This is a genomic window from Steroidobacter sp., assembly GCF_036406195.1.
Taxonomy (GTDB): Bacteria; Pseudomonadota; Gammaproteobacteria; order Steroidobacterales; family Steroidobacteraceae; genus Steroidobacter.
Window position 1 is genome coordinate 229,282 of the sequence record NZ_DASWVW010000016.1, and the last position, 57,671, is coordinate 286,952.

General features: G+C 63.2%; 45 protein-coding genes and 3 pseudogenes (2 of these 48 only partly in view). 29 read left to right on the top strand and 19 right to left on the bottom strand.

What is annotated here, in order from left to right; translation table 11 throughout:
- From nirK to hemN, 6 genes are all read right to left on the bottom strand, one after another.
- Positions 1-139: the beginning of a copper-containing nitrite reductase gene (nirK, locus tag VGE08_RS06450; protein ID WP_331067030.1), read on the bottom strand. 1,364 nt of this gene lie to the left of the window's left edge; only the first 139 of its 1,503 coding nucleotides appear in the window; the start codon lies at positions 137-139; its stop codon lies off the left edge, out of view.
- Between the two features lie 96 nt (positions 140-235).
- Entirely contained in the window at positions 236-655 is a 420-nt protein-coding gene (locus VGE08_RS06455; RefSeq protein WP_331067031.1) for a SirB2 family protein, read from the bottom strand.
- Positions 656-711: 56 nt separating this feature from the next.
- Entirely contained in the window at positions 712-1,947 is a 1,236-nt protein-coding gene (locus tag VGE08_RS06460; protein ID WP_331067032.1) for an NnrS family protein, read from the bottom strand.
- A gap of 10 nt (positions 1,948-1,957) precedes the next feature.
- The gene (locus VGE08_RS06465) at positions 1,958-4,234 is read right to left on the bottom strand and encodes a nitric-oxide reductase large subunit (protein ID WP_331067033.1); all 2,277 of its coding nucleotides are present in this window, start codon (positions 4,232-4,234) and stop codon (positions 1,958-1,960) included.
- Positions 4,235-4,325: 91 nt separating this feature from the next.
- On the bottom strand, positions 4,326-5,078 hold the full coding sequence (locus tag VGE08_RS06470) for a helix-turn-helix domain-containing protein (protein ID WP_331067034.1): 753 nt from the start codon (positions 5,076-5,078) through the stop codon (positions 4,326-4,328).
- Between the two features lie 43 nt (positions 5,079-5,121).
- Complete coding sequence (gene hemN / locus VGE08_RS06475; RefSeq protein WP_331067035.1) at positions 5,122-6,513, bottom strand: oxygen-independent coproporphyrinogen III oxidase; 1,392 nt, start codon at positions 6,511-6,513, stop codon at positions 5,122-5,124.
- A 204-nt stretch (positions 6,514-6,717) separates the two neighbouring features.
- Here hemN and VGE08_RS06480 point away from each other — a divergent pair, with 204 nt between their 5' ends.
- Genes VGE08_RS06480 through VGE08_RS06505 form a run of 6 tightly spaced genes read left to right on the top strand, consistent with a single transcriptional unit; the run spans position 6,718 to position 11,904 of the window.
- A complete protein-coding gene (locus VGE08_RS06480; protein WP_331067036.1) occupies positions 6,718-7,452 on the top strand; it encodes a hypothetical protein in 735 nt (244 codons plus the stop codon).
- A gap of 6 nt (positions 7,453-7,458) precedes the next feature.
- On the top strand, positions 7,459-8,742 hold the full coding sequence (locus VGE08_RS06485) for a c-type cytochrome (protein ID WP_331067037.1): 1,284 nt from the start codon (positions 7,459-7,461) through the stop codon (positions 8,740-8,742).
- Positions 8,743-8,752: 10 nt separating this feature from the next.
- Positions 8,753-8,929 carry a hypothetical protein gene (locus tag VGE08_RS06490; RefSeq protein WP_331067038.1) on the top strand — a complete coding sequence of 59 codons (177 nt, stop codon included), beginning with the start codon at positions 8,753-8,755 and terminating at the stop codon, positions 8,927-8,929.
- A gap of 50 nt (positions 8,930-8,979) precedes the next feature.
- Positions 8,980-9,480, top strand: coding sequence for a cytochrome C oxidase subunit II (locus VGE08_RS06495; protein WP_414717465.1), 501 nt, complete (start codon positions 8,980-8,982; stop codon positions 9,478-9,480).
- A complete protein-coding gene (locus tag VGE08_RS06500; protein WP_331067040.1) occupies positions 9,467-11,086 on the top strand; it encodes a cbb3-type cytochrome c oxidase subunit I in 1,620 nt (539 codons plus the stop codon). The genes VGE08_RS06495 and VGE08_RS06500 overlap by 14 nt, the downstream gene beginning before the upstream one ends.
- A complete protein-coding gene (locus VGE08_RS06505; RefSeq protein ID WP_331067041.1) occupies positions 11,086-11,904 on the top strand; it encodes a c-type cytochrome in 819 nt (272 codons plus the stop codon). Before VGE08_RS06500 ends, VGE08_RS06505 begins: the two co-directional genes overlap by 1 nt.
- A gap of 24 nt (positions 11,905-11,928) precedes the next feature.
- On the opposite strand, the gene VGE08_RS06510 is transcribed toward VGE08_RS06505, so the two are convergent.
- Positions 11,929-12,684, bottom strand: coding sequence for a DUF4197 domain-containing protein (locus tag VGE08_RS06510; protein WP_331067042.1), 756 nt, complete (start codon positions 12,682-12,684; stop codon positions 11,929-11,931).
- Between the two features lie 225 nt (positions 12,685-12,909).
- Between VGE08_RS06510 and VGE08_RS06515 the strand changes: the two genes are divergently transcribed.
- Together VGE08_RS06515 and VGE08_RS06520 are read left to right on the top strand one after the other, a co-directional pair.
- Entirely contained in the window at positions 12,910-13,758 is an 849-nt protein-coding gene (locus tag VGE08_RS06515; RefSeq protein WP_331067043.1) for a class III extradiol ring-cleavage dioxygenase, read from the top strand.
- Positions 13,759-14,216: 458 nt separating this feature from the next.
- A pseudogene (locus VGE08_RS06520) lies at positions 14,217-14,780 on the top strand (helix-turn-helix domain-containing protein); the annotation flags it as partial.
- A 34-nt stretch (positions 14,781-14,814) separates the two neighbouring features.
- On the opposite strand, the gene VGE08_RS06525 reads toward VGE08_RS06520, so the two are convergent.
- The 3 genes and pseudogenes from VGE08_RS06525 to VGE08_RS06535 all read right to left on the bottom strand — a co-directional run.
- Positions 14,815-15,543, bottom strand: coding sequence for a response regulator transcription factor (locus VGE08_RS06525; RefSeq protein WP_349258637.1), 729 nt, complete (start codon positions 15,541-15,543; stop codon positions 14,815-14,817).
- Between the two features lie 64 nt (positions 15,544-15,607).
- Entirely contained in the window at positions 15,608-17,026 is a 1,419-nt protein-coding gene (locus VGE08_RS06530) for an MEDS domain-containing protein (RefSeq protein WP_331067045.1), read from the bottom strand.
- A 196-nt stretch (positions 17,027-17,222) separates the two neighbouring features.
- Positions 17,223-18,031: pseudogene (locus tag VGE08_RS06535) on the bottom strand (di-heme oxidoredictase family protein); the annotation flags it as partial.
- A 164-nt stretch (positions 18,032-18,195) separates the two neighbouring features.
- Between VGE08_RS06535 and VGE08_RS06540 the strand changes: the two are divergent.
- From VGE08_RS06540 to VGE08_RS06570, 8 genes and pseudogenes are all read left to right on the top strand, one after another.
- Complete coding sequence (locus VGE08_RS06540) at positions 18,196-19,551, top strand: mechanosensitive ion channel family protein (RefSeq protein ID WP_331067047.1); 1,356 nt, start codon at positions 18,196-18,198, stop codon at positions 19,549-19,551.
- 16 nt (positions 19,552-19,567) lie between these two features.
- Positions 19,568-19,821: pseudogene (locus VGE08_RS26305) on the top strand (tryptophan 7-halogenase); the annotation flags it as partial.
- A gap of 4 nt (positions 19,822-19,825) precedes the next feature.
- Positions 19,826-20,527 carry a DUF6445 family protein gene (locus tag VGE08_RS06545; RefSeq protein WP_331067048.1) on the top strand — a complete coding sequence of 234 codons (702 nt, stop codon included), beginning with the start codon at positions 19,826-19,828 and terminating at the stop codon, positions 20,525-20,527.
- A gap of 348 nt (positions 20,528-20,875) precedes the next feature.
- On the top strand, positions 20,876-21,490 hold the full coding sequence (locus tag VGE08_RS06550; RefSeq protein ID WP_414717466.1) for a TetR/AcrR family transcriptional regulator: 615 nt from the start codon (positions 20,876-20,878) through the stop codon (positions 21,488-21,490).
- 113 nt (positions 21,491-21,603) lie between these two features.
- Positions 21,604-24,666 carry a TonB-dependent receptor domain-containing protein gene (locus VGE08_RS06555; RefSeq protein WP_331067050.1) on the top strand — a complete coding sequence of 1,021 codons (3,063 nt, stop codon included), beginning with the start codon at positions 21,604-21,606 and terminating at the stop codon, positions 24,664-24,666.
- A 1-nt stretch (position 24,667) separates the two neighbouring features.
- Complete coding sequence (locus VGE08_RS06560; protein WP_331067051.1) at positions 24,668-26,593, top strand: DUF3604 domain-containing protein; 1,926 nt, start codon at positions 24,668-24,670, stop codon at positions 26,591-26,593.
- On the top strand, positions 26,583-27,539 hold the full coding sequence (locus tag VGE08_RS06565) for a peptidylprolyl isomerase (RefSeq protein WP_331067052.1): 957 nt from the start codon (positions 26,583-26,585) through the stop codon (positions 27,537-27,539). The genes VGE08_RS06560 and VGE08_RS06565 overlap by 11 nt, the downstream gene beginning before the upstream one ends.
- Before the next feature lies 1 nt (position 27,540).
- The gene (locus VGE08_RS06570; RefSeq protein ID WP_331067053.1) at positions 27,541-28,530 is read left to right on the top strand and encodes a HupE/UreJ family protein; all 990 of its coding nucleotides are present in this window, start codon (positions 27,541-27,543) and stop codon (positions 28,528-28,530) included.
- Between the two features lie 79 nt (positions 28,531-28,609).
- On the opposite strand, the gene VGE08_RS06575 is transcribed toward VGE08_RS06570, so the two are convergent.
- Entirely contained in the window at positions 28,610-29,071 is a 462-nt protein-coding gene (locus tag VGE08_RS06575; protein ID WP_331067054.1) for a hypothetical protein, read from the bottom strand.
- A 244-nt stretch (positions 29,072-29,315) separates the two neighbouring features.
- On the opposite strand from VGE08_RS06575, the gene VGE08_RS06580 reads away from it, so the two are divergent.
- Positions 29,316-31,955 carry a M36 family metallopeptidase gene (locus tag VGE08_RS06580; RefSeq protein ID WP_331067055.1) on the top strand — a complete coding sequence of 880 codons (2,640 nt, stop codon included), beginning with the start codon at positions 29,316-29,318 and terminating at the stop codon, positions 31,953-31,955.
- An 81-nt stretch (positions 31,956-32,036) separates the two neighbouring features.
- Complete coding sequence (locus VGE08_RS06585; protein WP_331067056.1) at positions 32,037-32,444, top strand: hypothetical protein; 408 nt, start codon at positions 32,037-32,039, stop codon at positions 32,442-32,444.
- Between the two features lie 174 nt (positions 32,445-32,618).
- Here the strand turns inward: VGE08_RS06585 and VGE08_RS06590 are convergent, their stop codons facing one another.
- Positions 32,619-33,221, bottom strand: a complete 603-nt coding sequence (locus tag VGE08_RS06590; protein WP_331067057.1) for an OmpW/AlkL family protein — start codon at positions 33,219-33,221, stop codon at positions 32,619-32,621.
- A 254-nt stretch (positions 33,222-33,475) separates the two neighbouring features.
- On the opposite strand from VGE08_RS06590, the gene VGE08_RS06595 reads away from it, so the two are divergent.
- From VGE08_RS06595 to VGE08_RS06610, 4 genes are all read left to right on the top strand, one after another.
- Positions 33,476-34,012: a DUF4142 domain-containing protein gene (locus VGE08_RS06595; RefSeq protein ID WP_349258649.1), complete on the top strand. Its 537-nt coding sequence runs from the start codon at positions 33,476-33,478 to the stop codon at positions 34,010-34,012.
- Positions 34,013-34,019: 7 nt separating this feature from the next.
- Positions 34,020-34,376, top strand: a complete 357-nt coding sequence (locus tag VGE08_RS06600; protein WP_331067059.1) for a cupredoxin family copper-binding protein — start codon at positions 34,020-34,022, stop codon at positions 34,374-34,376.
- Positions 34,373-35,068, top strand: a complete 696-nt coding sequence (locus tag VGE08_RS06605; RefSeq protein WP_331067060.1) for an RNA polymerase sigma factor — start codon at positions 34,373-34,375, stop codon at positions 35,066-35,068. The genes VGE08_RS06600 and VGE08_RS06605 overlap by 4 nt, the downstream gene beginning before the upstream one ends.
- Before the next feature lie 199 nt (positions 35,069-35,267).
- Complete coding sequence (locus VGE08_RS06610; protein WP_331067061.1) at positions 35,268-39,902, top strand: AAA domain-containing protein; 4,635 nt, start codon at positions 35,268-35,270, stop codon at positions 39,900-39,902.
- Between the two features lie 45 nt (positions 39,903-39,947).
- On the opposite strand, the gene VGE08_RS06615 is transcribed toward VGE08_RS06610, so the two are convergent.
- The 5 genes from VGE08_RS06615 to VGE08_RS06635 form a co-directional block, all read right to left on the bottom strand.
- Entirely contained in the window at positions 39,948-41,351 is a 1,404-nt protein-coding gene (locus tag VGE08_RS06615; RefSeq protein ID WP_331067062.1) for an aldehyde dehydrogenase family protein, read from the bottom strand.
- A gap of 110 nt (positions 41,352-41,461) precedes the next feature.
- Positions 41,462-43,873 carry a TonB-dependent receptor gene (locus tag VGE08_RS06620; RefSeq protein WP_331067063.1) on the bottom strand — a complete coding sequence of 804 codons (2,412 nt, stop codon included), beginning with the start codon at positions 43,871-43,873 and terminating at the stop codon, positions 41,462-41,464.
- 86 nt (positions 43,874-43,959) lie between these two features.
- Positions 43,960-45,483: a parallel beta-helix domain-containing protein gene (locus tag VGE08_RS06625; RefSeq protein WP_331067064.1), complete on the bottom strand. Its 1,524-nt coding sequence runs from the start codon at positions 45,481-45,483 to the stop codon at positions 43,960-43,962.
- Positions 45,480-46,721: a cytochrome-c peroxidase gene (locus tag VGE08_RS06630; protein WP_331067065.1), complete on the bottom strand. Its 1,242-nt coding sequence runs from the start codon at positions 46,719-46,721 to the stop codon at positions 45,480-45,482. The genes VGE08_RS06625 and VGE08_RS06630 overlap by 4 nt, the downstream gene beginning before the upstream one ends.
- Entirely contained in the window at positions 46,718-47,386 is a 669-nt protein-coding gene (locus tag VGE08_RS06635) for a c-type cytochrome (RefSeq protein ID WP_331067066.1), read from the bottom strand. The genes VGE08_RS06630 and VGE08_RS06635 overlap by 4 nt, the downstream gene beginning before the upstream one ends.
- 298 nt (positions 47,387-47,684) lie before the next feature.
- On the opposite strand from VGE08_RS06635, the gene VGE08_RS06640 reads away from it, so the two are divergent.
- From VGE08_RS06640 to VGE08_RS06670, 7 genes are all read left to right on the top strand, one after another.
- Positions 47,685-47,789, top strand: coding sequence for a LysR family transcriptional regulator (locus VGE08_RS06640; RefSeq protein ID WP_331067067.1), 105 nt, complete (start codon positions 47,685-47,687; stop codon positions 47,787-47,789).
- A 21-nt stretch (positions 47,790-47,810) separates the two neighbouring features.
- Positions 47,811-50,489: a helix-turn-helix transcriptional regulator gene (locus tag VGE08_RS06645; RefSeq protein WP_331067068.1), complete on the top strand. Its 2,679-nt coding sequence runs from the start codon at positions 47,811-47,813 to the stop codon at positions 50,487-50,489.
- A 100-nt stretch (positions 50,490-50,589) separates the two neighbouring features.
- Complete coding sequence (locus VGE08_RS06650) at positions 50,590-51,777, top strand: lipid-transfer protein (RefSeq protein WP_331067069.1); 1,188 nt, start codon at positions 50,590-50,592, stop codon at positions 51,775-51,777.
- Positions 51,778-51,779: 2 nt separating this feature from the next.
- Positions 51,780-51,917 carry a hypothetical protein gene (locus VGE08_RS06655; protein ID WP_331067070.1) on the top strand — a complete coding sequence of 46 codons (138 nt, stop codon included), beginning with the start codon at positions 51,780-51,782 and terminating at the stop codon, positions 51,915-51,917.
- 43 nt (positions 51,918-51,960) lie between these two features.
- Positions 51,961-52,788 carry an SDR family NAD(P)-dependent oxidoreductase gene (locus VGE08_RS06660; protein ID WP_331067071.1) on the top strand — a complete coding sequence of 276 codons (828 nt, stop codon included), beginning with the start codon at positions 51,961-51,963 and terminating at the stop codon, positions 52,786-52,788.
- Positions 52,789-52,799: 11 nt separating this feature from the next.
- Positions 52,800-53,945: an acyl-CoA dehydrogenase family protein gene (locus tag VGE08_RS06665; RefSeq protein WP_331067072.1), complete on the top strand. Its 1,146-nt coding sequence runs from the start codon at positions 52,800-52,802 to the stop codon at positions 53,943-53,945.
- Positions 53,946-54,046: 101 nt separating this feature from the next.
- Positions 54,047-55,603 (top strand): long-chain-fatty-acid--CoA ligase, encoded by a 1,557-nt coding sequence (locus VGE08_RS06670; protein WP_349258638.1) that lies wholly within the window; start codon positions 54,047-54,049, stop codon positions 55,601-55,603.
- 30 nt (positions 55,604-55,633) lie between these two features.
- Here the strand turns inward: VGE08_RS06670 and VGE08_RS06675 are convergent, their stop codons facing one another.
- Both VGE08_RS06675 and VGE08_RS06680 read right to left on the bottom strand, forming a co-directional pair.
- A complete protein-coding gene (locus VGE08_RS06675) occupies positions 55,634-56,221 on the bottom strand; it encodes a hypothetical protein (RefSeq protein WP_331067074.1) in 588 nt (195 codons plus the stop codon).
- Between the two features lie 131 nt (positions 56,222-56,352).
- Positions 56,353-57,671 carry the 3' portion of a CocE/NonD family hydrolase gene (locus tag VGE08_RS06680; RefSeq protein WP_331067075.1) on the bottom strand. It continues 592 nt past the right edge of the window, so 1,319 of the gene's 1,911 nt are visible here — the last part of the coding sequence; its start codon lies beyond the right edge, outside the window — the gene reads right to left on this strand; its stop codon occupies positions 56,353-56,355.

A 57,671-nucleotide genomic window follows, 5' to 3' on the forward strand; every position in this document is an offset into this window, starting at 1 on the left:
GCGGCGGACCGAAGTCGCCTTTGCGGGAGCCACCGGTATCGGACGCTTCGACGGAAGCGGCTGGATTGGGAACACCGCTGGAGCAGGCGCCGAGTAGCAGCGCAGCTGAGCAGACCAGCGGTAGCATCGGGCGTTTCATGACAGTCCTCACTTCTTGATCCTGTTGACTCTTCAATATGAGCTTAGGATCGAGGACTGCCGTTCTTACCTGATCTAGGTCACCTCGCGTGCATGCCTACGTTGATGTACTCAACAGCTGCGGGATGGCCGCAAACACACCGGCGGGGTGATGGTAGCGGGCCACGCTGATTATGAAAACATACACGAGCAGCGCGGCCAGCCAGCACAGCACGCGAGTCTTTCTTGTCGAGCCGCGCTTCAATGCAAAGGAGCCGAGCCCGATATAAACGACCAGCAGCAGCACCTTGACGGTCAGCCAGGAGTGCACGAAGGGATACTGATGCAGCACGGTGGCGAGCATCAGCGCCGCGGTCAGCAGCGTCGTGTCGATCGCATAACTCAAATAACGAAGCGGCGCGGCCATGACCCATGTCATGCCGGCATGCAGCGCGGCGCCACGCAGCAGAAACAATGAGCCGCTGGCGATGACAGCGGCGACGTGCACCATTTTGATCTGCGGATAAAACTCGATCATGCCTGCAGTCGTTCCCCGATGATCCTGCGATCATCCCTCGTTCAGCCCGGCCTCGTTCAGCCCGGGTTGCCGTCGATGCGCGGCGTCAGATAGATCCAGCTGGATCGTAACACCCAGGGCAGGAACGCGACGATCCAGCCGGCGGCGGCAATCGCTTGCGCACCGAGCGAATCGGGCACGAGCTCGGCGACGATGCGTGTGACCGCGACCAGCTGGATGACGATGAAGGCGAACGCGGCGACCTTGCCAAGCACCAGCGGCCGCCCCGAATGACCTTGAGTGACACGCGTGACCATCGCGACCAGCAGGCTGCCGAAGAAACCTATGAACAGCGCATGCGCCGGCGCGCGGCCCAAGATGAATGCGCTGCTCACCGCGAATTCCAGGCTCTGGATGGTGTAGAGCACGAACGCGATGGGCAGCCACGCGAAGCCCACGAACAGCACGCGAAGCAGCGGCGGCATCTGCCTGCGCCGCGGCCACCAGCGCCACAGCAGCCAGCCCATCATCGCCGCCATCGGCACGTCGGCCAGCCACAGCCAGGCATAGCCGTGGCGCAGCTCCAGCCACAAATGGATCAGTGTCAGTGCCCAGAACGCCCCGAGCATCCACATCGGCCGCACCGGCTGATAGCCGCGCAGAGCCGCACCGGCGAAGAACGGAATCATGCGATGACAGACCGTGAAATAGATGGGCAGCAGCACCGCGAATGTGCCCAGCTTGATCGCCGCGAACACCGCACGCGGCTCGTCCAGGAATAGAAACGTCGAATACAACAGCAGGCCCAGCACCCCGAAGCTGAGCGCGAAGGCGCAACTCACTGCGTGCCAGGTGCGACCGCCTTCCTGATAAACCAGTCGCACCAGCCATACGGTGCCGGTGAGCCAGCCGGCGGTGGTGAGCACCGCACCGATCTTGAGCAGGATCTCTGCATCGCCAAAACCCGCCAGTGCCGCAAGGGTGACGAGTTGTCCGCCGAACATGCCGATGCCGACCGGCACGTAGTGTTCACGCCGCAGCTCCGGCAAAGCCATCCAGCGCGGAAATACCGTCAACAGAAAACCGAACATGAACGCCGGCAGGACCTGGTACTGCATGACGATGGCATGCAACCAGCCTGCCGGCACCGGGGGTTGCGCGCTGGTTCCTCCGAGCCAGCGCGCGGCAATCAGCCACCAAGCCCACCAGACCATTGCCAGCAACACGTTGGTTGCGCCGATCAGGAACATCATGCGGTGTGGGGCGGCCGCGATGATGCGCAGGGTGCTGGCGGGCAAGGTGACTGAGTTCATGAGCTAGACCTCAACGCTTGGCGACTTGCGCCCCTTCCGGCACCTCCAGCTTGGCCTGCTTGGGAGCAATCCACAGCCGGATCACGAACCAGGCCAGGGACAACGCGCCGACGCTCAAGATCGTGTCGCCGGGGACGCGCATCCACACGAGCAACTGGATCAGCGGGCTCTGCATCAACTGCTCCGAGCGCGCGTACCAGTAACCATGGTCGATGGCCGCGGTGAGCTGGATGATGCCGATGGGCAACAGGGTCAGCAGCGCCATGCCGGCCAGTCCGATGTTGAAGGCCCAGAAGCTGGTCTTCAGCAAACGCTCGTTCCACACCACGTTGGGCTTGATGCCACGCAGGCAGAACAGCATCAGGCCGACACCCAGCAAGCCATACACGCCGAACAGCGCGGTGTGGCCGTGCAACGGAGTGAGGTTCAAGCCCTGCATGTAGTAGAGCGGCAGCGGCGGATTGATCAGGAAGCCGAACAGTCCGGCGCCCACCAGGTTCCAGAACGCCACCGCGGTGAAGAACAGGATCGGCCAGCGATAACGCTGCATCCACGGTGTCGCGGAGCCGAGCTTGTAAGTCTGGTACGCCTCGAAGCCGACGAAGGCCAGCGGCACCACTTCCAGCGCGGAGAAGCTTGCACCGAGCGCGATCACCGCGGTCGGCGTTCCCGTGAAGTACAGGTGATGCAACGTGCCGAGCACGCCGCCGCTCATGAACACGATGGTCGCGAACAGAACCGCCACCGTCGCGGTGCTCGTGCGCAGCAGTCCCAAGCGGGTGAAGAGGAACGCGATCACGGCGGTCGCGAACACTTCGAAGAAGCCTTCCACCCACAAGTGTACCACCCACCAGCGCCAGTACTCGACCATCGACAGGTGTGTGTGTTCGCCCCACATCAGGCCGGCGCCGTAGAACAGGCCGATGCAGACGGTGGAGAGGAACAGCAGCATGGTGATGGACTTTGATTCACCGCCTTTGCGGATCGCAGGCCACAGCGCACGACCGACCAGCAGCAGCCACACGCCCAGGCCGACGAACAGGAAGATCTGCCAGAAGCGGCCCAGGTCCACGTACTCCCAACCCTGGTGACCGAACCAGAAGTTCTTGTCGAGCCCGAGTTTCTGCATGACCGCCAGCCACTGTCCGGCGAACGCGCCGACCACGATGACAAGCAAGCAGGTGAACAGGAAGTTCACGCCGAACCGTTGATATTTCGGTTCGTGTCCGGAGATCGCCGGCCCGATATACAAGCCCATGCCCAGCCAGGCGGTCGCGATCCACAGCACCGCCAGCTGCGTGTGCCAGGTGCGGCTCAGCGAGTAGGGCAGGTAGTTGGCGAGAGCAAAGCCGTAAGCTTCCTGACCTTCGACCTGGTAGTGCGCGGTGATCGCGCCGAGCAGAATCTGTGTCAGGAACAGCGCTACCACCAGCCAGAAATATTTCGCGGTGGCCTTCATCGACGGCGTGACGCGAATCAGCGCCAGCGGATCGGTCGCCGGCAATTCCGCCGGCGGTTCGTCCTTGTGACGGGCGTGATACCAGCCGAGCAGCCCGATGCCGGCGATCAGGAACAGAACGCTGAAGACTGTCCACATGAAGAGGTGCCCCGGCGGCTCGTTGCCGACCAGCTCATCGTGCGGCCAGTTGTTGGTATAGGTGATCTCCTTGTCGGGCCGCTGCGTGACCGCGGACCACGCGGACCACCAGAAGAACGCGTTCAAAGCGGCGCGATTCTCGGCGGTCAACACGGTGTTGTCCTTCATCGCATAGGCTTTGCGCAGCTCCAGTGTCTGCGGATCGTTGCTGAACAGCGAGTCGTAATGAGCGGCGACCTGCGCCATCGCGAGCGCGCGGTCTTCCGGGATCTTCACGGTCTCGCTGGCGGGATCGTAAGTATTCTTGCGAATGCGGGGACGCAGGCGTGCGTCGAACGCCGCTTGCGCATCCTCGGACAGTTCCGAATAGGGCCGGGAGGTTTCGCGCCGCACGTCGATTTCACGCCAGGCGACAGCCTCGCGATGCAGCCAATCGGCCGTCCAGTCCGGTGCCACATAACTGCCATGGCCCCAGATCGAGCCCAACTGGTGGCCGCCCATGGATTGCCAGACCTGCCGGCCTTTCTGGATATCGGCGCGCGTGTACACGGTCGTGCCGTTTTCGGTGACTACCGCCGAGGGGATCGGTGGCATCACACGGTGGATTTCGCCGCCTACCCACAGCAGTACGGCAAAAGAAAGCAACAGCAGGACGCCCAGTCCTGCCCATAACCTGCGACTCGCGTTCATGAACCTCTCTCCGCTGATTGGTGAGAGGATCATCCGAGCCGGCCGGCGGGGCTGCCCTGATCTAGATCAGGCCCCCATCGGCGGCTGCGGACTACGGGCTGCGCAGCACGTTTTCTGCCAGGGCTTCCAGGTGCTTGCGGTCTTTCAGGTGGATCTCGCGGCGGTCGACTTCGATCACGCCGTCGTCCTGGAAGCGGCGGAACACGCGGCTGACGGTTTCGGAAGCCAGCCGCAGGTAGTTGGCGATATCGGTCCGCGTCATGGTCAGCAAGAACCGGTTCGGCGAAAAGCCACGCGCGGCATAGCGCCGGGAGAGCGTGATCAGGAACGCCGCCATGCGCTCGTCGGCGGAGAAATTGCCCGACAGCAGCGCCGCCTTGCCGATATCCAGGCTCAACAGCTTGAACAGCTGCAGCTGCAATCCCGGCATGCGCGTGGCGAGCGCGGCGATATTCGGGAACGAAAACTTGCACAGCATCACCGAATCCAGTGCCACGGCATTGGTCGGGTAGCGCGCCTGCGAGATGGCGCTCAGACCGATGACCTCGCCAGGCAGGAAGAAGCCCTGGACGTGCTCGCGCCCCTCGTGGTCCGTCACGTAGGTTTTCACGGTGCCGGAACGGACCGCCGCGATGGCGGTGAAGGGATCGCCTTCACGAAAAATGTGTTCGCCTTCGCGATAGGGTCCGACGTGCTCGACCAGCACGTGCAAGTCGCGCAGGTGGCTCTTGTCGTAGCCGCTTTCCAGGCAGGCCGCCGAGAAGGCGCAGGTGCTGCAGAAGTGGAACTCGTCGCCGTCGTCGGCAATTCCCGGCGGGGGGCTGCGGCCGGTGATGTCGTTCACTCGCCGCACCTCATCGGGCCGCACCTCGCTGGCGCGCGAACGGCTAGATGGCGCGGGAATACTGCGCCTGGGGCGATGGCTGATTGAGGTAGCGGTCGAAGCACATGGCGATGATACGCAACAGCAATCGGCCGCGCGAGGTCGCCGAGATGCGTTGGCGCTCGAGCGCCACCAGCCCGTCGGCGACCAGCGGCTGCACCTGCGCCAGCGCGTCGGCGAAATAGCGGTGGAAGTCGATGTCGTAGCGCCGTTCCACGCCCGGGATGTCAATCCAGCCCTGGCACATCAGCTGCTGGATGACTTCAGCGCGCACCTGGTCGTCCAGATTCAGATGCAGGCCCCGCCACACCGGCGGATGACCCGAATCCAGCGCGCGCTCCCAGGAGGGCAGATCGCGCGGGTTCTGGCTGAAGCTGTCGCCAATGTGGCTGATGGCGCTCACGCCCAGGCCCAGCAGATCGCAGTTGGCGTGCGTGGTGTAGCCCATGAAGTTTCGATGCAACGTGCCGGCGGTGTACGCCTGGGTCAGATCGTCCTCGGGCAGCGCGAAATGGTCCATGCCGATATAGACGTAACCGGCCGCGGTCAGCTTTTCGATCGCGAGCGACAGCAGCGCGATGCGTTGCTCGGCATTCGGCAGCTTGGCCGCGTCGATGCGACGTTGGGCCTTGAACAGGTGCGGCATATGAGCGTAGCCATAGACCGCCAGCCGATCGGGCCGGATCTCCAGCACCGTATCCAGCGTGCGGCCGAAACTTTCCTGGGTCTGGTAGGGCAGGCCGTAGATCAGATCGACATTGACTGAACGAAAGCCATACTGGCGGCACGCATCGATGGCGGCGCGCGTCAGCTCCACGCTCTGCACCCGATTTACCGCCGCTTGCACCGTCGGATCGAAATCCTGTACGCCGAGGCTGGCGCGGTTCAGGCCCATGTCGGCGTAGGCTGCGATATCGGCCGGCACCAAGAAGCGCGGATCGATTTCGATGGAGAAGTCCCGGGCCAGGGCGCTGCTCAGCTGGAACTGCTGCCGCAGGCAGCCCATCACGTCGCGCAACTCCTGTGCCGTCAGGAAATTCGGTGTGCCGCCACCGAAGTGGACCTGGATGACCTCGCGGTCTCGATCGAACAAAGGGCCGAACATGGAAATTTCCCGGATCAGCCGCTCGACGTAGTGCCGACCCGCGGACCGGTCCCGCGTGATGACGCGATTGCAGCCGCAATAGAAGCACGGGCTGGAGCAGTACGGCACGTGAATATAAAGAGACAGGCGAGGCGGGATCAGCGCTTCGTTACTGCGGCGGATGTACTCGCGCAGCATCTCTTCCTTGAAGTGAGATCCGAACTGCGGCGCGGTCGGGTAGGACGTGTAACGCGGGCCGGGCCGGTCGTAGCGGCGTAGCAGTTCGGTGTCGCATATGAGGGCTTGAGTCATGGCTGCATCCTGCCGTCGGCAGCGAATCCATGCACTGATCTAGATCAGGCGCGGCGGAGCGCTGCCGGTTCTTGCAGTGCAATCTCGTCAACTCCTGACTACACCAAGGGAACCTTTTGCGTGCCGCTGCGCTGATATCCGCGTGCGCGGCAGGAACAAGCTGGCGGCCATGAAGAAGTTTCAATGCTTCCGCGAGATCGTTCTATGCTGAACCGGCAAGGATGGCTGTGCCTGGCGGGCCTGGTCCTGCTCGTGTCGCCGGCGTCACTGCTGGCGCAACGATCCCTGGCGGATGATGCGCTTCCCACGTTCACGACCATCGATTCCATCGAAGCGCGGGTGCAAGGTTGTGTGACCTGTCATGGGCAGCGCGGCCAGGGCACCAATAACGGCTACTACCCGCGGATCGCGGGCAAGCCAGCTGGTTATCTCTACAACCAGTTGCTCGCGTTCAAGAACGGCACTCGCAAGTATCCACCGATGAATTATCTGGTGGCCTACCTGCCCGAGCCGTACTTGCGCGAGATCGCCGAGCACTTCGCCAAGCAACACCCGCCATTCGCCATTAGAGATATCACACCGGCCGAGCCTGCCGTCCTGACGCGCGGGCGGGCGCTGGTGCTGCATGGTGATGCGGACAAGGGCATTCCCGCGTGCGTCGACTGTCACGGCGAACGGTTGACCGGAATGGAGCCGGGCATTCCCGGGCTTGCGGGATTGAGGCCGGCCTACATCGTCGCGCAGCTCACGCGCTGGCAGGTCGGCGATCGCCACGCCATCGAGCCGGATTGCATGAAAAGAATCGCCATCCGTCTGTCCGATGAAGACGTTTCGGCCGTTGCCGCCTGGTTGTCGCGCCAGCCGGCGCCGAAGAATCTGGCTCCCGAGTCCTCGAACCTGATCCGCATGCCTTTCGCATGCGGCAGCCAACGGACCTGAGCGGCCGTGCGCAAACGCACTCGCCTCGCAATTCTCCTTGGCGCGATTGCCGTCGCGCTGATCGCTGCGGTGTTGGCGCTGCGACCGGGCGTGCTGCCCGAAAGCGAACAGGCCAGGACCAATGTAACGACCGAGATCATCACTCGCGGCGAATACCTCGCACGAGCAGGCGACTGCGTGGCGTGTCACACCGAGATCAATGGGCCGGTGTTCGCCGGCGGGCGGCCGATGCCGACGCCGTTTGGCAACTTATATGTACCGAACATCACCCCGGACGACGAGACCGGCATCGGCCTGTGGACCGCGGACGAGTTCTATCGAATGATGCATGAAGGCGTGTCGCGCGACGGCACGTTGCTCTATCCGGCGATGCCGTTTGCCAACTACACCAACGTCACGCGCGCGGACTCGGATGCGATCTATGCATATCTGATGTCCGTGACGCCGGTCAGGCGCGAGAACCGGCCACACGAGCTGCGCTTTCCTTTCAATCAGCGCGAGCTGTTGATCGGCTGGCGCACGCTGTATTTCAAACCGGGCGAGTACGTTCCCGATCCCGAACAATCGGAGCAATGGAATCGTGGCGCCTACCTGGTGAAAGGGCTGGGGCACTGCTCGATGTGCCATACGGCCGTGACTGCGTTGGGCGGTTCGCGCGAGTCGCAGGCGTTCGAAGGCGGGATGATTCCGAATCAGAACTGGTATGCGCCTTCGCTCACCTCCAACCGGGAAGCGGGCCTGGGCGATTGGGATCTGCAGGACATCGCCGATCTGCTGCAGGTGGGCACCTCCATGCGCGGCGCGGTGTATGGGCCGATGGCGGAAGTGGTCTACAACAGCCTGCAATATTTGACCGACGAAGATGCGATGGCCATGGCGGTGTATTTGAAGTCGCTGCCGCAGCGCGACTCCGAACCGCCGCCGCCCAGCCAGGCGCGGTTGGTCGAGCCTTCGGTCATGGAGTTGGGACGGCAGATCTACGATCGGCAATGCGCGATGTGTCATGGCGACGAGGGACGCGGATTCCCGCCGCAGTTTCCGATTCTGGCCGGCAACCAGTCGATCACCATGGCCTCGCCCGTCAATCCCATCCGCATGGTGTTGAACGGCGGCTATGCGCCGGGCACGCGCAAGAATCCGCGTCCGCACGGCATGCCGCCGTTCTCGCACATTCTGGACGACGAGGAAGCGGCGGCCGTCGTGACCTATATCCGCGTTGCCTGGAACAACACCGGCACGCCGGTCACTCCCGATCAAGTCAACGAGCTGCGCAAGCTGATTCCGGAGTAGGGAGATCGCGATGGCACAGTCATCCGGCGATGAGTATGACTCACGATCGAGGCAGCAGGCCGACGACATCGTCGCGCGAGGGCCGAGCGGTGCGTTTGCGATTGCCGGCATTGCCACGGCAATCGTCGTGATCATCTATTTTGCGTTCTATTTCTTCATCTACCTGCCGCGTGGAGCGGTGCAGTGAGCGCGGTGCCCGCACATGACGTGGCCGAAGCCGCCGAACGGCGCTGGTCCATCATCGTCGGCATCGTCATCGCGATACTGGTGGGCATGATGATCGTGACCGGGCTGCACTGGGCGGCGATGCCGCCCTCGCGAGTCGAGACCGTCGACGTGAAAACGTTGCACATCAAGGGCGAGTTCGTCGAAAGCAACCTCGGCACGGCCCTGGAGGACGATGGCAAGGTGGTGGTGCGCGTGCTGGCCCAGCAATATTCCTTCCAGCCGCAGTGCCTGGTGGTTCCCGCCGGCATGCCGGTGACGTTTCGTGGCACCAGTAGCGACGCCATTCATGGCTTCGTGGTCGGTGCTTCCAATGCCAACGCCATGCTCATTCCAGGTTTCATTGCCACGTTCACTACCACGTTCCGGCGCCCTGGCGAGCATCTCATGCCCTGCCACGAGTATTGCGGCACCGGCCACGAAGCCATGTGGGCGCGAGTCCAGGTGATTTCCCAGCAGGAATTTCTCGAGCGCATCCGCGACACAAGAAGGTTGAGCTGTGTTCGTAGCTAGACGACTGGTGCTGGCGCATTTCTGGGTTGCGTTCATCGCATTCCTGGCGGCCATTTTTCTTGGCGAATGGCAGATGTTCGTGCGCAGCCCGCTGAGCGCGTGGATCAACAATCCCGAACACTATTATCGATCGGTGACGGGCCACGGCACGGTGATGGCATACGTGCTGCCGACTCTGGTGGCGATGGGCTTCGGCTACGCGCTCACCGAGCTGGCGCTGAAGCGTCCATTGATTGGCTTGCGCTGGGCCTGGGGCGGTTTCTGGCTGGTGGTCGCCGGCACGGCGCTGGCGGCACTCACGGTGGGTGTGGGAAAGGCATCCATCCTCTACACGTTCTATCCGCCGATGATCGCAAGCCCGTTCTATTACATCGGCGTCGTGCTGGTGGTGGTCGGGTCGTGGATCTGGGTTGCGCTGATGTCGATCAATCTGCGCGCATGGAGGAAAGCGAACCCGGGGGCGCGAGTGCCGCTGGCGATGTATGGCAATGTCACTGGCGCTTATCTGTGGGCGTGGACTTCGGTGGGCGCGGCTACTGAAATCCTGGTGCAGATTCTGCCCGCTTCGCTGGGGCTCACGGACACCATCAATGCCGGACTGGCGCGCGTGTTCTTCTCCTGGACCTTGCATGCCATCGTGTATTTCTGGCTGATGCCAGCATACATCGCCTTCTACGTGATCGTGCCGCGTGCCATTGGCGGCAAGCTGTACAGCGACACCATGGGGCGCGTGGCGTTCGCCTTGTTCCTGGTGTTCTCGATGCCGATCGGCATTCATCATCTGTTCGCCGATCCGCAAGTCGGCGCGGGATTCAAGTTCGTGCATGCCGCGATGACGGCCATGGTCTCGGTGCCCACGCTGCTCACCGTGTTCACCATCGTGGCGTCGGTGGAGATCGCCGGCCGCCTGCGAGGCGGCAAGGGCGTGCTCGGCTGGGTCAAGGCATTGCCTTGGGACAACCCGATGATGCTGGCTGTGGCTTTCGCCTTCATCATGCTCGGGCTCGGCGGCGCGGGCGGCATCATCAACATGAGCTACCAGCTCAACGAAACCATCCACAACACCCAGTGGGTGACCGGGCATTTTCATCTCATTTTCGCCGGTGCCATCGTGATCATGTATTTCATGATCGCTTACGACTTGTGGCCGCAGCTGTGCTGCTGCGAGCCGCTGCCGGCGGGCCTGGTCCGGACACAGCTGTGGCTGTGGTTCATCGGCATACTGATTCTCACGTTGCCCTGGCACTGGGTCGGCATCCTGGGGATGCCGCGGCGCATGGCCTACTATGACTACAGTCATCCCGCCTTGCAGCCGCAGGCGTGGACGGTCACCGCATCGACCTTGGGCGGCTTGTTGCTCGTTCTGTCGGCGCTGCTGTTCGTCTTCATTCTCGCGCGCGCTCGCAATGTGAATCGCACGCCTGCTCCGTACACCTTCAGTGAGGCAGTTCATGAGCCGACGCACACGCCGATTGCCCTGAATACCTTCGCCTTGTGGGTGGCCATGATGATTGCGCTCACGCTGGTGAACTACGGTTGGCCGATCGCACAGCTCGCCATGATCGAGGAAGCTGCAGTGCCCGTCATTCCGGTGGGGAGCCGATGATGCGCGAGCAGTCGCTGTTTTCCTGGAGCAATCGAGTGTTTCGGCGCAGTGTCATTGCGCTCGCGCTGTTCACGGTGAGCATGATTCTGGTCGGATTCGTGTGGTTGCCCTCGGTTCACGAGGATTTCACGGTGCAAGGACTGTGGGCCGGGTTGTGCCGCGCGGCCGGTGTGCCCGCTCAATGGGGCTCCGGAGCACGGACGGAAGAAGAGGGCGCATCGAGCAAGGTCGTGCTCGTGCCATCGATGGCACGCGTCGGTACCAGCGCGGCGGTGGGGCGTGGCGCAACGCTCGCGTTGAACTGCACCATGTGCCATGGCGTGCGCGGCATGAGTGTTTCCAACTCGCCTAATCTCGCCGGCCAGTACCCGGAGGTGGTCATCAAACAGTTGGAGGACTATCGCAGCGGGCATCGCTCCAGCCCGATCATGGAAGCCATCGTCAATGCGCTCAGTGAACAGGATGTCCGCGACCTGGCGGCCTACTACGCGTTCCTGCCCAAGGCGCGCACGGCACCCACTCTGTACGACGAAACACTGCCGGCGCTGGTGCGAGTGGGCGATCCGTTACGAAACATCGCCCCTTGCATCTCCTGTCACGGCGGCGTCGATCAGAAACTCGGCGCGCCGTGGCTGGAAGGCATGCCCAAGCAATACCTGGTCGACCAGCTGAATGCCTTCGCAAACGGCACCCGGCGCAACGATCCGGGCGCGCAGATGCGAAACATGGTTCGAGAGATGACCGCGGCCGAGATCGATGAAGTGGCTACTTTCTATGCTCGCAAGGCGAGCAGTGGCGAGCCCGGGGCGGCGCCTTAGCTCGCCGCGTCTTCAGGCAGCCGCTCATCTGGGGCCGAACACGGCTGCAATGGCGCTGCTGCCGCGGCCGAGCGGATCCTTGCGAATCGCCTTTTCTTCCTCGCCCACCTGCGTGAACAGCGCATCCAGACTCTTGGTCAGCACATGCTGCTCCAGGTCCAGATCGGGCTTGTTGGCCAGCGGCAGTTGCTTGTAGGCCGATAGCAGCTGCTGATACTGATTGTAGAAGCCGATCTGTTGCAGATTGTTCTGGATGATGGGCAGATAACGCGCCCGCAGATCGGCTTCGGTGCGCTGGCGGAAGTAGTCCGTCGCCGCAGTGTTGCCGCCACGGACGATGCCCATCGCATCGGTGACTGTCATGCCGCGGACCGCATTGATGAACACGGCCTTCGCTTCGACGGCTGCGTGCTCGGCGCCCTGATTCATGAGTGCTTCGATCCGGTCGATCTGCCCACCGAGTCCGAACTGTCGCAGTTTCGAGGCCACCGGCTGCACTGATTGCGGCAGTGTGATGCGGTACACGGGGCTGTTCTGGTAGCCGCCCGCTTTCGACAACAGATCCGCCGCGCGTGTGCTGCCTAACTCCAGCGACTCCTTGATGGCTCGCGTCAAAGCCGATGGATTGGATTGACCTGCAGTTGCGGTTTCAGTCTGGAGAATCTGCGACATCTCCGCGCACGAGCTGGTGGCCAAGCCGGCAACGACCGTGCAGGCAGCCAGCAGCAGCGCGCGAGCACGGCGAAGCAATGTCGGGCCAGGCATCCGAAAATTGGTCATGAGCATCTCGAGCTACGTTCAAGGGAGGCGCGAGTGTAGCGTGCTCAGGGCGGTCGTGTCGGAATGCCATGGATTTCATTACGGAGAAGTACGCGCCTCTTAGGGGCACGTCTTAGGGCGCGGCGGCGATCCGCATGGATTGCTGCTGCCACGGATTGTTTCCATGGCCTGGCAGGCATGTATTGTGGACTTGGTTTACAGGGGCTCGCCCCGAGATTCAGGATCATGACTGCACCCGCTCTTTTCATATCTCACGGTGCGCCGACATTCGCACTGGAACCCGGGCAGCTCGGCTCGCGACTGTCGAGGGTCGGCGAGTTATTGGGTAACGTGAAGGCGCTGCTGGTCGTGTCGCCGCATTGGCAGACGCGGCAGACCACGGTGATGACCACGCCGAATCCGCGGACGCTGCACGACTTCGGCGGCTTTGCGCCTGAGCTCTACCGGATCGAACATCCTGCAATCGGGTATCCAGTGCTCGCCGCGGAGATAGCGGAAAGCCTCGCCGAGACGGGGCGGCACATCGGGCTCGATGACCAGCGTGGTTTGGATCATGGTGCGTGGGTGCCCCTGCGTTACCTGGATCCGAAGGCGCACATTCCTTCGTTTCAAGTGTCGCTACGGAGTGAGCTGGATACCTGGGCTGCAGTGCGTCTGGGAAGGGCACTGGGCGCGTGGCGCTCCAAAGGCGTCGCGATCATCGGTTCGGGGAGCCTCACGCATAACCTGTTCGAATGGCGCGAAGGCGCGGCCGATGACGCGAGCTATGCCATCGAGTTCCGGGACTGGGTGAGAAAGGCGGTGCTCGATCGCGATATCGACCGGCTCATGCAATACCGCCAGCTGGCTCCGCATGCTCGTCGGGCGCACCCCACCGAGGAGCATTTCCTGCCGTTGCTGGTCGCGCTCGGAGCAACGTTCGATGGCGATTCGGTGCAGGTGCTCGATGGCGGCATGACCTACGGCGTATTGTCGATGGAGTCCTATGCCTGGGGCCTGCCGGCACTGGACATCGCTGCCGAACCCGATCGGCTGGAACAGCAGTGCAAAAGGGCCTGGAGAACCACGGCCTGAAGAACAACAGGGCCAGCAAGAAAAATGGCCAGCAGAAAATGGCCAGCAAGAAAAAAGGATGGAGCGCCCGACGGATGAGACGCTCCACCCCAGGCGACCGACACGACGAGGGTGGGGTGGCGTGCCGATCGGCGGGACCCGCGTCAGGTCCCGCATGCAAGGCTCGATAATGCGCAATCGCGGCACCGGCCGCATTGACCTTGGTCAACTACAGCCACTGTTTTGCATCCCGCCGCTGCCCGTGCCTATACAAAGGGTGGATACAGCAACAGGCGGGCGACCGGTATGTTTCATGACCGAGGACCAGGGAGACGAGCCCGGGAGGGCCGCAGGAAGCGGCCGAACATGCCCCCACGGAAGAAGCCAGGACAGGCAACATGCCCCACTCGATTGCCGCCCATCCGATTGCAGCTCGCATCGATCGACCCGTTGACGAGTGCACGCGTCCGACCGCCAGGATGCCGGCGCCACTCGAACCGCTGCCCGAGAGTCTGGAGATTCTCGCCACGAGGACTGAAGTCGCGGTGAGCGAACGGCTGTACAGCGCCGGCGAGGCGGCGGACGCGTGGTACCGACTGATGACCGGAGCTGCCTGCGAATGTATTCAAACGGCGGACGGGCGGCGGCAGATCGTCGATTTCCTGTTGCCAGGGGACCTGTTCGGGTTCTGCTCTCGAGCCCGGCACGAGTGCTCGGTCCAGATCATCGCTGAGGGCACCAGCCTGGCCCGCTACCCTCGACGTTACGCCGAAGAGCTGGCATCGCTCGACCCGGAGGTGGCGCAAGTGGTGCGGCGGCGGGCCTTCGAGTCGATATCCCGCCTGCAATCGCGCACCGTCCTGCTAGGGCGCACCAATGCATTGGAGAAGATCAGCGCCTTTCTACTGGAGATGATCGAGCGGACCTCGGCCGGAGCTTCCGATGACCTGGTGCTGCCGATGTCCCGCTATGACATCGCCGATTATCTGGCGATGGCGGTGGAGACGGTGAGTCGCGCCCTGACCACGTTGAAAGCGCTTGACGCCATCACGCTGGCGAACTCGCGCCAGGTGCGCATCACCGATCGTGATGCACTGGAGAGCCGGGCCAGAGGACGTCGCTTTCTTTTCGAAGCGGCCCGCCGTCCGCAAAGTACCGAGGCTCCGGCTCGGCCGCGGACATGCGCGCGACCATCAACACCAGACCGGCAAGAGACGACGCAGACATCTTGCTCATGATGTGCCGGCGGTGAATCTTCACCGTGATCTCGCTGACGCCGAGATCGGCGGCAACCTGTTTGTTACGTTTGCCTGCGACGATACCGGCCAGCACTTGCCTTTCGCGTTCGGTCAACGTGGCGCAGCGTGAGCGCAATACTTCCAGCTCCCTGGCGTGCCGTTGTGCACGCCGGCTCGACTGCAGCGCTTGCCCGATGGCATCGAGCAGTTTCTGTGCGGGCACCGGCTTGGGCAGAAACTCGAGCGCCCCGTCCTTCATGGCGCGCACTGTCATCGGTATGTCGCCCTGACCGCTGATGAAAATGACGGGAAGGTCGCTGCCCGCCGAGCGCAACGCCGCCTGCAGTTCGAGCCCGCTCATGCCCGGCAGCCACACGTCCAGTACCAGGCAACCGCCGCTGCCGCGCCGATGCCGCGACAGGTAATCCTCCGGCGCTGCGAAGGTTGCGACACGATGTCCGGCCGATCTGATGAGACTGCCGAGGGCGTCGCGCACCTGCTCGTCATCTTCGATGACGTAGACCACGTCATCATCGTTGTTCAGGAAACTCGGCGTTGGCGTTTTCATCGTCCGTGACAGCGGCGCCTCATGCGAACATTCGGCAAATTAACATATGGCGATTCGAGGGACCTTAGCTGGAATGTTCAGCTCGGGGCAAGGGCAATGTGAAATAGAACGTGGCGCCCGCACCGCTGGCATTGCGCTCGGCCCACAACCGTCCAGCGTGAGCCTCGATGATTCTGCTGCTGATCGACAGACCGATGCCCATGCCATGAGGCTTGGTCGTGTAGAACGGTCTGGGGACGAATGGCACCTGGTCGGTGCCGAGGCCGATGCCGGAGTCGGTGACCGACACCGTCACGTATCTGGGACCCTGCTCGGCACGAATGTGAATTTCCCGCTCGTCGCCGGCGCGCGCATTGATCGCTTCCAGCGCGTTGACGACCAGGTTGAACACGACTTGCTGGATCTGCACGCGATGCGCCCAGGTGCGTGGCAGCGAGACTGACAGGTCGGTTCGCAGGACGATGCTCGCCTGCTGCAGCCGGTCGCGCATCAGCGCAGCGACTTCGATGATCACCTCGCCGATGTCGAGCAGTTCCTGGCTGCTGTCCGCCTTTTTCACCAGCGAGCGAATGCGCTGGATGACGCTCTCGGCGCGATGGCCGCCGGCGATGATTCGCACCAGCGACAGCCGCGTTTCTTCCAGTTGCGGCGGCGTGTTTGCAAGCCAGCGCAGCGCCGCGTTCCCATCGGCAATCATCGCGGCCACCGGCTGAGCGACCTCGTGCGCGACGGATGCCGTCAGCTCGCCGAGGGTGATGATCCTCGCCAGCCGCGCCAACTCGGCTTGCGTATCGGCCAGCTCTCGCCTGGACTGCTCGTGACTGCGCAAACCCTGCAGTAGAAGTTCCAAAGCGCGGGCCTCGAGCGAGGTCTCGTTGGTTTCCTCATCGTGAGCGCAGTAAACGTTCCGACACACCTGGCCATGATCGATCACCAGCGCGTGTGCGCCGATCGACTCCAGCAGAAAGGCGGGCGGTTGCTGCCGCTGGTCGTACTGGCACAGCAGAACGCATCCCGTGTCCTGCGCCAGCTGCGCCAACCGTTCCTCGTACGCTCGCAACTGCTGTACGGTCACGTCGGCGCTCAGCCAGGTCATCTGACTCGCGCCTCGCAGTCCCTGGAAGTGTTCCTTGACCGACGCTTCGGTCATCCTCTTCCAGAAGGTAAACACGCGGTACACATCGGTGGCGTCGCCCCGCAAACCCAGGTCTGCTGGCGTATTGAGCAGCAGGGCGCGCGACCGCATCATGCGCTCGACGTCGACGCCACGAATGCCGAGTTGCTGGATGATGGCGCTGCGCGCACCGTCATCGCCGATGTAGACACATTTGTCGCCGCGCTGGAGGCCCTGCGCGAGGAAGGCTACCGCGATCTCGATCTGTTCCTGGTCGCTCTTGCCGGTCGAGCAGAGGTGAGCGCCGGGCGTAATTTCTTCGAGGGCAATGCCATTTGCGACGGCGAGCGCGTTTCCGAACCAGTTCATGAATCAGCTGATCGAGGCAGCGGCCGGGCACTGCTGGCCCGCGGATCCGGCGAACGGATGTTTCCTGATTCGACGAGTGACGTCGAAGCGGCGCGATTATCGGTGAGCGGCGGGCGTTGAGCAAATGATCTCACACCGGCAGCGTGCGACTGCCGGTGTGAGATATGCAGGAACCAAGTCGACTGCGGCGATCTGGTTACAGCGATGCGAGGAACGCAAGCAGAGCGGTGCGGTCCGCCGTGTTCAACTGCTCGAACAGCAGCCGGCTCGTGGTCGCTTCGCCGCCGTGCCACAGGATGGCTTCCGTCAGCGTGCGGGCGCGGCTGTCGTGCAAGTAGCCAACGCTGACGCCTGCACCCGCCACTCGCTCGGTGTAGCCGATGCCCCAGAGCGGCGAAGTGCGCCACATGCTGCCGGTGGCCTGGCCTTCGACCAGGTTGTCGGCGAGCTCGGGCCCCATGTCATGCAACAGCAGGTCCGTGTAGGGCCGGATGGTTTGATTGCGGGTTTCGGCCAATTCGTTGCCCGAGCCGGTTGTCATCTCTCTGACATGACAGCCCGTGCACTTGACGGTGTCGAACACGGCCGAGCCGGCGGCGATCCGAGCCGGATTCGCATCCAGGTAAGACAGCGGCGCCACGCCTTTGGGGAAGCCGCTCTGCACGCTGCGTTGCGCAGGCACGCCGAGCAGGCCGACGTAGCGCGTCAGCAGCTTCATACATTGAATGCGGCAACTGCCGGCCGCTGCCGTCGACCTGCGCGGTGCGCACCACCATCGTATCCAGTTTCTGGTTCACGACCGTCGGCGCCCAGCCTCGTCCGTTGTTGATGTGACAGCTGAAGCAGGTCGACTGGTTATAGAACTTTCCTTGCAGGCCCACGGCCTCTTCATTGCGGTCGTTGGCGGCCTCGTTGTGGTCGCCGGTGCGCATGTTGGTGAACCAGCGGCGGCGCTTCCACGAAGCGCTGCATGTTCTGCATTGCTCGAGTGCGTCTCCGCTGTCTCCGCAGGGCGACGTCCCCGATACAAGACAAGCGACCTCGAGCTACTCGCGTTGCGCTGGAAAGATTTCGCGGCGGCGCTTGCACGCTGCGGACGAACAGGGGCACAACCGCGGTCACTTGGAGGTACCCTTGTAAGTTGACTTCCGATGGTTGGAGGAACAGCGATGATTGATATGAAGGCCACATTTCTCGGCTTGACCTTGACGACGTGGGCCACCGGTGCACTGGTCGTGGTGCTGCTGGCGGTCGCCCATCTGGCGTTACGGTGGTGGACCGGGCGGAAGTTGCATCAGCATGAAGAGCGGCCGCATGCGCCGGGCGAGCTCGCAGCTTTCCGCTATTGGGTGGCGAGAGGCTTGAGCGAGGCCGTGCCGCCGCTGGCATTGCTGCTGTGGGTGCACGGATTGCACTTCGCGGTGCGCGTGCTGCTGTCCGAGTTCGATGCCGTGTACAAAGTGGATAAGGCCTTTCAGATCGCGGACTGGCTGCAGGGCTTCGGCACTTTACTCGGGCTTGCCTGGTTGCTCGTGCGCGTGGCCCGCACTCTCGAAGCATTGCTGCTCGCCCTGTCGGCGCGCACTGAATTCGGCTGGGACGATGTGCTCGCGCCCTTTGCCGGCAAGGCGCTGCGGCTCACGCTGCCGATGATTGCCGTCATTATGGGCACGCCAGCGCTGGCCATCTCGCAGGAAATGGAAGGCATCATTCAGAACGCGGCCAGCCTGCTGCTCATCGGCACGATGGCGTTCCTGGTCATGGAGCTGATCAACGTGGTCGCGCGGTTCATCATGCAGCGGCACCGTATCGACGTTGCCGACAATCGCCGCGCGCGCGCCGTTTATACGCAGGTGATGGTGCTGAAGAAGATCGCCACGAGCGTGGTCGCCGTGATCGCGATCGCGTCGATGCTGATGGTGTTTCAATCGGTGCGGCAGTTCGGCACGGCGATCATCGCGTCGGCTGGCGTCGCCGGCATCATCCTGGGTTTCGCCGCGCAGAAGACCATTGCCACGCTGCTGGCCGGCTTCCAGATCGCGCTCACGCAGCCGATTCGCATCGACGATGTCGTGATCGTGGAGAACGAGTGGGGCCGCATCGAGGAGATCACGCTGACCTATGTAGTGGTGCGCATCTGGGACCTGCGGCGGCTGGTCCTGCCGATCACATATTTCATCGAAAAGCCGTTCCAGAACTGGACCCGCACCTCCGCCGACATCCTCGGCACCGTGTACCTGCATGTGGACTATGACGTGCCCATGGAGGCATTGAGGCAGGAGCTCACTCGCATTCTCGAGGCATCCAAGCTATGGGACGGCAAAGTGAACGTGCTGCAGGTCACCGATGCCAAGGACCGCACGCTCGAGCTGCGTGCGCTCGCCAGCGCTCGCGATGCCGGCGCCGCCTGGGACCTGCGCTGCGAGGTGCGTGAAAAGTTGATCACCTACCTGCAGAAGCACTATCCGAACAGCCTGCCGCGTTGGCGGGTGGAATCGCACGCGCCGGCCAGAGCGGTGGCATGAAGGCTATCCGCGAGTTCTGTCGAGCAGATCGATCGTTATCGTAGGAGGTGGAACCGCAGGCTGGATCACCGCGGCGCGTATCGCCGCCAGGCACAGCACGCGTGCCGGCGGCGTGCGCGTCACGCTCATCGAGTCGCCCACGATCCCAACGATCGGCGTCGGGGAGGCACCTGGCCGACCATGCGCAACACGCTGCGGAAAGTCGGCATCACCGAAACGCAGTTCATCCGCGAATGCGAGGCGGCCTTCAAACAAGGCGCCAGGTTCGCGATCGGTGTTTACGCTGAACCCACGCGCGACGCTCGCGATGTACTCCAGCGGCTTGGAGCGTCGCCAAGTCGCTGTGATCGAGGACTTCGCTCTGGACCCGGCGGCGCTGATCGCGCACGCGGAGAGCGGCGAGCCATTCCGAGCCGCGGTTGGCGATTTCTATCACGGCATTCGCAAGCCGGCGCCTTCTGAATACGCGAACGACATCTGCGAGCGTTACGGCGATATGCTTCGGGAGCGCTTCGAGATGCCCCCAAACAGCGTTCCGCGAGTCATCTTCTGCGCGCTGTCGATCACTACGACCGAGCCGCATCGGCTGCGCCCGATACAACGAGTGCCGCACTTCGATACGAGTGCCGCGAATCAGCTTGCCATCGTTCACTATCTCTGCGGCCCGGAACACGGCGGCACGTCGGTCTACCGACATCGCGCCACCGGCTTCGAAACGATCAGCCAGGAACGCATCCAGCACTACTCCGCATCGCTCAAACGCGAAGTGATGACGGAATATTCGCCGCCCGCCAGGTACATGGACTGCGATGATCCTCTATTCGCGCGCATCGCCAGCTACCAGGCGCGTTGCAATCGCGCGCTCATCTATCCCAGCAATGTCCTCCACTCCGGCGACATTCGCCGCGTCGCCTCGCCGGACACCTCACCGCGAGCGGCCCGGCTGACTCTGAACTCCTTCATGCGTTTCGAGTGACGCAAAAAAAGGAGTCGCCCTCGTTCCCAAATCCTGACTGAAGAATAAGTATTCAAAAACCGGGACAAGATCGGCTCGGCCGGTCGCGTGATGATACTCACACGCGAGAGAGTGAGTATTGACATTAGCGCGCCACGGTGGCTCACTGCGCGTCGGGTCGATTCGTGGCGCTGACCTTCCTGCGGGTAGACGGGTCGGTGCGATCGCTTGCTCGGCCTGACCGGCAAGACGACGGAGCCAGGAATCGTGGCAGCAAACGTGAAGACTCGAGCCCGGCCCAAGGTGGCGGCGAAGCGGCGGACGACCCGCGGCAAGCGCGTCACCAAGGCCGAACAACGAGCCGAGATGATGGAGCAGATTCTGGACACGGCAGAGGAGCTCTTCTCGAAGCACGGCTTGCACGGCGTGACGCTGAAGGATGTGGCGCAACGCGTCGGCGTGCACCACACGCTGATGAATTACTATTTTCAGGACAAGAAGAAGCTGTTCGATGCCGTGTTCGCGCGCCGCGCCGTCGTTACGAGCACGCGGCGCATGCAGGTGCTGGACGAATACGACGAGGCGACCCGCGGCAAACCGACGATCGAGGGCGCGCTGCGGGCGTTTCTCGATACCGACCTCGATCTGTACATCGAGGGCGGAGCACGTTGGAAGAACTATGGCGCGCTCAGCGCGCAGGTGGCCAACACGCCGGAATGGGGCGCCGAGTTGATGGACCAACACTTCGATCCGGTGGTACTGCGCCTGATCGGACTGCTCAAGCGCGCGCTGCCGGATTGCCCCGAAGAAGATATCTTCTGGGGTTACCACTTCGTGACCGGCGCGCTGCTGCTGACGCTGGCGCGCACCGGGCGCATCGACAAGCTGTCCGGCGGCCGCTGCAAATCGGACGATTTCGACCAGGTCAAGAAACGCATGGCGAGATTCATGGCTGGAGGGTTTCGCGCCGTGTGTGGGAAGTGAGCGGAGCGTGAACGGTTTATCGGACGCGCGCATTGACGTGGCGCGCCGGGCGTAGAACACTCACTCACGAGAGAATGAATAAGTTCCAGGTAGTTGCCAACAGGGGGATGATCATGAAATCCGCGTTTCAACGCAGCTCGAGTCTCGCGCTGCTCATGGGCCTGGCCACTGGCGCCGGGCCGGCCTTCGCCCAGGATGCTTCGCAGTCGGTACCCGCGCCGGGTTCGCAACCGCTCGGCGAGCTGACCGAGATCGTAGTCACCGGCTCGTTGATCCGGGGCACTCCGACCGACACCGCGTTGCCGGTGGAGGTCTATTCGCGCGAAGAGCTCGAGAAGCGCGGCTCGCCGACAGCGCTGGAGTTCGCCAAGACGCTGACCATTTCCGGTCCCACCACCGGCGAGTCCTACTACTTCGGCGGCCCGACGCTGATCGGCTCCGTCAATTACAACCTGCGCGGCCTGGGCTCGGACAAGACGTTGACCCTGCTCAACGGCCGGCGCATGGACATCAACACGGCGAATGTTCCTTCGCTGGCGCTTTCCCGCACTGAAATCCTCAAGGACGGCGCCGCCACGATCTACGGCGCGGACGCCATCGGCGGCGTGGTGAACTTCATCACGCGCGAGCGCTTCGTCGGTATCGACATGGACGCGCAATACAAATATATCGACGGCTCGGACGGCGATTATTCCGCCGGCATCCTCGCGGGCTTTGGCGAAGGCCGCGTGAACGTCATGGGATCTTTGGAGTACGAGCATCGTTCGCGCCTGCGCGCGCTGGAACGCGATTTCGTCAAGGACTCACTCGATCCGACTCGGCCCGGCTACAACACCGCGCCGTGGTCGACGCTCACGAATCTGGCCGGATGGCTGCCACGCGGTCCGCTGCCGGCGGTGCCAAGTGCAAGCGACGTCGGTGAATTTGGCGCAGCCATTGCCGGCATCGTGCCCGATTTCACGCCGGAGTCATGCGCGGCAGTCGGTGGCCGGTACGAAAACGACTTCACCTGTGCCTACAACTACATTCCCTACTACAGCCTGGTCGAAGACAACGACATCTATCGCGGCTATCTGCAGCTCAACGCGGAGCTCTCCGAGCGCATGGAGTTCCATGCGGACGCTTCCTACGCGCGGGTCATCTCTCCGAAGGTGATTGCTTCGCCGGCGCAGCCTATGGTGCGAGGCCCGGCGATGGCCTCCGGCGCGCTATTCCAGATCTACGCGCCGATCACCAACCCGTACGCTGCGGATTTCGCGGCTCGCAATGGCATCACCGGCGCCTCCGGATTCACCCCGGTCACCTATCGACTGCTCGGCCACGGCGGTAATTTCGCGTTCGGTAACGACGGCTTCGGCGTGCCCGATCGTGTCGAGAACGAAATCTGGCGCGTGTCCTCGGGCTTGAAGGGAACGCTCGGCGATTGGGCAGGCAAGGCCAGCGAAATCGGCTATGACTTCGCCGTGACCTATAACTATGCGAACAAGTTCAACACGCATCCGGACACGATCGGCTATCGCCTGCAGGAGGCGCTGAACGGCTTCGGCGGACCGAACTGCAACGCGCCGGACCTGGATCCGACCCGCTTCGGCACGCAGAACCCCGCGGCCGCCGGCCAGAACGGCTGCATGTGGTGGAATCCGTTCTCCACCTCGTTCGCCGGCCAGCCGGTGCGCAGCCTGGCGAATCCCAACTATGTTCCCGGCCAGGAGAACTCGATCGAGCTGACGCGCTGGATGTTCAATCCACGCGCTACGGAGGAGATCAGCGAGAACACCACGGTCGACCTGGTGTTCGACGGCAAGCTCGGCGTGAACCTGCCCGGCGGCGAGATCGGTTGGGCGCTCGGCGGCCAGTATCGCGACGTGAAGCGCCGCGTAAACGTTCCCGATCCGATCTACAACGGCAGCCTGGCGTGCGAATGGCCGTCGCAATTCACCAGCGCCAACGGCCCCGGTTCGCCCAACCTGCCGGCCATGCCGTTGTCGCCGGACGATCCGGACTTCCGCGGCTGCACGCCGGACGGCCCTGGACCGTTCGTGCTGTTCGCGCCGCTGCCGCCGAGCTCGCTCAGCCGCGATCAATCCTCGATATTCGCCGAGTTGCGCCTGCCGGTGCTCTCCAACCTGGACTTCCAGGCGGCCGCACGTCACGAAGAATTCGAAGGCGGTCTGGGTGCCACGGTCTACAAGCTGGCCGGCAAATGGAATGTCGCGGGCCCGCTGTCGTTGCGCGGTTCGTACGGCACCAACTACCAGGCACCGCCGCTGCAGGCCATTCCTGGCCAGGTTACGGTCGCGGCTCGCACCTACACGGTCGCGAACGGCAACTGGCTGGGTGCGCGGTTCATCACCGATTCGAATCTGAAGCCGGAAACGGCGACCACCAAGAACTTCGGCGTGATCTGGAACAGCGACGGTTTCGGCGCCGGTCATCACTTCCAGGCGACGCTCGATTACTTCGACATCCGCACCAAGGACAAGATCGACCAGGTGGCCGATCCGAACCAGATCGCCAGCCTGGTGTTCAACGGGGAGGGTGGCAGGATCACGACCTGCGATCCGAACGTGCAGCCGCTGTTGAACCGGGTGAGCTTCAACGTTCCCTGCGCGGTGGGCTTGAGCGCCGTGGGCGCGTTCTCGTCGATCTCGACTCGCTACGGCAACGGTCCGGGCCAGAGCACCAACGGCATCGATCTGCAGACCATGTACGACCTGCCGGTCGGGCCCGGCGATCTGACGCTGAGCTTGAACGCCACCAGGGTCCTGGAGTTGAAGACCGGACCGACGACGCTCGACGGCGTCGTCGTTTCCCGGGGCGACGACCGGCTCGGTACGCTCAATTTCGCGACCTTCGCGCTGTCCGCTCCCGAGTGGCGCGCGAACTTCGATGCGAACTACAGCTTCAATCGGCACAACATGCGGGTTGGCGTGAACTTCGTGTCGGCGGTGAAGGACGAGCGTCCCGGAATCCAGTACGGCGAGAACGGCGAGGATTGGATCACGGTCGATCTCACGTACCGCTTCGCGTTCGACGACAGCCTGTCCTTCTCGGCGACCATGGCGAACGCGTTCGATCGCGATCCGCCGCCGGCGCAGGAGGAATTCGGCTACGACCCATGGACCGCCAATCCGTTGGGCCGCACCGTTGAAATCGGCGTCAGGAAGACGTTCTAAGATGCATGTGGTCGCGCGCGACTCGACCAGGCTGCGCTGGGGTATGTTGGCTGCAGCGTTTCTGGTCGGTTCGTGCGCGCGGCCGCCACAAGTATCTCCCGATCAACCGCAAGCACAGGCGGCTGGCACTCCAGCCGCCGCCGCTGCGGCATCCAATCCGTTGCGGAACGTTTATTTCGGCGACCTGCATCTGCACACGCGCAACTCGTTCGACGCCTACGTCTTCAACGTGCGCTCGACGCCGGACGATGCCTACGCCTATGCCAAAGGCCAGACGATCAAGCATGCCATGGGCTTCGATCTGCGCCTCGACGACGGGCCGCTGGATTTCCTGGCGGTCACCGATCACGCCGAATACCTCGGCGTAGTGCAGGCCATCGATACGCCTGGCACGTCATATTCCAAAGTCCCGTATGCGCGGGATCTGTTTTCCAGCGAGCGCGCCGGCATCCTGGCCGCGTTCGCACGCTTTGCCCGGAGTTTGAACAGCGGCAAACGGCTGCCTGAGCTTGCCGATCTGTCCGCGACGCAGTCGGCGTGGCAGGAAACCATCCGCAGCGCCGAGCGCCACAACGATCCCGGCAAGTTCACGACGTTCATCGGCTACGAGTTCACGTCGATGCCGGAGGCGCGCAACCTGCATCGAAACGTCATCTATGCCGGCGAGCAGGTGCCCGCCTTGCCGTACTCGGCGCTGGATTCCCAGAACCCGGAGGACTTGTGGCGCTGGATGGAGCAGCGGCGCGAGCAGGGCATGCAAGCACTTTCGATTCCACACAACGGCAACGCGTCCGACGGCACGATGTTCGAACGCACGATGTGGAATGGCCGGCCCATCGACCGGGCCTACGCCGAGCTGCGTGCTCGCAACGAGCCGCTGGTCGAGGTCACTCAGTCCAAAGGCCAGTCCGAGACCATGCCGTTGCTGTCGCCGAACGACGAGCTGGCCGGCTTCGAGTTGATGACCTCGTATATCGGCGTGAACAAGCCGATTACGCACTTCGAGGGCGGCTACGCGCGCGAGGCACTGAAGCGGGGCTTGCAGATCGAAGACGAGCTCGGCGTGAATCCGTACAAGCTCGGCTTCGTCGCCGGCAGCGATACTCACAACTCGGCCGGCTCCTACGAAGAAGACAACTACTTCTCCAAAGTCGGTGTACTCGATGGAGCGCCCGATCGTCGCGGTGCCGTGCCGCCCGCCGACTACCAGAGCTGGGAAGAGTTCTATGCGGCGGGCAAGGATGTGTCGGTCATATCGACTTGGGGCTCGGCCGGCCTCACCGGGATCTGGGCCGAACAGAACACGCGCGAAGCGCTGTTCGCGGCGCTTCAACGCAAAGAAACATTCGCCACGACTGGTCCCCGCATTCGCGTGAGGTTGTTCGCCGGCTATGGCCTGCAAGGTGTGAATCTTGCGACCGATGACGGCGTGCGCACTGCCTATGCGAACGCGGTGCCCATGGGCGGCGATCTGGTCGAGAAGCCGGGACGGACGCCCGAGCTCGTCGTGATCGCCATGCGTGACATTCATTCGGCGCCGCTACAGCGCATTCAGATGGTCAAGGGCTGGGTGGACGCCAGCGGCGCCTCCTTCGAGAAAGTATTCGACGTCGCTTGTTCCGACGGCGGCAAGGTCGATCCCAGGACACAACGCTGTCCCGACAACGGCGCGACCGTCGACCTGAACACGTGCGAGATCTCGAGGGACAAAGGTGCCGGTCAGCTGCAGAGCGCCTGGACCGATCCGGAGTTCGATCCCCGGCAGAGCGCGTTCTATTACGCACGCGTGATCGAGAATCCGACTTGCCGTTGGTCGACTTGGGATGCGATCCGCGCCAACATCGCTCCCAATCCGAAGCTGCCGAAGACGATCCAGGAGCGGGCGTACACGTCGCCGATCTGGTTCGTACCGACGAATGCCTACTGACGAAGAAAATTCGTCCACGAACCAGCGCGCGAAGACGTTTGCGGAGAAGGCCGTGCGCGAGCCGCTGCTGCAATTCATGGCGATTGCGCTCGTTCTGTTCACCGCGAACCATTTCATTCGCGGCGACAACGTCGAGCTTTCGAGCGAGCGCATCTCCATTTCGGAGGGGCGCGTACAACAGATCGCCGAGAGCTATCGACTGCTCGCAGGTCGCCTGCCCAGCCGCGCCGAGTTGCAGGGGCTGGTAAACGATTTCGCGGACGAGGAGATCGCTTATCGCGAGGCCGTCGCCATGGGTCTCGATGCGGATGACACGATTGTTCGCAGGCGCATGCGCCAGAAGCTGGAGTTTCTCGCCGAAGATGCGGAAGCCAGCGAGGAGCCCACCGATGATCAGCTCGCGGCATGGCTGGCCGCGCACGCTGCGGAATATCAATTGCCCGAGCGCATTTCATTTCGCCACGTCATGGTGAGCACGGATGCACGAGGACATCGAGCGAAGGGGGATGCGGAGGCGCTGCTTGGTCGCCTGCGCGCGGGTGCGAATCCGACGAAGCTCGGCGATCCCTCGATGCTGCCGTCGGCGTTGCCGCTGACGACGCAAAAGGGTGTCGCTACGCTATTTGGCGAGGCGTTTGCCTCGGCTGTGTTTGCTTGCGCGGAGGAGGGTTGGTTCGGTCCCGTGAGCTCTCCATTGGGGGCACACCTCGTCGTCATCCTGTCGCGAGAACCGGCCCGCGATCCGGAGCTGGCGGACATTCGCGGCAGACTGCGCTCGGATTGGATCGAAGCGCGACGTCGGCAGCGACGCGAACAATTCTGGGTTGGGCTGCGTCAGCGGTACGACATCACGGTCGAATGGCCGGAGATCTATGCCGATCAGCGTCCCGCAGATCTTGCGAGGGCTGGGAAAACCTCCGAGGCCACAGACGCTCGCGGGCAGTGACATGCTCGCACGAGTGCTGGGCCTGCTCGCTCTCATTACCTTGACGTTGCCGGCGGCGGCACACGAGGTCAGACCTGCGTTCCTCCAGATCCGTGAGGTCGAACCTTCGACTTACGACGTGCTATGGAAGACACCGGCCCAGGGTGATCTGCGGCTGGCCTTGAACGTCATCCTGCCGAGCGAGTGCCGCGGCCTCGGCACGCCGCGGGCGACGCTCGTCAATGCCGCAGCCATCGAACACCAGCGCACCATCTGCGCCGGCGGGCTCGCCAGCAAACAAATCGCCTTCGAGAATCTCGCCAGCACGCTGACCGACGTGATCGTGCGCTTCGAGCCGATCGACGGTTCTCCGAGCATGCTTCGTGTGAATGGCGCGGCGCCGCTTGTAGTGATTCCTTCGCAGCAATCGATGAGCGAGATCGCATGGAGCTATGTTTGGTTCGGGGTCGAGCACATTCTGCTCGGCTTCGATCATCTGCTGTTCGTGCTTTGTCTGCTGATGTTGGTTGGCGATTTCAAGCGCCTGCTCGGTGCCATTACGGCGTTCACGGTCGCACATTCGATCACGCTGGCGGGTACGACCTTTGGCTGGCTGCGGCTCGCGAGCGCGCCGGTGGAGGCATGCATCGCGCTGTCGATTGCTTTCATTGCCGCCGAGATCATCAAGACCCGGGTGGGCCGCGCGAGCATGACTCAACGGCTGCCGTGGATCGCCGCGTTCGGTTTCGGCCTGCTGCATGGTTTCGGCTTTGCCTCGGCCCTGCGCGATATTGGCCTGCCGGACGATGCAGTTCCGTTGGCGCTGCTGTCGTTCAACGTGGGTGTCGAAGCGGGTCAGATCCTGTTCGTGGCAGTCGTGCTCGCGGTGGTCTTCCTCTGGCGTCGATACATGCCCCGGCCGCCGGCCTGGGCATGGCGCGCACCGCCTTACATCGCGGGTATCGCCGCGAGCTTCTGGTTCATCGAACGCACGGTGCAGATCGTGCTCTGAGTGCGCGACGGAGGCAGCGGCGCGCCGCCGAGCCGAGCTCGCAAAATAACTGATCGCAATCCCGCGGGGGAGTCTCTGATCAGAGACTCTCCGCCTTTTGCAACGCCACCTGCAGCATGGCGACCACTTTCTCCGCGGCGATCTCCGGGTCCGAGGCACGCCGCAGATTGCTGAATGTGATCAGCTTGTTTCCGGACAGAACACCCGCCGACGTTCCATTGTAATAAGCGCGGTCGCCCACGCCGTCGATCTCGATGGATTTGCGGCCCATCTGCAGCATCCGCAGCCGGCTCTCGAACCGACGCTCCGCTTGGGCCGAAGTCATTCCGATCGTGAGCTTGCGGCGTGGGTTGTCGGTTTGAGCATAGTGGCAGAGCGGTGAGCCGTCGCCCGGGTCCTTGCCGATCTCGCCCTCGCTGAACGAGCGCCCTGTCAGGCTCTGCAGTTGCGCCGGCGTCAACAAGCACGCGCTGTCTGCCCGCGCCACCGCGCAGGCGAGCAATCCCATGCTTGCCACGAACACCGTTCGAATCGCGCTCATTTTTCTGCCGGTTCTCATCTTCTTGTTGCTCGGAAAGTAAGCGGGAAGCTGAATTGTGCCCGCATGGCTGCGATCAAGGAAGGACCTTTTGGGCGGAGCATTCGCCAGCGCGTATCGACTGGCTGCGGCAGCACTTCCACCGCACTGTTCGCGTGCATCTGAGGCGCGCGGGCCTACGAATATCAGCACAGCGCCGCGAGCGCATCCGTCCCATCCTTCCCGCTCACCGAAAAGGACTTTCAAGATGAAAATAGCCGTCTCAGCGCGCAGGGCGCGTTCTTTGTCGCTTGCCATCGGACTCGTGCTGTCCGGCGCGCTGGCCTCCGCTCAGGGCACCAACGAAGGCGAACGTCACTACGACGCGCGCATCGAGCGCAACCAGGCGTTGCGCTTGCAGCAGTCCCAGTCGCGGGCGGCTGTTCAACCGCCAGCGATCGCGTCGCTGCAAGCAAACGTCCAGGAACTGACGGTGGAAATGGATGAAACCACCGGTGCGGTGCGCAGCATCGCGAATCAGACGGGATTCCTGACCGACGCTGCGCGCGGCGAGGCGATGTCGATCGCCATGAACTTCGTTCGCAGCAACGTCGCGGCGCTGGGACTGACGCCCGCCGACCTGGAAGGCTATGAGGTCACGGACGTAGTGAAGTCCCGCGTGACGGGGGCGACTCGAATTTATCTGCGCCAGCGCTATCGCGGCATTCCGGTCTACAACGGCCAGTTGCAGGTGAACGTGAATCGTGACGGCCGCATCATCAGTGTCAACAACGCGTTCATGCCGGACCTGGCCAGCGCCGTGAACTCGATGAAGCCGCTCATGAGAGCATCGGAAGCAGTGAATGCCGCCGCGACCTTCTCGGGCATGAAGTTGAAGACGCGGCCCAGGGAATTGCAGGCGCTGGGCGGCGTCCAGCAGACCACCACCGTGTCTGCCGACGGCATCTCGCTCGCGCCGATCAACGGCAAGTTGATGATCCTGCCCATTGCGCGCGGCGAAGCGCGCCTGGTGTGGAATTTCCAGATTCAAACCATGGACAAGCGCAACGCCTGGGACATGAACGTGGATGCCGAGAATGGCCAGGTGTGGACCCGCTTCGATTGGGCATCGGGCGATCAGTACCGCGTTTATCCATTGCCCGCCGCCAGCCCGGCTCATATCAGTCCGCTGCCACCCGCCGACGGCCGCGTGCTGGTGACCAACCCGGCAAACGCAATCGCTTCTCCCTTCGGCTGGCACGACATCAACGGTGCTGCCGGCGCGGAGAGCACGCTCACTCAAGGCAACAATGTGCGCGCGTACACGGACGTGGATGCCAACAACTCGCCCGATGCCAACTCGATGCCGAACGGCGGCAGCTCGCTCGTGTTCAACTTCCCGCTCAATCTGCAACAGGCGCCGAGCACCTATCGGCCTGCCGCAGTCACGAATCTGTTCTACTTGAACAATATGATTCATGACATCCAGTACCAGTATGGCTTCGACGAAGCGGCTGGCAATTTTCAGATCAACAACTACGGCCGCGGCGGCCGGGGCAACGATCCGGTGCTGGCCGAGGCGCAGGATGGCAGCGGCACCGACAACGCCAACTTCTTCACGCCTCCCGATGGCCAGTCGCCACGCATGCAGATGTATCTGTTCACCGGCCCGAACCCGGATCGCGACGGCGATTTGGATGCGGGCATCGTGGTCCACGAATATGGCCACGGCATATCGAACCGCCTGATTGGCGGTCCGTCGAATGCCAGCTGCCTGACCAACAGGCAGCAACCTGGCGAAGGACTCTCGGATTGGTGGACGCTCGTGTACACGGCGCGACAGGGCGATCGCGGCACCGATCCGCGCGGCCTGGGAACGTACGTGCTCAATCAACCACTGACCGGGCTGGGCATTCGTACACAGCGCTATAGCACCGATCCCGGAGTGAACACCTGGACGTATGCAAGCATCAACGGCATGGCCATTCCGCACGGTGTCGGCTCGGTGTGGGCGCAAGCCGCGTGGGAGGTGTACTGGGCGCTGGTCAACGAGTGGGGCTTCGATCCCAATCTGTACAACGCCAACGGCAGCGCCGGTAATCAGCGCGCGATGTTGTATGTGAACGAAGGTTTGAAGAACACCGCCTGCAATCCAACCTTCACGCAGGTTCGCGACGGCATCATTCAAGCGGCGACCGACATTCGCGGCGGTGAGGACGTCTGTCTGATCTGGCAGGCGTTCGCAGCGTTCGGACTGGGCACCAATGCCGTCAGCGGCGGCGCCAACAGCACGGCCCCGCAGAACGGCTTCAACGTTCCGGCCGCATGTCAGGGCGGCGGTGGAGGTGGCGGCGGTGGTGGTGGCACCACGGTCGTATTCCAGGATGATTTCGAGAGCAATCGAGGATGGCAGACCAATGCCTTTGGTCGGGACACGGCAACAGCGGGTGCATGGGCGCGCGGCGTTCCGCAGGCCACCAACTCGAACGGTCCCAAGCAACTCGGCACGGCCACCAGCGGACGCAACGGTTTGTTCACCGGACTCGCGGCGGGTGCCGCGGCGGGAGACAACGACGTGGACGGCGGCATCACCTCCATCGTTTCGCCCGTCATCAATCTGCCGGCCGGAGCGAATCTCACACTGTCGTTCAACTATTACCTCGCGCACGGCAATAACGCCACCAATCAGGATGGCATGCGCGTGAGTATCATCGTCAACAACACCGTAACGTTGTTGTTCCAGCGTTCCGGGCAGCCGACCAATGTGAATGCGGTGTGGCGCACGGCCTCTGGCAGCATCAGCCAGTTCGCGGGACAATCGATTCGCCTGTTGGTCGAAGCGGCCGACACCAGCACGGCCAGCCTGGTCGAGGCGGCGGTCGACGATGTGAGAATCACGCGCCAGTAATGCGAGCGTTCGTGCAGAAAGAGTAGGCAGGCACGGGCCCCGCCTTGGCGGGGCCCACTCGTTCCCGGGAGGAATATCAGAATGATTCGCGCGGTCGCGCTCAGCTGTTTCTTCGTGGCGACGCTGACGAGTTGCGGCACAGCTGTGTCACAGGCGGCGCAGCCAGTCGATCTCGGTGCGGAGGTGATGCTGGCACCGGGAGAGTCCGCTTCCTTCAGGTCCGCGGGCATCGTCGTCCAGTTCCTCGGTGTCACCAAGGATTCACGCTGTCCGCGCGACACCACCTGCATGTGGGCAGGCGATGCGGCGGTTCTATTGTCGATTCGCAATCCGCGGCAAGCGCCGATACGCCACGAAGTGCTCGAAGGCGAGCATGTCATCGCCGGCGACTACCTGATCACTGTCGTGCGAGTGCAGCCCGAGCCGGTTGCCCCGGCCAAGATCCCGCAGGAAAGCTATCGAGCGACACTGCAGCTGCAGAAGCTGTAAGCAGCTCTGCAACCGCAGTGTTCGATGTCGCCCTGACGAAGTGTTGCGAAAATGGACGGGCGCCGGCCTGCGGCGCCCGTCAGCTCCTGGAGAGTAAAATCCTATATAGGACATCATCTCCAATGGAGAATGAATGCAGGGGGTAGGGCATTCATTCTCCCCGGCCTGCCGCCGCTAGAATCGCCGGCCGACGGACAGCCCGAACGCATAGGGGTCGATTTCGATCGTGCCGATGTTCGCGCCGTCCAACTTCGCGTCGGTGTCGATATCCATCCAGCGGGCGTCGGCGTTCACGAACCAGTTGCCGCCCAGTTGCACGTCGACCCCGAGCTGCGCGGCCAGACCCCATGAAGGATCGAGCTCGAGCTTGCTGCCGGCGAGCACGCCGCGGGTTTTCTCGTCGAAGAACAGCGTGTAGTTCAAGCCCAGGCCCGCGTAGGGACGCCACGCGCCGTTGGGATTGAAGTGATACTGCAGGCTCAGCGTCGGCGGCAGGTGTTTGGTCTTGGCAACTTTGCCACCGCCGTTCAACTTCACATCGTGCTCGAACGGCAGCGCCGCCAGCAACTCGACACCCCAATTGGGCGCGACGAAATACGTGCCGTTGAACGTCAGCGACGACCCGGTGCGGACATTGACGATACCGTGGTTGTCCGACTTGGGGCGCACGTTGTGTATGCCCACGCGCCAGAGCCAATCGCCAGCGTCTTGCGCCTGGGCGGCCGGTAAAACACTTGCGGAGCCGAGAACGGCGAGAATTGCAGCAGCCAGTTTCATGTCACACCTGTGAGCTTAAAAGCGGCCCGGACCACACCGAACCGATGGCTGTATTTATAAAGTCACACCGCGATTGGCGCGCTCCGGACCTCCACGCAACTTCTCCGGGAGAATCCCTTGCTTGTCACTGCGACATCCGGCTGGTCGGGAACGCCGGGCGGGGTCGCGACATCCATTGTCGCGCGCGATGGCTGCGCCTGCTGCTCGCACGTTGCGAGCGTCGTTCGACCCCCGAGAGGAGATGCCCGATGAAAATGTCATTGTCCGTGCTCGCAGGAGTGCTCGCATTCGCGGCCGCCGGAGCCGCGGATCTGCCCAGCGACGCCCAGATCGCCGCGATCGTCGTCACCGCGAATCAGGTCGATATCGATGCCGGCAAATTTGCCGTGGCCAAATCAACGTCGCCGCAGGTGAAGGAATTCGCGCAGACCATGGTGACCGACCACACCGGCGTGAACAAAGCGGCCACCGAGCTGGTGACCAGGCTGGGCGTGACGCCGGAGCCCAATGCCACGAGCGCCAGCTTGAAGAAGGGCGGCGACGACAATCTGGCCGCGCTGGGCAAGCTCAGCGGCGCCGAGTTCGATCGCGCCTATATCGAGCACGAAATTGCCTATCATCAGGCCGTGATCGACGCTGTCGATCAAACGCTGATTCCCGGTGCGAAGAATGCCGAGCTCAGGGCCCTGTTGGTCAAGGTGCGGCCCGCTTTTGTTGCGCATCTGGAACATGCCAGGCAGTTGCGCTCATCGTTGGGCAAAGACGGTGGGTTGGGCAAAGACGGTGGCTAAGTGGAGCATGACTCGCGGGCGCATGCATTGCCCCGCGCAGACGGCTGCTGCGATACTCGCTCTTGCTGTCATCGGCGGCAGTGCGCGCTCGGCCGAGAACGGCGCCGATGGGACGGATTCGACCACACAAGTGGTGACGATCCAGAACATGCAGTTCGAGCCGGCGGAGCTGATCGTGAAGCGCGGCAGCCGCGTCGTGTGGATCAACAAGGATTTGTTTCCACACACGGCAACCGCGCAGGAGTTCGATTCCGGCAGTATCCAAGCCGGGGCGTCGTGGAGCCATGTGGCAAGCCGGCCGGGAGAGCATGCCTACCTGTGCTCGTTCCATCCGACGATGAAGGGCAGGTTGATCGTTCGATGAACACTCTTACTCTTGCCGCCGAACCTGGCACATCGCGCGAGGAAGACGCCACGCTGGTCGACCGCATCGTTGCGGGAGATCAACCTGCGTTCGAATTGCTGATGCGACGTCACAATCGCCGCTTGTATCGAATCGCACGCGCAACGCTTCGTAACGCGACTGACGCCGAAGATGCCGTGCAGGAGGCTTATCTACTCGCGTACCAGTCGCTGCATCAGTTTCGCGGTGACGCTTCCCTGTCCACCTGGTTGTCGCGCCTCGTGCTCAATGAGTGCCTTGGGCGGCTGCGTCGTTACAATCGTCGTCAGAATGTGGTCCCCATCGTGAATGCACCCACAGAATTGGACGCCGTGGCGGATGGCGAGAGCACTCTGCCCGAGCAGGTCACCGATCGCGCGCAGTTCCGCGCTCTGGTCGAAGCCAAGCTCGACGAGTTGCCGCAGGACTTTCGCATCGCCTTCGTGCTGCGCTCGGTCGAGGAACTGAGCGTCGAAGAAACAGCCCGGATTCTGGAGATTCCAGAAGCCACGGTGCGCAGCCGGCATTTCCGGGCCAAGAGCCTGCTGCGCGAGTCCCTGGCTCGAGAGCTGGACCTGGCCGAGCGCGATGCCTTCGAGTTCGGCGGCGCCAGATGCGATCGCGTCGTGGCCACAGTCATGGCCAAAGTCAGGGCCGGGCTGAATGAACGTTGAGCTAAATCCAATGGTGCTTGGTTAATCGTCTTTGTTCGCAGCGGTTCGCGGATAGCGGATCGCGGTTAGCGGTTAGCCAGAAATGAGCTAACTCCTGGCCTCCGTTCCGCCCCAACCGCCAACCGCCAACCACTGAAGGGCGCTAACTCAGCACCATTGGACCCAAATCCGGTTCAGCTGCGCCGGCGAATACGCTCGAATGATCGAGCACATCCGGCACAAACTTCGGCAGCTCTACCTGTTTCTGAAGGAAGCCAATCAGCTGCGGTTTCCTCCGGTCCGGCATGTCAGCCAGCATCCCCGGGCGATTCGCCTGGCCGATGCGCCGGACCATCCGTGTGTGAGAATCCGGCGGCCGGGAGTAGATGACGGCGGGCAGGTCGAGGACGATTGCCTGCTGCGAATCGCGCGGCCGGTGTCGACGCCGTGTCCGCCACCGCCGTTCAACGTCGCCAACTGGCTACTACCCGATTGGGACGATCCCACCAAGGCGGCGTATTTCTCCGCCACTCGCAACGTGGCGGCGGCCGACAGCCCGCCGCTCAATATTCGTTTCGACGATGACGAGCAGCGCCTGGCGGACTTCGAGGCTTGGGTTGCTCAGCGCGAGGAATGGGCGGTCACGGAGCTGGCGGCGCGCAAGGCGCTGGGATTTTTCGAGCTGTTCTACGAGATTCATTCGGCCATCGAGCGCGATGGCGAGCTGCTCGAGCTGGTGGCCGCCGATGGCCGGCTCAACTGGCGCACGGTGTCGTCGATCGAGGGGAGCGTGCCCATCGATCATCCGGTATTGCTCAAGCGCGTGGAGTTGCGTTTCGACGCCAGCGCCGCGGAGTTCAGCATTCACGAGACGGACCGGCCGACCGAGCTGTACAGCGGGTTGTTCGTGGACTTGCAGAACACCGCGGCGGCGTCACTGCGCAATCGGACGGCGGAGCTGGAAAACTCTGGCCTGCACCCGTGGGGCGGTGACGACACGGAGAATTATCTGAAGACGCTGGTGCAGACGCTGTCGCCTACCAGCGGCCGCCTGCTCAAGGAGCGCGTCGCCGACGAGCCTTCCGACGCGCCGCGCATGTGGCGTGATCCGATGCTGATATTGCGCAAACGCGTCGGCGGCATCGCCAATGCGGTCGACGCCATCATCGACGATATCGATCAGCGCAAGGCGTTCGCACCGGCGATGGTGCAGATTACGGGTACGTCGGTGGAGGAGACGCCGCCGAAGGTATTGCCGGAGGAGACCGCCACCTCAGCGTCACCGGCCGCGCCCATCGACGACGATGACGTGCTGCTCGGCAAGGAAGCCAACCGGGAGCAGATCCAGATCATCAAGCGCCTGAGTCACAGCGGCTCGGTGCTGGTGCAAGGACCTCCGGGCACCGGCAAGACGCATACGATCGCGAACCTGATCGGCCACCAGCTGGCGCAGGGAAAGTCCATCCTGGTCACGGCGCAGACGGCGAAGGCGCTGCGCGTCCTGCGTGACAAGGTGCCGGAAGTGCTGCGTCCGTTATGCGTCGCCGTGCTCGGTAGCGATCAGGATGCGCGGCGGCAGTTGGAAACATCCATCGGTTCCATCACCGAAAGATTGACCACCGAGACCAGCGCGTCGCTGGTGTCGCGTGCCACGCGGCTCGGACAGCGACGCAGAGAGCTGCTCACTGAGCTGCGCGTGCTGCAACGTGATCTGCGCGAAGCGCTGGAGAACGAGTATCGCGAGATCACGGTCGACGAGCGGCGCTTCTCGCCAGCCGATGCGGCCAAGTTCGTCAAGGCACACGGTACACAGCACGCGTGGATTCCCGGGCCGGTCAACTTGGGCGTGCCGTTGCCGCTGAATTCCCACGAGCTGGGCCGGCTGTATGCATTGGGAGCCACATTCACGGCGGATGAGGAACAAGACGCGCGCCGACCGCTACCCAATCTCGACGAACTGCCCGCCGAGCGCGAGTTCGAAGCGCAGGCATCGGAACATCAGCGGCTCGCAACAGCAGATTTGTCCGCAGGCACGCATCGATGGACGAGAACCGGCAGCAGTGCCGCGATCCACACGCTGGCGGCCACCTTGGCGGAAGAGTTCTCGGAATTGCGGCGTCGTCAAGCGTGGCGGCCCTACGCCATCGTCGCGGGCATCAGCGGCGGCACGCAGCGCGAAGTCTGGGAGCAATTGATTCAAGGCATCGAAGAGGCGGCGGAAGCGAACGCTCAATGCGCGCTGTTGCGTCACCATCGGCCGCAGTTGGCAAAGTCGATGCCGGCCGAAACCCAGCGGCGCATCGCGCAGGAGATCGTGCAGCACCTGGAAGCAGGCCGCGGCTTGGGCTTCCTGCAGATGGCGACGCGTTCGGACTGGCGACAGTTCGTGAAGGCGGCGTCGGTTTCGACAGGGGAGCCGTCGCGGCTCGATCACTTCCATGTGCTGGCGATGGTGGCCGACCTGGAAGTGCGGCGGCTGGAGATCGAAGACGCCTGGAACGCGCTCATTGGCGGACATATCAATTCGTTGTTTCGCTCCATGGGGCCGGAGCCGGAGTTGGCCTGCCGTGCGCTCACGGACGAGATTCGCCATTGTCTCGATTGGCACGAGCACACGTGGGGAACGCTGGCGGAGCACCTGCGCGGGGAGGGTCTTCGATTGGACGAGTTGGTCGCGCAGATTCCGCGTGAGCCGAGCCCGCTGGCGGAGTATCAAACCGTCGAGCGATTGGCCGCAGAGGTGCTGCCGCCATCGCTCGCCACTGAAGCGGACCGGCGCAAGCGGCGCGAGATCGATGAGTGGTTCGAGCAGCTTGCTGCTCGCGTCGGCGCCATCGATCCGAGCACTGTCGGTGCGGGCTGCATTGCCCGGCTGCTGTTCGCAGTCGAAGCTCGCGATGCCGTTTCATACCGAGCGGCGCGCGAGTACGCACAGCGCTTGCTTGCGGTCAAGCCGCTGACAATCGAACGCGACGAGTTGTTGAATCGGCTCCGTGAGGTTGCGCCTCGTTGGGCGGATCGCCTGCAGGATCGCAAGGCGCCGCACGACAAGGGCCATCCGCCGGGCGATCTGGAGCTGGCGTGGATCTACCGGCAACTGCACGACGCGCTCGTGCAGCTGGACCGGCTGGATGCACAGACGTTGCAATATGAAGCGGATCGCACTCGCGAACGCCTGCGGCCCGTGACTCAGGAGCTGATCGACGCGACCGCATGGGGTCAGCAGCTGGCGCGCCTGCAAGGAAACAATGCGATCCGGCAGGCGCTGGTGGGCTGGCTGGATACGGCCAAGCGGTTGATGTCGACGCGCCATCCCGAGCGCCGCCAGACGCTGCTCACCGAAGCCCGCAAGCTCATGAAACATTCGGTCGAAGCCGTGCCGGTGTGGATCATGCCGATTTCCATGGTGGCCGAGACGTTCGATCCGCGCGCGACGCGCTTCGATCTGGTGATCGTCGACGAGGCCAGCCAGGCCGATCTCAACGCGCTCATACCGCTGTACATGGCGCGGCAAGTGGTCATCGTCGGCGACCACGAGCAGGTGACGCCGCTGGGCGTAGGCAAGGAGCAAACAGCCCTGGAGAATCTGCGCAAGTCGATGCTGCACGATTTCCCGAACGCGCATTTGTTCGATGCCATGTCCTCCATCTACGACATCGGGCGGCAGGCGTTTGGCGATGCCGTGCGCTTGATCGAGCATTTCCGTTCGGTGCCGGAGATCATCGCGTTCAGCAATCGCTTGTCCTATGACGGCAAGATTCTCCCGCTGCGCGCGGCGAGCTCGACGCACATCAAGCCGGCGTGCGTTGCGTATCCAGTGGAAGGTGTGCGCCAAGGCGACGTGAACCCGCGAGAGGCCGAGGCGATCGTGTCGCTGATCAAGGCCATGACGCGCCATCCCGCCTATGAAGGCAAGACCATCGGCGTGATCTCGATGGTCAAGGAGGAGCAGGCGTTGCTGATCCAGTCGCTGCTTCACAAGCGCATCGACAGCGTGGAACTGGAGAAGCGGCGCATTCTCGCCGGCATCTCGGCCGAATTTCAGGGCGACGAGCGCGACATCATTCTGTTGTCGCTGGTGGACAGCGCGCCCGAGGAAGCGGCACTGCGCACGGTGCGAGAAGGCGCATACGAACTGGTCAAAAAGCGCTACAACGTTGCCGCCAGTCGCGCGCGTGATCAGCTATGGGTGGTGTATTCGTTCGATGCGGATCACGACTTGAAGACGGATGACTTGCGCTTCCAACTGCTGCAGCACGTGCAGCAGCCAAACCTTGCGCCGATCGGTGCCGGGCGCGAGCGCCTGGAGCCTGAATCGCCACTCGAGCGGGAAGTGGCGAAGCGCCTGACCGCCGCTGGCTTTCGCGTGAAACAACAGATGAGCATTGGCCACTTCCGCATCGACATGGTGATCGAGAGCGGCGGCAAGCGCCTGGCGGTGGAATGCGATGGCGACCGTTATCGCACACCCGAGAGCCTCGGCGAGGACATCGAACGTCAAGCGGTTCTCGAGCGTCTGGGCTGGGAGTTCGTGCGCATCCGCGGCAGCGCGTTCTATCGAGATCCGGAGGCGGCGCTGCGTCGTGTGTTCGATCGATTGGCGGAGCTCGGCATCGAGCCGATCGTCGAGCCCGTCGAGCCGGAGCAAGCAAGTGCGGCGCCCGCCGAAGAGACGGGACCGCCAAAGTCGCTGGTCGAAGAATTGAAAGAGTGGGCAGCCCGGCCAGGCTCATCGCCGACGACATCCACGCCCGTCGCCGTGGCGGGCGAGTCGATGTCATCGCAGCTTACGGACTCCGGGTCCGCGGAATCAGGGCCCAAGAAAACCAGGCCGCGCAGAAGGTTCGGTCGCTAGGCCGTCGACGCTTGCCAGTTCGGAGGCCAGCGTCGTCTTGGCGCCTCACGTCATGTACTTGATCAACATCTCGCTCAGGCGGCGCTTGCGAGCGTCATAGGGCGGGAACAGCATTTCCAGCGCCGACAGCGGACCGGCGGACATCATCGCCCGCTCGTGCGAGAACGCCTTGAAGCCGAAGATGCCGTGGGCATTGCCGATGCCGGACGTGTTCACGCCGCCGAACGGCAGGTTGTGTTGCGTAAACTGCTGCAGGCACAGGTTGACGCACATGCTGCCGGAGCTCGTGTTCGTTTCCAGGGCCCGGATGGTGCGCTCGTTCTTGGTCCAGACGTAAAGCGCCAACGGCTTCGGTGCGGCATTGATTTCCGCGATGACCGGTTCGAGCGAATCGAACGTCAGGATGGGCAGCACCGGTCCGAAGATTTCTTCGCTGCGAATCTGGGCGCTGGCGGGCACATCCCGCAGAAGTGTCGGTGCGACGTAGCGCGCCTCGACATCGGAGGTGCCGCCGAAGGCGACCTTGCCGCCAGACTGCACAGCGTCATCGATGAGTCGGGCAAGGCGCTCCGCGTGCCGGCGGTGAATCATGCGTGGAAAGTCGGTGCTGTTCCTGATCGCGGCTTCGTTCTCGCCGTAGCTCTTGGTGATGGCGCGGCGGCATAAATCGACGAAACGGTCGGCCACGTCGCGATGCACGTACACATAGTCCGGCGCGATGCAGGTCTGGCCAGCGTTCACCATCTTGCCCCAGATGATGTGGTCCGCCGCGTGCTGGAGATTGGCGGTGGCGTCCACGATCACCGGGGATTTGCCGCCAAGCTCCAGCGTCACCGAGGCGAGATTGCGAGCCGCCGCGGCCATGACGACCTTGCCCACGGCCGGCGAGCCGGTGAAGAAGATGTGATCGAAGGGCAAAGAGAGCAAGGCGGTGGCGGTATCCGCGGCGCCTTCCACGACTGCGACTTCGTCAACGGGGAACACTGCGCCGACGATATCTTTGATGACACTGTTGGTGTGAGGCGTGAACTCGGAGGGCTTCAAGATCGCCGTATTGCCCGCGGCCACGGCCGAGACCAGCGGGCCCAGCGCCAGACTGAATGGATAGTTCCAGGGGCTGATCAGCAGGCATCGGCCCTTGGGCTGATAGAGCACGCGGGATTTCGTGCCGAGCGAAGTCATCGTCGCGCGGATCCGTTGCGGCTTCATCCAGCGCTTCAGGTGCGCGATGGCATGCTTGGCCTCGGCGACGACGGGCATGACCTCGGTCAGATTGGTTTCGGTCGGATGCTTGCTCAAGTCACGGCTCATCGCGTCCAGGATGGCGTCCTTGCGCGCCAGCGTCACGTCGAGCAGCTTGGTGAGTTTGAGACGCCGCTCGGCGGCGCTCGACTGCCGCAGCTTCAATGCCGTGGCCGCGTGAGATGCGAACAGTTCTTCAATGTGCATGGCGGTCCGCAGGAAGTGAATAATGAATGGTGACTAATGAATGGTCAGAGAGCGCAAGTGACATCCGCTGCCATTCTGACCAGTCACCATTCACTAGTCACCAGTCACTTCTAAAAGGACATCCTGGCCTCCACGCCCCACTGGCGCGGCTCGGAGATCGACGCGAACGGCGTGCCGAACGTGCTGGCCGTGAGGTTGTTGATGCCCGTGACGTACTGATCGTCAAGCACGTTGGTCACGTAGGCCGCGAGGCCGAAGGTGTCCTTCGCGCTGCTCCAGGCCAGCCGCAGGTCGAGACGCTCCGTGGCCTCGCCCACCTTGAAGATCGTCTGCAGCGAGCAGTCTCCTTGTTGCTCCGAATCGTCGTTACAACGCTGCTTGCCACGGTACGCAAACCGGCCCGACAGCTCCAGATCGCCGGCGTCGCCAAGTGCCCAACCGTAGCTGGCGCCCACCGAGGCACTGAGGTACGGCTCGCCGGTCGGCTGGCCCGACAGATCGATCGGGTTGTCGCCGCGCGTGAATTTCTCTTTGTAGGTCGCGTCGATGAAGGCAACGTTGGCATACAGCCTGAGCTGATCGATCGGGCGCCATTGCGCGTCGATGTCGATGCCCCAGGCTTCTTCGTCGCTGACATCGACCAGGTACTGCGGAATGTCGGACCCTTCGACGTCGGTGGCCAGCACGATGGCCTGCTTGTTGTCGTAGATGTAATAGAACGCCGAGGCGTTCAAGACCACGCCGGCTTGCGGAAACACGCTCTTGATGCCGGTCTCGAAGTTCCACACGTCCTCGTTGTCGAACTTCGAGGCGACCTCGGTGCTGTTGTAGCCGCCGGCCTTGTAGCCCTTGGCCAGCGAGCCGAACACCATGACGTTGGCAACGACCTTGTAGTCGAGTACCAGGCGCGGGCTCACGTCATCCCACGAGTCTTTGAGCGTCAGGCCGCCCGGGGGCGTGTCCACCGCGAATGCGACATCGCCGAAGCGATAGATCTCGGCAGGAACACCAATCGTGTCGAAGAAGCCGAGCTCATCGAGCCCTGCGACCACTGCATCGAGCTCTGGCGTCTCGTGAGGGCCGTTGGTCCACCTGAACTCCTTGGAATCGTGCGTGTAGCGCAGGCCGAAAGTCAGGTTCATCCGATCGTTGACGTGCCAGATCACGTCGCCGAACGCCGCGAACGCTTCGAAGTCGCCACGGTTGTACATGGCTTCGCGCCACGGCAGGCCGAGCATGCTGAGGCCGAAGGGCTCGATGAGGCTGCTCGTAAATCCGTACAGCCCGAGATCGTCGAAGAAGCCGAGGTTCATTCCCAGGGTATCGATGGCGTCGGTAAAGGTGTGCGTGTCGCTGATCTGGTTGGCCTTCTCCTTGTAGTAGCTGACGCCGCCGACCCAATCGATCCGATCGTTGGAGCCGGAGAACTTCAGCTCCTGGTAGAAGCTTTCGTTGTCCTCGATGTTTGCGGTGTCGAAGTAGGTCGCGATCAGATTGGTGCCGTCCTCGTCTTCACGGTTGACGGTTTCGAACTGGCGCCACGAAGTGCTCGAACGAAAGTCGACCTCGCCGAAGCTGTGATCGATGAACAAGTTGACCTGATCGAGCTGGCGCGACTCTTCATTGCCGACCACGTCGTTGTAGACCGGCGCCTTGCGGGGATCGATATAGGTCGTGGGATCGGCCGGGAAGGGGATCTGGGTCTGACCTGGCTGCACGGCAATCAGGCCGATCGCAGGCCGGGCCAACTGATCCAGATCGTCGTGATCCCAGGAGAGCGTCGCGCTGGTCTGCTCGGAGAGTTTCCAGCGCAGCGCGACGCGGCCCGCCCAGTTCTCCTCGGGCATGAGATCCTGGCCTGTGGCGGCATCTTCGAGCCAGCCATCGCTCTTGTTGTAAACGCCGTTGACTCGCAGCGCCACGCTGTCGCCGAGCGGCGTGTTGAGCATGCCTTCGTAGTACTGCTTGCCATGCTCCCCAAAGCGGACTCGCAGCGTCGAGTGGAACACGTCCTCGGGTTGGTGGGTGATGATCGAGATCGCACCCGCGGCGCTATTGCGGCCGAACAGTGTGCCTTGCGGTCCCTTGAGAATCTCGATGCGCTCGACGTCGTTGAAGGCAAGCAGCGACGCGCCGGAGCGCGCCGCATAGATGCCGTCGACGTACACACCGACCGCCGGATCGGTGCCGACGCCGAAGTCGCTGGTCTGTATGCCGCGAATCTGATATTTCGGCTGCGTCGGGCTGTTGCCCGAAACGACCAGTCCCGGGATGAAGCCATTCAGATCGCCGAGGTTTTCCGCGGCGACGGCGTCGATGAGCGTGCTGTCCACCACCTGTATCGCGATCGGCACATCCTGCAGCGACTGCGTGCGGCGCTGCGCGGTGACGACGACTTCTTCGACGCTCAGGCTTTCCTGAGCTGCCTGCTGGGCCAGTGCCGCTTGCGGCGCCGTCGCCGCGACACCCACGCCCAGCGCCATACCGATTGCATACGCGACTTTGTTACTGCGATTGCTCATAGCATTCTTCTCCGTAACTTCCGTTCGGCCCGTGGCCGCCCCCAAACTCGAGTCTCTTTTCGGCCGATTGCACCGCTCACCAGTCATCAGTTCGTCACTTCCAGCATGTACTTCGCCACGGCCAGGCGAGTCTCGGGATCGAGATAGTCCTGCGGCGGCATTTCTGGATAGTCGTCGCGCTTCTTGGTCGGCTTCGCGATGTAGTCGGCGAGCCCCTGTGGATTGTCCATGTACAGCGCCTGGATCACTTGCACCGGCGGGCCGATCATGCGGCCGGTGTATGTGTGACAGCCGGTGCAGATGCCGAGGTACACCACCTTGCCGCGTTCGCCCGGCTTGATCTCGCGCGGCGGCACCGGCGGCATCAGGTAGTTCACCGTGGTCGCGGTGTTGGTGAACTCGCACTCGGCGAAATCGCCGACGCCGACTGTCACATATTGATGGCGATTGATGATGCAGCTGCCAGGGCTCGGCCCGACCCGCACGATGTCGAGGTTCTTGGCGCCCACCTTGGCTTCGGAGAGCAGCAACGCCTTCACTTCCTTGATGGTGTCGTAGCCATTGCGCAGCATCACGTTGTCCAGGATCTTGACGCGATCCGAGTTCGGTTCCGACTCAGGGTCGACGGTGATATTCGAGGCATTGGCGTGATCGGTGATGATGATGCCGGCCACTTTGTTGTCGGAAATGACATTGCCCTCGATGACCACGTCGTCGGCCGCCATCACCAGGATGCCGGTGCCGGCCGGGATACCGGCCACGGTCGAGCCGGGCGCGCCGAAGTTCGGATGGTTGTTGCCGACCACGAAGTTGTTGCGGAAGATCACGTCGACCGTGTCCTTGATGGGCAGCCCCGGCGTGACGAATGCCAGCAGGCCGCCGGAGTTGTTGTGCACGTAGTTGTGCTCGACGATGGCGTGGCGGCTGTTCTCGATCTCGATGCCGGCTACGCTGTCGAACACGTCGTTGTGCGCGACCTGGATGTTGTCGCTCATGCCGACGTAGATGGCGGCGTCGGCGATCTTGGAAATGACGTTGTGCTCGACGATGCCGTTCTGGCCGAGCTGCGGGAAGATGCCGTAGACGCCGGAATCCACGATCACGTTGTTGCGGATCTCGAAGTTGTTGCCGGCCTGGCCCATGATGCCGTTGCCCTTGTAGTTGCGGATCTCCAGGTTCTCGGCCACGAAGTTGTTGCCCGAGTAGAGGATGGCGTCGTTGAGCTGCTTCTGTCCGTCGAGCACGGCACGGCGGCCTTCCTCGATCACGCCGATGATGCGAATGTCGTCTTTATCGATGTACACAGTCTCGTGATAGGTGCCGGGCATGACGCGGATGATGGTTCCCGGCGGTGCCGCCTTGACCGCGGCCTGGATGGACTCGCCATCCTTGACGACCACGACGTTGCTCGGTGCCGGTCCGGCCACCGAGCGGATCGCGCCTGCCGGATTGGCATCGCCACCGCCTTCGGCCTTGAACCCGCCGCTGTAGCTGGGTCCCTCGGTGGAGGAGCTGAAGGTCATGACTTGTTTGGTGCTGCGGCCGAAGTAGGTACCGGCCCCGAAGGCCACGATGGCCGCGAGCAATCCCAAAACGAGCCCTTTTTTCATCGTCGTTCTCCTTGTTGGGTGGGTGCCAGGCGGGTGAAAGCCGGCTCCGCCGTGATCGGTGCGAGTGGCAAGCCGGACGGCACGCGCGCCGGCGTCCGCGGCATGAACGTTTCATCCGTCAATGCGTCGAGAAATTCCACGAGCCGGTCGATCTCGGTGTCCGTGAGCTTGGGATCCGAGATGTGCCAGTGCAGATACAACTGCATGCCCTTGGGCACTGCGTTGCCTCGGCCCTTGTTGTAGAACTCGACGGCTCCACGCAAATCGGCGAATGCGCCGGAGTGCGAGTAGGGCGCGGTGCGCGTGATGTTTCTGAGTGTGGGGACTTTGAATCCACCTTTGAGCTTCGGGCTGCCCAGGATCGCCTCGGCGCCAATATCGAACGGTTGGCCTTCGGGTTCGGGCATGCCGATGACCGCGATCTGTTCGTTGGTGAACAGCGGCGGCATGTGGCATTCGGAGCAGCGCGCGACGAACGAGCGGAACACGTTCAAACCTTCGATCTCACGTTCGGAGAGCGCGTCGTGGTAGCCGTGAACGTAGCGGTCGTAGCGGCTGTTCAGTGACACCAGCGAGGTCTCGAAAGCGGCCAGCGCCGTCAGGACCTGTTGTTCGGTGATGGGGCCGCGTTGATCGGGGAACGCCTGCTCGAACAGCCGGCGATAGATCGTGTTGCCATTCAAGCTCTCGAGCATCCGAGCCGGCGTGCTGCCCATCTCTTTGGGCGAATAGAGCGGGCCGGCGGCTTGCTCTTCGAGGGAGCTCGCGCGTGAATCCCAGAAGAAGCGTTTGAGGAATGCCACGTTCCACAGCGTCGGCGCTGCGCGTCCGGTGTCTGCTCCGTTGATGCCGATGGATCTGGCGCGGCCATCGGAAAGGCCTCGAGCGGGATCATGGCAACTGGCGCAGGAAAGCGTGCCATCGCCCGACAGCACTGGATCGAAGAATAAATATCGGCCGAGATCGATTTGATACGGCGTGAATCCATCACGGTGGGGCGGCAAGGAGGTTCGTGTGCCGCCCAGGCCATAATTGCCGAGCGAGTCGTAGAACTGATAGAGCGTGCGCAGCTCGCAGACTCCGGCGCCGGTTTTCTCGAACCCGGGCGGGCAGGAGCTGTTGAGTACGAAGTCCGCGGTCGACGCGGCAGCAGTGGGTTTCAGGAAATCATCCGGAGCCGGCCCGGTTGCGCCAGCGGTCCCTGCGGCCGCGATGAGCAACACGAGCGCGCGAATCATTTTGGCCTGCCTTGTTGATGGATGAACGCGATGATGTCGTCGAGATCGCGGCCCGTCGCAACGGTCTTGGCCATCATGGCCATCTGGCGGCCCGGCGTATCCTGCGGATCGGTGCCACGCACTCCATCCCTGAACTGCGCAAACTGCCGCTTCATATACTCTGCATCGAGCCCCGCGAGTCGCGGCGCCTTCAGAGCGGCATTGCCCTCGGCCTGGCCGCCGTGACAGGCACCGCACTTGCCGTGATAGAGAGTGGTGCCATTGCGCAAGTTGCCGCTCGCCGGGTTGGCAACGACAGTCTTCGGCAAGCCGGCGACATGACTCGCAACTTTCGAGATGGCGGTATCGTCAGCGAGCGCTGCCGCCGCCGCTTGCATCTGGATGCCGGGCACATCGGCCTCGTCGGCGCCACGACGGCGATTCCGGAAGTGGCGCAACTGGCGCTCGATGTATACCGCGTCCTGGCCGGCGATCGCGGGCGCGTTGAGCGTCGCGTTGCCTTCGCCCTTGCTGCCGTGACAGGCGGCGCACTGTGCGAATAGCGTCCCGCCATCGTTGGCGACGGCAGCCATACTGCACATCAAAAACAAAGTAGCGAACGTGAGCACGAGCTCGCGCAAGCGGTCATGGGGCGCTGTCGCTTGTTCGTTGTTTTTCCGCTTCACGGCGGCCTCCCTGTGACAACGTCTGCATCGAAAGAAATATTTCATGCAGTTCGATTGTCGCCGTGCTTGATACCCGACATACGCACGGATTGCAATCGGCAGACGGATGATGGCGCGAGAACGCTTCGCAAGATTGTCACGTCGGTTGAGACTGTCGGACAGTCCGGCAGTGTTCGCCCGAGAAACGGGCCGGTTACGCCAAGACCGGCGATTGCAGGCAGCTGTTCAGCGTTGGCATAGCATGGATTGCGGCAACGTCGGGCGTTACCATTCCGGCCGGCAGTACGGGAAACAATCATTGGAACTTCGCCAGTTGCGGTACTTCAACGTCGTCGCCGACGCGCGCAGCTTCGCCCGCGGTGCCGAGCACTTACGTGTGGCGCAACCGGCGTTGAGCCGCTAGCGACGGCGAGGGCGCAAGCGGGTGTTAGAGCGAATCGACGAGGCGATGGCGCCGGTGCTCGAAAGCAAGCTCCAGCCATTGTTGGGCGCGCGGGCGCCGATCGAACGTCCGCGACTCATGTTGCCCGCCGAGATCCTCGGTGGCCGCATCAAGGCCGTGGTAGTCGCCGCACCCGCGGGCTATGGCAAATCCACGTTGATGGCGCAGTGGTTCGAGTCGTTGCAAGGCGAACGGGCGCCCGGAGTCAGCTCGGCCTGGCTCAATCTCGACGAGAACGATAACGATCCGCTGCGCCTGCTGCGTTACCTGATCGCGGCGCTGCGAGTGGCCATTCCCGATCTCGGCCGGGATGCAACGTTGGATTTTCAAGCGCCGAGTACGACTGAAGCATTGTTGGATGCCATTGGCGCGCGGCTCGCCGGCGTCGATTCCAAGATCGTGCTGTTCATGGACGATGCGCACGTGCTGCGGGACCGGCAGGCACTGGGCATCATCGAATGGCTGGTTCGCTACGCCGCCGACAACCTGCGTTTCGTCATCGGTGGCCGTCACGCTCCGCGCGTAGGTATCTCGCAACTCAGATTGCGTGGCGAGTTGGCCGAGGTGGATCAGTCCGCGCTCGCATTTACGAGCGCAGAGGCCGCCGCTTTCTGGGCGCAGCGCCGGCTTGCGCCCTTGGACGGCTGCACGCAGTCGGCGCTGTTGGAGAAGACTGAAGGCTGGGCCGCCGCGATCGAGCTGCTGGCTCTGGCGTTGAGCGATGCGCCGGATACGGCACAACTGATCGCGGACTTTTCCGGCACCAACCGCGAAGTGGTGGAGTACCTCGGTGAAGTGGTCTTCGGTCGATTGGCCACGCAGCAGCACGAACATATCTATCGTCTGGCGCAATTCGATCGCTTCTGCGCCGACCTTGCCGCGCAGGTGTGCGGGCCCGACGTAGCCGCCGGCCTGTTGGATGAGCTGCAGCGGCGCAGGTTGTTCCTGATTCCGCTCGACCGCCAAGGCCAGTGGTTCCGCTTTCATCACCTCGTTCGCGATTACCTGCGCCGCCAGGTGCCGCCGAGATTGGCGACCGCGATGAGAGAGTCGCTGCTTGCGGGTGGTCACTGGTTCCAGGCGCAAGGGTTCTCCGATGATGCGATCGACTGCGCCGTACGCGCGCGCGAATGGGACCTGGCTTGTCGATGGCTGGCCGCGTGCGTCGATGGCAAGGTGCCTCGCGGGCGAAGCGGCGCCAACCTGTCGCGCTGGATACCGTTGATCCCGAGAGACCAGATCAATCGCTATCCTCAGATCAGGATCAGCTACATGATATTGCTGGCGTACTTCCAGCAGCGTGAGCTGCTGGAACGTGAGCTCGCCGATTTCGATGCCTTGATCGAGGCCTGGCAGCGCTCATCCGACAAAGATCCGACGCTCATCGATACGATGCGTAGCGCCGTTACGTTGCAGAAGCTGATGTGGCGCGGCCTGCGTGACGAATGCCAGGGTATGTTGCCACAGGTGCAGGCATGGCTCGAGCATTGCCGATCTGCGTACCCGCGCGGCGCGGGTGATGCGCTGAGCCTGGCGGCCTATGCTGCCAAGACGGCTGGCGAGATCGACCTGGGGCTCGAGTACTCCAGGCGCGCACAGAAGGTGAATGAGTTGGACGGCTTCGGCGTTTCGCGCGGCATGTTGCTGGCTTCGCTGTTGTGGCTGAAGCGAGGAGACTACCGAGCGGCGCAGGCTGTCACCGAGGGCGCCTTGCGCCTGGTCGCCGAAAGGCTCAATGGCCATCCGGAACAGGCAGCGCACCACCATGGCGTGCTCGCTGCGATCCACTACGAGCTCGATGAAACAACCCTTGCCGGCCAGGAGCTGGAAAGCGAGCTCGCCGCAGTCGATGCCACCGGCATTGCCGATGTTTTGATTCTTCTCTATCTGACCCGCGCGCGCTTGCAATTCCTGCGCGGCGATCGCGATGCCGGCATCGAGGCGTTGCGCCTGGGGCGCGCACTGGGTGTTCGGCGCGACTTGCCGAGAGTGACCATCACGCTTGCGGGCGAGGAGTGCATCTGGAACTGTCGATTCGGAGAGCAAGCCGCCGCCTTCGAGCTGGCACGCCAGTTCGGGTTCGATCGCACGGATGCTGTTATCGAGAACATGCAGGCCGATAGGAGCGCGCGCGCCGGAGCCCGGGTGGCGCTGGCAAAGGCGCCGGAGGTGGCGCTCGTCAGGCTGGCGCCGGCATTGAGGCGCAGCGAGCGAAAAGGGTTTCATTACCGGCGCGTCGAGCTGCTCATCCTGCAGGCGATGGCATTGGTGGCCTGTAACCGTGAGGCCGAGGCGGCCGACGCCTGGCGCACGGCGTTGCAGCTCGGCGAGCAATATGGTTATCGACGCGTCTTCTTCGACGATGCCGACATCGTCGCCAACTTGTCTCATGCATTGAAAGGCCACAAGGCGGTGCCCAGGCCGGTCTGGTTGCGAACCAAACCGAAGGCGGTGGTGGCCGACACCGAGGAAGTGTTGACGCGCAAGGAGCTGCGCATTCTGAAGCACCTGGAGTCGGGGCGGTCGAACCGCGAGATCGCCGAGTCGCTGTTCATCTCCGAGAGCACGCTGAAGTGGCACTTGCATAATCTCTATCGAAAGCTCGCGTGCAAGAACCGCACGGGTGCGCTGTCCGCGGCCCGGCATAAGGGCATCCTCTAGGGCGGGCACAAACCCAACCTTTTGGCAGGGTGAAGCCAACCCCGCCGGGCTCTAATTTTCGCGCTTCGTGTCGCATCGGGCGTGGAATCGGAGAGCTCTCATGAAAGAAAAGGCATACGTCGCCGGGGTTGGCATGGTGCCCTTCGGCAAGCCAGGCGCATCGGACACCTACGACGTGATGGCTGCCGCCGCCGTGCGCAAGGCACTGGCCAATGCACGGCTCGAATACGCCGACGTGCAGCAAGCGATAGTCGGCTATGTCTACGGCGACTCGACCTCCGGCCAGCGCGCGCTTTACCAGGTCGGCATGACTGGTATTCCCATCGCCAATGTGAACAACAACTGCTCGACCGGCTCCACCGCGCTGTTCCTGGCGCGGCAGTTGATCGAGAGCGGCGCGGCCGAATGCGTGCTGGCGCTGGGCTTCGAGCAGATGCAACCGGGCGCGCTCACGGCTCACTGGACCGATCGTCCCTCGCCGTTCGCCGACTTCGACCGGCTGTGCGATGAGATCAATCCTTACCCGGTGCCGCTGGCGCTGCGTTACTTCGGTGGCGCGGGCAAGGAGTACATGGACAAGTACGGTGTGAAACCGAACCTGTTCGCCAAGGTGCGCGCCAAAGCCAGCCGGCACGCGGCGTACAACCCGATGGCTCTGTTCCGCAAGGTCGTTACTGAAGAAGACGTGATGGCCGCGCCTCTCGTGTTCCCCGAAGCCAGCTTGACGCGACTCATGGCTTGTCCGCCGACCTGCGGTGCGGCCGCGGCACTCCTCGTGTCGCGTGACTTCGCCGAACGCAACAATCTCGATCGACGCGTCTTCATCGCCGCGCAAGCGATGACCACCGACCGCCCGGGAACCTTCGAGAAGCGCAGCTTGATGGCGCTGGTCGGCGCCGACATGACGCGCGAAGCGGCCGACAAGGTTTACGAGCAAGCGGGCATCGAACCGAAGGACGTCGACGTGGTCGAGCTGCATGACTGCTTCGCCCAGAACGAGGTCATCAGCTACGAAGGACTACGTCTGTGCGAAGACGGTGGCGCGGAAAAATTCGTGACCGCCGGCGACAACACCTACGGCGGCCGGGTCGTCACCAATCCTTCCGGCGGCCTGCTGTCGAAAGGCCATCCGCTCGGCGCCACCGGCCTCGCGCAATGCACGGAGTTGGTCGAGCAGTTGCGCGGCGAGGCGGGCGAACGTCAGGTGCCCGGTGCCCGCCTCGGGTTGCAACACAATCTCGGCCTCGGCGGCGCTTGCGTCGTCACACTGTATCAACGCGACAACTGATCATGATCGACAAGAAACATATCGGCAGGGAGTCGCCTACGGTCGTCTGGCCGGTGGACTCGTCGGCCCGCGTGCAGGTGGAGATGCGCAACCAATACGGCGAGTTGAAGATCCAGGGCGAGGCGCTGGTGGCCCTCTGAGCCGATCGAGTGCGCTGAGCGATTCAATTTTCGAGGACAAGCGATGGGAAAACTGGCAGGCAAAGTGGCGTTGGTCAGCGGCTCGGGTCGTGGCATCGGCCAGGCGGTGGCGCTGAAGCTGGCTTCGGAAGGCGCCAGCGTCGTCATCAACGATCTCGATGCGGGGCCGGCGCAAGAAACCGTCGCGCAGATCGAGGCAGCCGGCGGCAAGGCCGTCGCGTGCCTGGGCAGCGTGACCGCGCCGGATTTCCCGGATCGCTTCGTGAAGACCGCGATCGACAGCTTCGGCGGCCTGGACATCATCGTCAACAACGCGGGCTACACCTGGGACAACGTGGTGCAGAAAATGACCGATGAGCAGTGGCACGCCATGCTCGACGTGCATCTCACCGCGCCGTTTCGCATCCTGCGCGCCGCCAGCGGCTTCATTCGCAATGCCACCAAGGCCGAGGCGGAAGCGGGCACGCCCACGTATCGCAAAGTGGTCAATATTTCTTCGGTCGCCGGCGTCGGCGGCAACGCGGGACAGGCGAACTATGCGGCGGCGAAGGCGGGCATCATCGGCCTGACGCGAGCGCTGGCGAAGGAATGGGGCCGTTACAAGGTCAACGTCAACTGCGTCGCGTACGGCCTGATCAATACACGCCTCACCCGCAGCGCCGCCGATGCTTCGTCCGAAGTCGACATCGAAGGCAGGAAGATCAAGACCGGCGTCAATCCGGACCTGCTCAAGGCGATGGAATCGATGATTCCGCTGGGACGCGGCGGCACGCCCGAGGAGGCCGCGGGCGCGGTCGCAATGTTCTGTTATCCCGAGTCGAACTACGTGTCCGGCGAACTGCTGGTCTGTGGCGGCGGCTTCCGCATCTGACGAGAGCTTCGATGGCAATTCCACGCACACTGTTGCTCGATGAACATCTGCAGTTCCAGGAAGCGGTCAATCGCTTCCTGGATGCTGAAGTCGTACCACACTACGAGCGCTACGAAGATCAGGGTTACATCGATCGGGACGTCTGGCGCAAGGCGGCCGAGGCCGGCTTGTTGTGTCCCACCATGCCGGTGGAGTACGGCGGCGCGGGTGTCGACAAGATCTTCAGCGTGGTGCTGTTCGAGGCGTTCGCGCACAAGCACGTGTCGGCGATGCTCGGCATGTCGCTGCATTCTGAAATCGTCGCTCCATACATCCTGCACTATGGCAGCGAGGCGCTGAAGCAGAAATATCTGCCGCCCATGGCCACGGGCGAGATGATCGGCGCCATCGCCATGACCGAGCCGGGCGGCGGGTCCGACCTGCAAGGCATTCGCAGCACGGCCGTGCTCGATGGCGATCATTACATTCTGAACGGCTCCAAGACCTTCATCACCAATGGCATGCACTGCGACCTGGTGATCGTGGTGGCGAAGACCGATCCGGCCGCGGGCGCGAAGGGCACGAGCCTGTTCGTGGTCGACACCTCGATGCCTGGCTTCAGCAAGGGCAAGCGGCTGAAGAAGATCGGCCTGAAGGCGCAGGACACCGGCGAGTTGTTCTTCGACAACGTGAAAGTGCCGCGCGAGAACCTGCTGGGCGAAGCCAACAAGGGCTTCGTGTACCTGATGCAGGAGCTGTCGTGGGAGCGCTTGCAGATCGCCACCAGCGCGGTGGCGCAGATGGAAACGGCCGTGCAGGAGACATCGGACTATTGCCGCGAGCGCAAGGCGTTCGGCAAGCAGATCATGGAATTCCAGACCGCGCGGCATCACCTGGCCGAAGCGCTGACCGAGGTGCAGATCGCCCGCGTGTTCGTCGACCGCTGCATCGAGCTGCAGATGCAAGGCCGGCTCGACGCTGCCAGCGCGTCCATGGCCAAGTACTGGTGCACCGATTTGTCCAGCAAAGTGCTGGACTTGTGCCTGCAATTGCACGGCGGCTACGGATACATGTGGGAATACCCGATCGCGCGGGCCTGGGCGGATGCGCGAGTGTCGCGCATCTACGGCGGCGCGAACGAGATCATGAAGGAAGTCATCTCGCGCCAGCTGCCGTGACGCGAAGATGACGAACGCGTACGCTCGACTCCGTCGTGGCGGAGTCGGCGTAGGTTGGCTTTTCGAGGGGGGAATGCCGCGCTCGATGGCGGCGAACAGCCATGTTCATGACGCAATCCCTGCATCGCGCGGTGCGCGTGCATCCGAGAAAGATCGCCACCATCTGCGGCGACCGCCGGCACGACTACGCGACGTTTCATGAACGGGTGGTACGCCTTGCCGGTGCCTTGCGCGCCGCAGGCGTCAAGGCGGGCGATCGGGTCGGCATCCTGTCGCTGAACTCCGACCGGTTCGTGGAATTCTTTTTCGGCACCTGGTGGGCGGGCGGGGTGGTCAACCCCTGCAACATCCGCTGGAGCGCCAGCGAGATCGCCTACTCGCTGTCCGACTGCGACACGCGAGTATTGCTGATCGACGATCAGTTCCTGCCGATACTGCCGCAGCTTCGCGCGCAAGCGCCGTGCCTGGGCACCGTGATCCATTGCAGCGATGGTCCGACGCCCGATGGATTGTCGAGCTACGAATCGCTGATTGCCTCCAGTGAGCCGGCCGAGGAAATCGTGCGCGGCGGCGAAGACCTGGCGGGCGTGTTCTACACCGGCGGCACGACCGGCTTTCCGAAGGGCGTGATGCTGCCGCATCGCGCGCTGTATGTGAACGCGCTGGCCTTGCAGGCCGCTTACGGAGATATGAGCGGGATGATCGGCCTGCATGCCGCGCCGATGTTTTACCTGGCCGATCATGATTTCCTCAACACGCTGGCGCTCGCCGGCGCCACGCACGTGACCGTGCCGATGTTTCAGCCCAAGGCGGTGGCGGCGATCATCGAGAAGGAGCGTGTGACCGGCGCGCTGTTGGTGCCTACCATGCTCCAGATGCTGGTCGATGCCCCGACGACGCGCGAGCACGATCTGTCGAGCATCACGTTTCTGTTCTACGGCGGCTCGCCGATTGCCGAAGCGGTGATCGATCGCGCACTGCCGGTCATGCCCAACGTGCGCTTGTTGCAGGCGTACGGCATGACCGAGCTGGGCCCGGTGGCCACCATCCTGAAGCCCGAGTATCACACCGGACCGGGGCGCGCGCTGGGCAAGATCCGATCCGGCGGACAGCCTTGCGTGATCTGCGATGTTCGCATCGTCGACGAGCACGGGCGTGAAGTGCCGCGCGGCACCGTCGGTGAGATCGCGGTCCGAGGGCCGGGCGTGATGCTCGGCTATTGGAACAAGCCGGAGGAAACCGCGAAGGCGCTCAAGGAGGGCTGGATGCACACCGGGGACGCCGGCTACATGGACGAGGACGGTTTCATCTTCATCGCCGACCGTCTCAAGGACATGATCGTCACCGGCGGCGAGAATGTTTACTCCGGCGAGGTGGAGAACGCGCTGGCGCGCCACCCGTGCGTCCTGCAATGCGCCGTCATCGCGATTCCCGACGAGCGCTGGGGCGAGCTGGTTCACGCCTCCATCGTGTGCCGGCCGGGCACGAGCGTGACGCTGGAAGAAGTGCAGGTCCACTGCAAGGCGCTGATCGCCAACTACAAGATTCCGCGCAGCCTGGAGCTGCTGGACAGCCTGCCGATCTCCGCGACCGGCAAGGTGATGAAGAACAAGCTTCGAGAGAGGTTCTGGAGCGGACGCGACCGACGCGTGGGTTGACGAGTCATCAGGCCGGCTCGAACGCGCAGGTCAAGGTGCGCGTTGCTGCGCGGCCGTTGCTTCGCCGGGGAGCTGAGCGAGGAAATCGCGCAGGCTGTGCCGGCTATCGTTCCATTCTTCGTAAGTCCGCGGCGTCTGCAAACCCATCGCGACGAGGGTGACCTGTTTCGAGTCGACCAGTGCTCGAAGGTCGGCGCGCTCGACCGGGTAGAGACCGAAGCGAGTGGTGAAGATCGGCAGCAGTTCGGGCTCGCCGATCCCCAACTCGGCGAGATCGCCCGTGTAGCGAGCAAGAGCGATGGCGCGCTCGTCCGCCCGCAGCTCGATCTGGTCGAAGGAGCGTTGGAAGGTGGCCAGCTGCGTCGGCGTCACCTCGTTGGTGATCCGTGGCACGAGCACCAGGTACAGGCGCCGCGTGCCCATGCGATTGACTTCCACCGCGGTCAGCTGGGCGAACGTCCGCTGAATCATGCTCGATGATGAGGCACGCGCCAGCACCAGCGGCGTGCTCTGGGAGGTGAGGGTGGCGACCGACACCGGGTCGAGCCAGGACTTCACGGGCGGCTGTGCCACGCACCCGGCCAGCATCAGCAAAATCAACGGCACTGAATGTTTCATGGAACGCAGCGGTGTACGCAAATGGGTACGCGGGGCGTACGTAGGAGGTCGATCAAATCGTAGATCGAACCAGCGGGCCGCGTGGATTCACGGCCCTGGCGGCGGCTGCGCGATCGGTGCGGTCCCGGCGGTCACCGTGCCTTGACGACCGGCAGCTCCACGTACGACGCGTCATCGCCGGCGTGATGGATGGTGTTCCTGGCGACGACCGGCTCACTTTCGGTTTCGTTCGGGCCGCCGGTGTTGAGGTTGCGCACGAACTTGGGGAAGTTCGAGGACGTCACTTCCACGCGGATGCGATGTCCCTTGTCGAAGCGGATGCTGGTGGCCATGGGCGTGGGCCGGATCTCGTAGATGGTTCCCGGCGTCATCGGTTCCGGCTTGTCGAAGCCGTTTCGATAGCGCGCGCGGAAGATGGTGTCAGCGATGATGTAGGCCGTGCCGTCCGCCGCCACGTCGACCAGCTTCACCGCGAAGTCCGTGTCCTTGGCGCTCGAGGAGACCTTCAGCACCGCATCGACGAAGCCCGTGACTTCCATCGGTTCGCTCAGCGGCTCGCTCGTGTACACGAGCACGTCGGCGCGCGCTTCGATCACGCGCTGGTCGAAGGCGCCGGGGATGACGATGCCGCCGTTGCAGCAGTCGCCGCCGCCGATGGTCTGCACCGGATTGAGCGGATCGTAAGTGAATTCATCGGGCTTCTCGCCGGCGGGCGGCGGCGTGAGCTCGAGCCGGCCATCGCCATACAGGCTGTTGGCGCTGCCGCCGCTGCGCAGGTACATGCGAACGGTCTGCGCTTCCTTCGGCGGCCACTGCGCCGAGGACTTCCACACGTTCTCGCCCATGGTGAAGTAGCGGACTGCGGGATTGGTCGCGGCAAACGCGTGTTTCTCTCCCTTCAGCCAGCGATCGAACCAAGCAAAGATGGTGCCGTCGACATCGAAGGTCGTATCGCCCATGGAGCGCTCGCCCACCTTGGTGTCGGGGCCGAGCTTGTTGAACTGGCAGTGCGCCACCGGCGCGATCACCGCATATTGATTGGCGCTGGCCTCGGCATCGGTGTTCGCTTTGCGCGCGTGATTGAACAGCTCGAGGTTCGGCCCGATCGACACGTCGTACCAGCTGTTGAACCACAGCGCCGGCACGCCCCAGCCCATGTCGTCGTGATACAGGCCGCCGGTGCGCCACGCCGGATCGGCCGGGGTGCGGCGGATCAGCTCCTCGAACGTGGCGGGCGGCTCGCCGAGATCGCTCAGCAACTCGGCAATGGGCAGATGCTTGATCTGCTTCGGCCATTCGACGTCCGGCTTCTTCGCGGCCAGGTCGTTGTATTGGGCGACACGTGCGCGGATCTTGGAATCGAGATTGGCCGGCAGTTGCGCGCGCAACGGATTGTCGACGTGATACAGCCACACGAAGAACAGGCTGCGTGGCACGCCGCCGGTGTACC

What these genes read in the sequence shown, in the direction of transcription:
- VGE08_RS06455 (WP_331067031.1), bottom strand. Translation starts at nt 655, where the DNA reads ATGATCGAGTTTTATCCGCAGATCAAAATGGTGCACGTCGCCGCTGTC.
- VGE08_RS06460 (WP_331067032.1), bottom strand. Translation starts at nt 1,947, where the DNA reads ATGAACTCAGTCACCTTGCCCGCCAGCACCCTGCGCATCATCGCGGCC.
- VGE08_RS06465 (WP_331067033.1), bottom strand. Translation starts at nt 4,234, where the DNA reads ATGAACGCGAGTCGCAGGTTATGGGCAGGACTGGGCGTCCTGCTGTTG.
- hemN (WP_331067035.1), bottom strand. Translation starts at nt 6,513, where the DNA reads ATGACTCAAGCCCTCATATGCGACACCGAACTGCTACGCCGCTACGAC.
- VGE08_RS06480 (WP_331067036.1), top strand. Translation starts at nt 6,718, where the DNA reads ATGCTGAACCGGCAAGGATGGCTGTGCCTGGCGGGCCTGGTCCTGCTC.
- VGE08_RS06490 (WP_331067038.1), top strand. Translation starts at nt 8,753, where the DNA reads ATGGCACAGTCATCCGGCGATGAGTATGACTCACGATCGAGGCAGCAG.
- VGE08_RS06505 (WP_331067041.1), top strand. Translation starts at nt 11,086, where the DNA reads ATGCGCGAGCAGTCGCTGTTTTCCTGGAGCAATCGAGTGTTTCGGCGC.
- VGE08_RS06510 (WP_331067042.1), bottom strand. Translation starts at nt 12,684, where the DNA reads ATGACCAATTTTCGGATGCCTGGCCCGACATTGCTTCGCCGTGCTCGC.
- VGE08_RS06515 (WP_331067043.1), top strand. Translation starts at nt 12,910, where the DNA reads ATGACTGCACCCGCTCTTTTCATATCTCACGGTGCGCCGACATTCGCA.
- VGE08_RS06525 (WP_349258637.1), bottom strand. Translation starts at nt 15,543, where the DNA reads ATGAAAACGCCAACGCCGAGTTTCCTGAACAACGATGATGACGTGGTC.
- VGE08_RS06530 (WP_331067045.1), bottom strand. Translation starts at nt 17,026, where the DNA reads ATGAACTGGTTCGGAAACGCGCTCGCCGTCGCAAATGGCATTGCCCTC.
- VGE08_RS06540 (WP_331067047.1), top strand. Translation starts at nt 18,196, where the DNA reads ATGATTGATATGAAGGCCACATTTCTCGGCTTGACCTTGACGACGTGG.
- VGE08_RS06550 (WP_414717466.1), top strand. Translation starts at nt 20,876, where the DNA reads ATGGAGCAGATTCTGGACACGGCAGAGGAGCTCTTCTCGAAGCACGGC.
- VGE08_RS06555 (WP_331067050.1), top strand. Translation starts at nt 21,604, where the DNA reads ATGAAATCCGCGTTTCAACGCAGCTCGAGTCTCGCGCTGCTCATGGGC.
- VGE08_RS06560 (WP_331067051.1), top strand. Translation starts at nt 24,668, where the DNA reads ATGCATGTGGTCGCGCGCGACTCGACCAGGCTGCGCTGGGGTATGTTG.
- VGE08_RS06565 (WP_331067052.1), top strand. Translation starts at nt 26,583, where the DNA reads ATGCCTACTGACGAAGAAAATTCGTCCACGAACCAGCGCGCGAAGACG.
- VGE08_RS06570 (WP_331067053.1), top strand. Translation starts at nt 27,541, where the DNA reads ATGCTCGCACGAGTGCTGGGCCTGCTCGCTCTCATTACCTTGACGTTG.
- VGE08_RS06575 (WP_331067054.1), bottom strand. Translation starts at nt 29,071, where the DNA reads ATGAGCGCGATTCGAACGGTGTTCGTGGCAAGCATGGGATTGCTCGCC.
- VGE08_RS06580 (WP_331067055.1), top strand. Translation starts at nt 29,316, where the DNA reads ATGAAAATAGCCGTCTCAGCGCGCAGGGCGCGTTCTTTGTCGCTTGCC.
- VGE08_RS06585 (WP_331067056.1), top strand. Translation starts at nt 32,037, where the DNA reads ATGATTCGCGCGGTCGCGCTCAGCTGTTTCTTCGTGGCGACGCTGACG.
- VGE08_RS06590 (WP_331067057.1), bottom strand. Translation starts at nt 33,221, where the DNA reads ATGAAACTGGCTGCTGCAATTCTCGCCGTTCTCGGCTCCGCAAGTGTT.
- VGE08_RS06595 (WP_349258649.1), top strand. Translation starts at nt 33,476, where the DNA reads ATGTCATTGTCCGTGCTCGCAGGAGTGCTCGCATTCGCGGCCGCCGGA.
- VGE08_RS06600 (WP_331067059.1), top strand. Translation starts at nt 34,020, where the DNA reads ATGACTCGCGGGCGCATGCATTGCCCCGCGCAGACGGCTGCTGCGATA.
- VGE08_RS06605 (WP_331067060.1), top strand. Translation starts at nt 34,373, where the DNA reads ATGAACACTCTTACTCTTGCCGCCGAACCTGGCACATCGCGCGAGGAA.
- VGE08_RS06610 (WP_331067061.1), top strand. Translation starts at nt 35,268, where the DNA reads ATGATCGAGCACATCCGGCACAAACTTCGGCAGCTCTACCTGTTTCTG.
- VGE08_RS06615 (WP_331067062.1), bottom strand. Translation starts at nt 41,351, where the DNA reads ATGCACATTGAAGAACTGTTCGCATCTCACGCGGCCACGGCATTGAAG.
- VGE08_RS06620 (WP_331067063.1), bottom strand. Translation starts at nt 43,873, where the DNA reads ATGAGCAATCGCAGTAACAAAGTCGCGTATGCAATCGGTATGGCGCTG.
- VGE08_RS06625 (WP_331067064.1), bottom strand. Translation starts at nt 45,483, where the DNA reads ATGAAAAAAGGGCTCGTTTTGGGATTGCTCGCGGCCATCGTGGCCTTC.
- VGE08_RS06630 (WP_331067065.1), bottom strand. Translation starts at nt 46,721, where the DNA reads ATGATTCGCGCGCTCGTGTTGCTCATCGCGGCCGCAGGGACCGCTGGC.
- VGE08_RS06650 (WP_331067069.1), top strand. Translation starts at nt 50,590, where the DNA reads ATGAAAGAAAAGGCATACGTCGCCGGGGTTGGCATGGTGCCCTTCGGC.
- VGE08_RS06655 (WP_331067070.1), top strand. Translation starts at nt 51,780, where the DNA reads ATGATCGACAAGAAACATATCGGCAGGGAGTCGCCTACGGTCGTCTGG.
- VGE08_RS06660 (WP_331067071.1), top strand. Translation starts at nt 51,961, where the DNA reads ATGGGAAAACTGGCAGGCAAAGTGGCGTTGGTCAGCGGCTCGGGTCGT.
- VGE08_RS06665 (WP_331067072.1), top strand. Translation starts at nt 52,800, where the DNA reads ATGGCAATTCCACGCACACTGTTGCTCGATGAACATCTGCAGTTCCAG.
- VGE08_RS06670 (WP_349258638.1), top strand. Translation starts at nt 54,047, where the DNA reads ATGTTCATGACGCAATCCCTGCATCGCGCGGTGCGCGTGCATCCGAGA.
- VGE08_RS06675 (WP_331067074.1), bottom strand. Translation starts at nt 56,221, where the DNA reads ATGAAACATTCAGTGCCGTTGATTTTGCTGATGCTGGCCGGGTGCGTG.